Genomic DNA, 56,384 nt, shown 5'->3' with positions numbered 1-56,384 from the left:
CCTTGCTACAATCCACATCTGGATTAACAAAATATTATTAGTGGGATAGGTTCACGAAACTTCATCAATATTACTAATACTTTTCAAGAGATATTTAGTGTTAAAAGCTACTCATGGATAAAATACCGAAAATTGACCGTCAAAGGGAGCATCAAGCCAACGAACGGACATTTCTGGCTTGGCTACGCACTTCTATTGGATTGATTGGCTTTGGTTTTGCGATCGCGCGATTTGGTATATTTCTGCGTCAGTTGAATATTACTATTACTCAACAAGAACCTCCGGTAAGTCCATTATCTAGCTCGGAAAATTTGGGTATTGCTTTGGTAATTTTTGGAATTTTGACTATTGCCTTAGCTGCATGGCGATACAACCAAGTTTTCTGGCAAATTGAAACAGGGAACTATAGACCAAATAGGTTAATGGTTTGGATCATGGCTGGAGTTGTAATTATTTTGGGATTTTTCTGTATTCCTTTGCTTTTATGGCGGGATAAAGTACCTTCTCGTTCTCCGCTTCCCATTCAACCACAGTCCCGAAATTTGCATTAAATACAGCAGGAGTCAGAATAAGTAGATTAGTGTAAATAATTATTGTTGGGATAAGGCAAAGGGCAGGGGGAGAAAGAGTTTGAGGCTTATTTACTTTTCTTTACACAAGTTGGTTTTTTTGCACCGACTTACTTAGACTTTTTATATGGAGGCATTTTATGTAACTTTTTTGCCGATTCTCAATCAATCTTAGGTAGACGTAGCCCAACCCAGGTATCGCTCTATGTCTGCCCAATTTATCGCACTTCATATCTAGCAAGCTTTTAGGCTTTTTGTAATCGTCGCTTTCACCTTGGGCTGAATCGTCATACACTGATTTTGAACTAATGAAACCGGTTGCCCTCAAAGAAACGATGAGCGAAAGTAAGATATCAGAAATATTAGAAACCTTCGAGGCAGACTTGCTGTCGGAGTGGACTCAGGAACTAGCTATTGTCAATATTCGCAGAGGCTTGATTAAAGAAGCCCATCTAAAAGAGGAGTGCCGGGAATTCCTGAGTTTGTTTCGGATTGCCGTTGGGCGGGGCAATACCAATATTCAGGCAGGGGAGTGGCAGGAGATGCGGGAGATGCTCAACAGCATTTCTCGATCGCGATCGCAAAATGGTTTCACACCCTCAGAAACGGCTACATTCGTCTTTTCGTTCAAGAAACCCCTCTTCAAACGAATGCGTCAGCAATTCAAAGACCCGATTGAATTGGGTGAAAATATCTGGTTAGCCACAAACTTATTGGATCGGCTAGGATTGCTGACAATTGAAGTCTATCAAAAGACGCGAGAAGAAGTGATTTTACGGCAGCAAGAAGAGTTGATGGAGCTGTCTACCCCCGTCGTTAAACTCTGGGAGGGAATTTTGGCATTGCCGATAATCGGTACCCTGGATAGTGCCCGGACTCAACTGATGATGGAATCGTTATTGCAGAAGATTGTCGAAACTAGTTCCGAAGTTGCCATCATTGACATTACCGGGGTTCCTACTGTCGATACCCTGACCGCTCAACATTTGCTCAAAACCGTTACTGCTGCCCGTCTCATGGGAGCTGATTGTATGATCAGTGGCATTCGTCCTCAAATTGCCCAAACAATCGTCTATCTCGGCATTGATTTGACCAATATAGTCACGAAAGCAACGTTAGCCGATGCCTTTCTCACGGCGCTAAAACGTTTAGGAACGACCATTACCCGCCCTCAATCTAAATAGGTAGGAAGCAATGGAACGCATTCCTATACTCAAAATGGGCAATTTCCTGCTTGTGACAATTCAGGTAGATATGCACGATCGCCTCGCCACAACGCTACAAGAAGACTTGACCAACCGGATCGCCCAAACTCACGCTCGCGGTGTACTGATCGATATTTCGGGATTAGAGATTGTTGATTCCTTCATTGGTAGGGTTTTAGCCAACATTGCCAGAATGTCACGGGTGCTAGATGCTGAGACAGTTGTCGTTGGGATGCAGCCTGCTGTGGCAATCACCTTAGTGGAATTGGGGCTGTCGCTGATGGGGATTCGCACTGCCCTAAACGTCGAAAAGGGTATGGCATTGTTGCGATCGTCACTCAATGAAACCACAAATCAAATCACTGCCACTAAATGGCGTGCAGATGATCATGCAGAAGACTGAAACGATTAACATTCAATCTTCTACAGATGTAATTTTAGTTCGACAGGCTGTGCGCAACCTTGCCGTAGAGATTGGCTTTGGCTTAGTAGACCAAACTAAAATTGTTACTGCCGCCAGTGAGTTAGCCCGCAATACCCTAGACTACGGGGGAGGCGGCACAGTCAAGCTAGAAACGCTTCAGGAAGGGCGACGACGAGGACTTCGGCTAACCTTTGAAGATCGGGGGCCGGGAATTTCCGATATCGAACTGGCACTAAAGGATGGGTTCACAACGGGCAACGGCTTAGGTATGGGGCTAGGTGGTGCTAAACGACTTGCCGACGAGTTTGATATTCAGTCTGTGGTGGGAGAAGGGACACGGATAATAATTGTACGATGGAAATAAAATGAGAGAATCTGTCGCCGTCACAATTACTGAATCTAGCCAGACCGGGGAAGCCAGACGGGCGGCGATGGCTTTAGCAACTCGGCTGGGTTTTCAGGAAACAGAACGGGGCAAGGTTGGGATTGTGGTGACAGAAATTGCGAACAATCTGGTGCAACACGCCCACGGCGGAGTTGTGCTAATGCGATCGCTCAGGCAAGATTCCAAAATTGGCATTGAAATTTTATCGCTAGATAAAGGAGAGGGAATGGTCGATGTGGATGAGTGTTTGCAAGATGGCTTTTCCACAGCCGGAACCTTGGGCAATGGTATGGGTGCAATTCGTCGCCTTTCTGGTTTATTTGAAATTTACTCCATTCCCAACCAAGGAACAGCGCTCCTCGCTCACCTGTGGCTAGGCCCAGCACCTCATCTGCCTGAGAAGGTTTTAGAAATTGGAGCGATCTGTTTGCCCAAACGAGGAGAAGAGGTTTCTGGAGATACCTGGGTCTGTGAAGTCGATTGTTGCCGTAGTCTGTTGCTAGTAGCCGATGGTTTAGGGCATGGGCCTGCGGCTGCCTCAGCAGCAGAAGCAGCCGTGAGAATGTTTCAAGAACATCTTCATTGTTCTCCTGGGGCGATCGTCGAAGCTGCCCACGCCGCCTTGCGAAGTACGCGAGGAGCAGCACTGGCCATTGCCGAAATCGACTTTGAACAACAGTCTGTCCGCTTTGCTGGCATTGGCAACATCGCTGCTAGCATTTTCTCCTTTACTGAGCACCGCAATTTGCTATCTCATAACGGCACGGTCGGACATGAAATCCACAAAATTCAAGAGTTTACTTATCCCTGGTATGCCAACGGACTTTTAATTATGCATTCTGACGGATTAGGCGCTAAGTGGCAAATCGATCGCTATCCAGGCTTAATGCAAAAACATCCCAGCTTGATTGCAGGTGTGCTATACCGAGACTTTAACCGAGAGCGGGACGATGTGACGGTGTTAGTCGCGAAAGGAATGGGCAGATGACAAAGGTTTTCACGATCGCCATCCAGTACGAACAGGATGTTGTGCAAGCTCGCCAACGAACTCGTGAGATTGCCGAGCAGTTGGGCTTTGATGCTCAAGATCGGGCGCGATTGGCGACGGCAGTTTCCGAAATTGCCCGCAACGCCTTTCAATATGCCCAAGACGGAACGGTTGAATTTTCTGTGGTGGGAGAGCCGCAAGCGTTTCTGATTCGGATTCAAGATCGGGGTGGAGGCATTCCTGATTTAGCAGACGTTTTGGCCGGACGCCACACCTCTGATACGGGAGCGGGGCTAGGCATCGTGGGTACTCGTAGATTGATGGATTTTTTTGAGATTGAATCGCTGCCGGGACAGGGAACAACCGTGACAATCGGCAAAAGGTTGTCGAAGCGCACACCTACTTTCAGCGATTCCCAATTGCAGCAGATTCGAGAAACCGTAATTGGGCGATCGCCCGAAAATCCCTATCAAGAAATCCAGCAGCAAAACCAGGAATTACTCCAGGCAATGGCAGAGCTACGCAAGCGTGAGGAAGAATTAAGCCAACTGAATCAGGAATTGGAAGAAACCAATCGCGGTGTGGTTGCCCTCTATGCAGAACTGGATGAAAAAGCCAGCTCCCTGCAACAGGTAAACGAGTTAAAAACCCGCTTTCTCTCGAACATGAGCCACGAGTTTCGTACGCCGCTCAACTCGATTCTCTCCCTCTCTCGAATGCTGCTAGCCCGGATAGATGGCGATTTGACCATTGAGCAAGAAAAGCAGGTGACATTCATCCAAAAGGCAGCAAGCGGATTATCAGAACTGGTCAACGACTTGCTAGATTTGGCAAAGGTGGAAGCTGGAAAAATTGAAGTGCATCCCAGTTCTTTTGAAGTGAGTGACTTGTTTGGCACGCTACGGGGGATGCTGCGCCCATTATTGGTTCAAGGCTCCTCCGTGACGCTGATTGTCGAGGAACCTGAAGGTATTTCGCCACTCTATACCGATGAGGGGAAAGTCGCTCAAATTCTGAGAAACTTTGTCTCGAATGCGCTCAAATTTACCGAGCGGGGAGAGGTGCGCGTCAACGCTGTGCAAACGGGTCATACCGTCACCTTCTCTGTATCTGATACGGGTATCGGCATTGCTCCCGCCGATCGAGAGCGGATTTTTGAGGATTTTATGCAAATTGAGTCCCCTCTGCAAAAGCAAGTGAAGGGAACCGGTTTAGGATTGCCGTTATCGCGCAAGCTAGCGGAGCTAATTGGCGGTAGAATTTCGATGAAAAGTCAGCCAGGTGAAGGCTCTACCTTTACAGCCTTGATTCCCATCGTCTACCCACATACCAGCGAATTGACCACCGTACTGCAACCAATCACATCAGTTGAGCCAACTCGCCTGCCGATTCTGGTGGTTGAAGATCATCCAGAAACTCTATTTATTTACGAAAAGCATCTTCAGCAATCAATCTATCAATTAATTGCTACCCGCACCTTAGCTCAAGCAAGGCTTGCCTTACAACAATTTCGACCGGCGGCAATTATGCTAGATATTTTGCTGGAGGGGCAAAACGGCTGGACGTTCTTGCGAGAAATCAAAGGGGATGAAACAACCCGCACTATCCCTGTACTCGTGATTACCATCATTGATAACGAGAAGCAAGCATTGGCGTTAGGAGCAAACGGTTTTCTAATTAAGCCAGTAGACAGATTGCCGCTATTGAACAAACTTAATACGCTAATTACTGAGAACAAGCCTCAAAAAATCTTGTTAATTGACGATGACCCCGCCTATCGGTATCTTGTGAAACAGTTGTTGATAAATACACCATTGAGGATTTTAGAAGCCGCAAATGGAAAAGAAGGATTAAATTTGGCACAACGAGAGCAGCCAAACGCGATCGTGCTGGACTTGGAGATGCCAGAACTCGGCGGGTTTGATGTACTCAAGCAACTTAAGAACAATTCCGTCACTCAGGCGATTCCTGTGATTATTCACTCATCTGCCCAACTGGATGCTGAAGCGCAAAGCCGATTAGCGGCGCAAAGCATAGCCATTGTTTCCAAAGAAATAGGCTCTCAAACCACGACGATCGCTCAACTTCAAGATGCGCTCGTCAAAGCCGGACTTGTTTTAGAGGTTTCAGGGAAAAGTCATGTCTGAGCCACGAGTTACGATCCTGCATGTTGACGATAACGAAGCCAATCGTTACGTTGTTACCCGTATCTTGCAAAATGCAGGCTTTAGTGTGGTGGAAGCGGCAACTGGAACGACAGGCTTAGAAGCTATTGTTAACTTTCAGCCTGACTTAATAATTTTAGATGTCCAATTACCAGATATCAGCGGCTTTGAAGTCTGTCGCCAAATTAAGGCAAATCCAGAAACGGCTTTTATTCCTGTGCTACACCTTTCTGCAAGTTTTGTCCAAAGCCAGGATAAAGCAGAAGGCTTAGATAGTGGTGCTGATGCTTATCTGGTGCAACCCGTTGAACCGATTGAACTGCTTGCCACTTTGCGATCGTTGCTGCGAATTCGTCGGGCGGAGGAAGCTGCTTTGTCCTCAGCGCGGGAGTGGCAAACCACCTTTGACTCCATGAAGGACGGCGTATCTCTGGTAGACCAAGAAGGTAGAATTATGCGCTGTAATCGAGCGATGATGCAGCTTTTTAACAAGCCCTCCCACGAAATCTTAGGTTATGCCCACCACGAGCTGATGGGCGCAAAATTGGGAATCGGCGATGGCACTTGTTTTCGCCGTGCGAAACAAACTCACCAACGGCAAATTCTCGAATTCCAGTCCCAAGAACGCTGGTTTGCCAAAACCATCGATCCGGTACTCGATCGGGATGGGGATCTTACAGGCGCCGTTTTCATTCTGTCTGATATCACCGAACGTAAACGAGCAGAAGCATTGCTGCAAGAGCAAAACGATCGCCTCAATCAACTAATGATTTCTTTGCAGCAACAGACCGAACAAGCGCAACAAGCCAACCGCATCAAAGATGAGTTTTTGGCAGTGCTGTCTCATGAATTGCGATCGCCCTTGAATCCAATTCTGGGTTGGGCAAAAATTTTGCAAAAAAATCACCAGGATGCAGCCAAAACTCAGTACGCCCTGGAAACGATCGAGCGCAACGCGAAACTGCAAGCACAACTAATCGAAGATTTGCTTGATGTATCTCGTATTCTTCAAGGTAAGTTGAGTTTAAACATAGTTCCAGTCGGTCTTACTTTTACCATCAAAGCTGCCCTTGAAACCGTGCGACTTGCTGCTGAAGCTAAATCTATTCAGATTCAAACAATATTTGAACCGAATGTTGGGCAAGTGTTGGGTGATTCTGGTCGCTTGCAACAAGTTGTTTGGAATCTACTTTCTAACGCGATAAAATTTACCTCACAGGGTGGTCGAGTAGAGGTGCGGTTAGAAACGATCGAGGATGAAGTAGATAGTCGTGCTGCGAAATACACTCAAATCACTGTCAGCGATAATGGTAGGGGGATCTCTGGTGACTTTCTACCCTACGTTTTTGACTACTTTCGCCAAGCTGATGGGACAACGACGCGAAAATTTGGCGGATTGGGGTTAGGGTTAGCGATCGTGCGTCATTTGGTTGAATTGCACGGCGGAACCATTCACGCAGCCAGTCCTGGAGAAGGGCAAGGAGCAGTGTTTACAGTCAAACTTCCACTGATCGCTGCTTCAAAATTGAATCAAGTTAATACCGCCGATCGCGATCGCTCAGATTTTAATCTCAATGGATTGCAAGCACTGCTGGTAGACGATAACAAAGATTCACGGGAGTTCATTGCCTTCGTGCTAGAACAGTACGGAGTACAAGTGACTGAAGCGGACTCAGCACATGATGCTCTGAACAATTTGATGCAAACAAAATTTGATTTGTTAATTAGTGATATTGGTATGCCCGATATGGATGGCTACACCCTTATTCGTCAAATTAGAAAGCAGTCACCCGAACAAGGCGGAGAAATTCCTGCGATCGCCGTGACTGCTTATGCCGGAGAAATCGATCGACAACAAGCACTAGCTGCCGGATTTCAACAACATATTTCTAAACCAATTGAGCAAGAATTATTAATACAGGCTATTTTGACTATAGTAAAGGTCTAGAAACCTGAATTTTAAGGTTTATGGCGATAACTGAAAGTGTATTGATTTATAAATATCCGTCAATCAGACTGTATAACAATCCAAAGGCTATAGCCTGACTTAATCATTCGTGAATAACTAGATCCCCGACTTCTTCAAGAAGTCGGGGATCTGAGCTTGAGCCATTCAATTAACGTGAGTTCGACAAGCCTTTTTTTGACCTCTCCCCCAACCCCTCTTGGACACCCAGAGGGGAGCCAAAACCCTAATTTCTCGTTGCTCCTCCCTTTCCCAGTGGGAGAGGGCTGGGGTGAAGGTTCATCGAACTCACGTTCAATTAACAGTAGATTCAGAAATAACCGTTACACAGGCATTCACTAAGGGTAACAATGGCCCTATTTGCTCTTGTCCATTCACTGCTAAATCGCTATGACACAAATAAACTCTCTCGGATACACGAGAGAGCAAATCTGTCAAAATCCTTTGCAGTCGTTGTTCTTCTGCCAATTTTTCATCTTCTGCTGTCCAAGGTTCGCCCAACCTGTCTCGTAGGAAAAACGGCGCACCAAACAAAGTTGCTGCACCACCTTTGGCCCATAGTGGCGAACCAGCATCCAGCCAAAAATGCCACTGGTGAGATCGCCTACTAGATCGATATTGAAATATAGTTGCTAAGGTGACAGCCTTTCTTGCTCCACCAATGGGGCGCACCGGGTAAGCATTGGCAGTGATTGTACCGCGTCGCAGTAGTTGAATGAATTCAATAATAGTTGTGTGAGGCGTTGTCTCAACTGGGGCAATTTGTCGTAATCTGGTGTCAATTTCCCAGTAGTGTTGGGCAGTTTCTAATAATTCCCGCAATGCTGCTAGTTGTTCGTAGGGGAGATTGCTCCCATTCCACAAAAAGCGCTGAATTGCTCTGTCTAACAGAGAAATGGGACTGGGAATTAACCGCAATTCTTGTTGCGATCGCTGCTGTTCTAACCACTGTAATATTTCACTATAGGCTGTAGTAGCTGCATAGCCGATTCGATCCCAGCGCTCGAAGGCTGACACTGGTAGCAAGTTGGGGCGATCGGGATGGGGTACAAAGCAGTAATCTGCAATCAAACCGGCGCGTACCGGATCAATATTTGTAGAGACGCGATTCATCGCGTCTGTTGTAGATACCCGATTCATCGCGTCTGTAGAATTTTCTGGTGGTTGTTGTTTCCTGCTCAATACAACCAGCATTTCTGCCACCGCATCCCGATCTACCAGGCGCCCTAAGCCGGGATAAACTAGTGCCAGCATGGTGAGTAAGGCACGAATCACGGGCGAACTAATTAGGGGACGTTGGTCATTGAGCGATTCTACTGGGATATTTTGCTTGACGAGGATTTCTACTAGAGTATAACGAGCGATCGCATCTAAACCTGGTGCAATAATTGCTACTTCTTCTGGTTGCACTTGCTGTGATTGGATGGCATTAGCAATTACCTCTGCTGTTTGCCGCAATAATTGGGCGCGGGAGGTGGTTTGAATTGAATGCACTGTTTTTGGTAAACTCAACAGTACCATCGGGGAAGTGACTAATTCCACCATCTGTTTAGTCAGTTGCTCGCTCAGAGACTCTGGAGGCGGCCCGTTCAATATTTCTACCCGACAACGCTCTGCTAACCCTTCTAAATAGTTGGGATCTGCTCCCAATCCCAATCGCACCGCACCGTCAGGATTGTAGCTAAACGCGCCAACTGCGCCTCGATCTAATAGCAACTCAAACAAAAGACGCGCTACGCTAGGATAATCATCAACATCATCCGCCAGTACTGCTTGATAGCGTTTCGTTAGATGCTGCTGGTAATTGCGATCGCTTAATAAGTGCTGACTATACAGTTCGGTAATAATTCCATAAGTCAGTAATCCCCTCTCTAAACACCAGTTACGCCAATCTAACAGCAAAGATGCCAAAAATTCCGGCTCTAAAGTTGTGGCATTTTCCCCAAAACCCTTGGACAAAATCTGGGCAATATTTTCGCAAGGGATACCACTGTAAGCTGCTAATTGTAATAAGTCTAAGATGCGACGCACCAAGCGAGATTCATTCACTCCCGCAAGACGTAAAATTTCTTCGTCTAATTGTGGACGCCAAAGTTTGGTTGCTAACTCTTGTTCAGTTTCCGGTCGCAATCTTACCGGAAACTGTGCTTTCAGGTTCAACGAGTTAATCAGCAACGGCCAAAATAAAATAACTTCATCCTGAAAAAAACCTAGTGGCGTCTTGGCACGAACCGGATATTTACCTAATGTAGATGTGACAATTATATCTCCTAACTCTCGACGATTATCATCATTGGCAGCTAAAACTAAAACTCCTGGCTCTGTTTGTTTAAGATATAAAAATTCAGGTACATCGCCTGTTTTTTTACGCCCTGTTTTTTTTGTATAAAATGATTCAGTATATTGTTTTTCTGATGTTACCCAATTACAAAATTGCTCTACTAAGCGAGCCGTCTTACCACTACGGCTAGTGCCAACAATCCAAACCGAATGAGAAACCACAAACTTTCTCCTTGTAGATTTGTTAGTATACCTCGTGCGTTAACTTAAGGTTAATAGTCATCAAACAATGCTGAATGATTGTCTGCAATGAAAAATTCTGTTTTTAGTCAAAAAATCTATTCTTTCTTGCTTGCTGCTTTTCGATGGTACTTACAGACTCCTGAACGTTCTTTAGATGAAGCTTACAATGCAGCATTAAAAATTCAGGAGATAGAAGATAAGCATTTCAATGGTAATAAAATAGACATTGACTCGACCATGTACAGTAACAGTGTGATGGATTACTTTGAGTCAGACCTCAACAAGCTATTAAAAATTGCCAGGATGCGGCTGACGGAGTTTAGAGGAAGCCGTTGGTTTCTAAATGAAGAGAATCAGAAAGCTGCCGATAAAGCAGGTATAGAGTATCTAAGTCCTTCTTTAGTTTTGGAAAAGCTCAATTTTATCGATCGAGTTCTTTCTAAATACACAACAAGTTCCGATAAAACAACTTCTAACGCTTTAGTAGTACAACCTCCAAATCTACCAGTTAATTCTGTAACATCTGACGACAAATCGCTGCTCGTCAACACTCCAACATTACCACCCAAAATACCAAATCGAGACTTAAACAATAAACCAAAAGCCAAGAGCAAAACCGATACAACAGGTGTTTTACCTCGCTCTATTTTAAGTACTATCAGTCGTCTGCAAGTTGAATTAGACCCTAATTCGGAACAAGAAGTAATTCAGAGTTTTCGTCAAACTCAAAAAAGAACAATAATATCTATTAGGTTTATTTTACTATTAATTATTGTACCACTTTTAACACATCAAATAGCAAAAGCTTTTGTAGTTGGGCCAATTATTGAGAGATTTAGAAGCAGTGAGGAAATACAGATATTTCTCAATTCGGAAATGGAAGAGGAAGCCCTTTTAGAATTAGAAAGATTTGAAGAAAAGCTCAAGTTTGAAAATCTCATTGTCAAAGCTCCTCCACTGTTACCTGAGCAGATGGAGACTGAAATGAAAAAGAAGGCGAAAGAGCTTGCTGAAGAATTTCGTCACGAAAGCTCTGGTGCGATCAAAAATGTTTTTGCAGATATGTTCTCGGTGGTTGCTGTTATCTGGCTTTTGCTAGTCAGTAAGTCTTCTATTGCTGTGCTAAAAGATTTCTTTGATAATATTGTCTATGGACTTAGCGATAGTGCCAAGGCATTTATCATTATTTTGTTTACTGATATCTTTGTCGGATTCCACTCTCCTCATGGCTGGGAAGTACTGCTAGAAGGAGTATCGCGCCATTGGGGATTACCGGCAAATAGAGATTTTATCTTCTTATTTATCGCTACATTTCCGGTGATTTTAGATACTATATTTAAGTATTGGATCTTCCGATATTTGAATCGGATATCGCCCTCTGCTGTTGCGACTTACCGTAATATGAATGAATAGGGAATAGGGAATAGGGCATTGGGCATTGGGCATTGGGAATTGGGAAAAATTTTTGGTTTTTGATTTTAGAATTTGAGCGAGGTAGGAAAATTTTAAAAATCTTGAATCTTGATGAAAAAGACATTTATTGGGTTAGGAAAGTTTAACAAAACTATCGCTATCAGTCTACCTGTGATTTTGTCGATTTTCCTGGTGCGGATGCAATCTTTCACGCATCAGGAACTCATTTCCCCAGAATGTCAGGTGAAAAAGTGGGATATACCAGTGTCCTTGACTGCTGAAAATCAAGATGCATTTTTGCAAAAACAAAAATTACCATTAATCCAGAGACTACCAATTACTTGTTGTCAAAGTGATGCCTCTTGTCTGGATGAAGTCATTTATGGCAAAATACCAGAGAAAAAGGCACTGATCGGTGCGATCGCTCGCAGTCTCCAATATCTGCAAACAGCTAATGCTGCGGCTGCTTATCAAAACTATCCGGTAGCTGGGATTACGCGCGATCGCGTCATCAAAAGTTTGCAAAGATTCCGCGAACTTCTATTAAAAACCAATTCTGCGACAGAATTACATCAAGCCATTCAGCAAGAATTTGTTCTTTACCAGTCAGTCGGTAAAGATAACCAAGGTTCCGTTTTATTCACCGCCTATTATGAACCACTTTACGCAGCCAGTCGCGTCCCCACAACAGAATATCGCTATCCCGTTTATCGCTTACCTCCCGATTTCAACTCTTGGACTAAGCCTCATCCCACACGCGAGGAGTTAGAAGGAGCGGATGGTTTACAAGCTGCAAAAGGGAAATTGCGAGGATTAGAGTTGTTTTGGTTTCGCTCTCGCCTCGAACCATATCTAGCTCAAATTCAAGGTTCAGCGAAACTTCAGCTTCCCGATGGTACTCAAACCACAATCGGCTATGCGGGTAATACTGCTTATAACTACAAAAGTATTGGGCGAGAATTAATAGATGATGGCAAATTACCGCAAGAAGGTGTAACTATGCCAATTATTCTCGATTATTTCCAAAAGCATCCCCAAGAATTAAATATTTATATTCCGCGCGATCGCAGCTTTGTTTTTTTTCAAGAAAATCACGGTGAGCCAGCCCAAGGCTCTATTAACGTACCATTAACAGCAGAGCGTTCTATTGCTACAGATAAATCTCTTATGCCTCCTGGAGCTTTAGCGTTGATTCGCGCTTCTATTCCCTTTGTTAATCCTACCGGAAAAATGCAGGAGCGCATTATTAGCCGCTATGTTCTCGATCAAGATACCGGAGGTGCAATTAAAGGTGCAGGTAGAGTGGATTATTTTTTAGGTACTGGGAAAATCGCAGGCGATCGCGCTGGTGTTACAGTCAGCAATGGACAATTATTTTATCTCTTACTTAAGTCCAAAAATTAAACACACTCGCATTTTAATACTAAAATTCCCGACTTTTTTAGATAAGTCAGGAATTTTAGGCTTTTGGCGTAAATGAAACACCCCTGACGCAGGAGCGTCATTACGAATTACGAATTACGAATTACGAATTACGCTACTAGGCTTCTAAATCCATGTCACTATCATCATCGTCATGATCGTAAGGGATATCGTCAAGGTCTATCATTTCGGAAATTTCTTCTACTTCAGTTAGATACTCAGATTCTTGATGTTCGCGTTCGATTAGACGACCAGTTGACTTCAGCCATTCCAAGAGAATAAATTCATTACTTGTACGAATTACAGGCGCTCGCTGGTTACGAGGTTCTTCACGCAGAGGACTTATAGGCATAAAAAAAACTCACTTTCAATTTACAGGTTAGCTTACAAAAATGTCAAAATTGTACATTAAGCTTAAAAGTCTTGGATGACAAGTCTTTTCTCAACAGACAAAATATGACCCATTGAAGTTTTGTCTCAAGTCTATTTAGCTACTTACCATTAAAATGTCCAGATGTCAGTTTTAATAACAAATATTTCAGCGGATGCAATATATATTACAAAGCATTTGGTACCTTGACGAGAGTTTCATACATATCAGAGGGTAATGCAGACAGTCTATTCGCTACAGCGACTGCATCAGCTAAGTTACTAAATTGACACCGGACTATCTCTTGTCCATTTCCTGAAGGAAATCGTTTCCTAGCTTTATTAGCTACAGCACAAATAATTGCTAAAGCTTTGGCGAACCCGTCTTTTGTCAATATTCTTTCTTGAGCGAACCCTTCAACAGGGATAAGACAAACCTCAAACCGATAGCCAGGTCTGGGAGAAACAGCTATGTCGATATATGGTTTATCTTCTTTTCTGATTCGGCGTAAATATTTGGCTGTTGAATTAGGATCGTGCAAATTAGTCCCAAGGGCGTAAGTAAAAAAGCAATCTTCTGTGAGGGACTCAGGACGAGTAATTATATCCGTGGGCATAAGTTCCAGTAGTATCCGTATGTTGTCTGCGTGTATGACACACTAGACTTGTCCGTTCTTATTAGCACATTTTCTTTGACAGTTAAGTGTATCAGTGTCACGCGAGGTATTACAATACATTGCGGCTAACTAAAATTTCAATTTTTGGAATACTTATGACATCAAACACCTTCAGAATCAAAGGGTGTAGAGATTTAGATTCAAAGAGGAGTCTATATAATCAGTCACATGACCGAAAATATTTCTCAACAAATAAAATCATAACATAGTTGACGCCAAACCCTGCGATCGCATCACCTGACAGCATCGGTGAATACCTAAAAGCGATCGCGATCGCAAACTATCTAAATATTTATTTATACCCATCAACTTATAAACTTCAATGGTACTCAATTTACAATCTCTCCTTGAATTAGAGCGACTGCTAAAAATTTAGCTATGTACTGTTGTAAATGCCCTATATTTCGTAATTATTCAGGGCAGATTAATGAATTATTTACATAAATCACCCCCTAAATAAAACCCCAGGATTATATTTATAATCCTGGGGCATAATGTTTAAATAATAGTTTTGATGACGATTTTATTTATTTATTCAGAGAAAAATCAGTAGTCTTCACTTGATATGTAGTTTTGCTTATTAAGATTTTTTTAGAGGTTTTAATCAGTATTTAATAAACTTTACTAATTAATTGACAAACTACACACTATTAAAACTTATTTTCAATCTAGAGTTTGTGACTATTTCTGTCAAAATTCTGGATTTCTCACCGATTTTTGTGTTTTTCACGACATCCAAAAAAATAATTAGTGGTTTATGCTACCTAACGGAATCATTAATCGTGCCTGCCATTCACGTTATTGACTCACTTCTAGTACGGTTTTTGTGGTGTAGAAAAACAGGCTTTCTGAGTCTTTTTTCAATAAAGCTATACCAATATCTTAGGCATTTTTTTACTAGTGTTTAAGCTAACAAGCTATACCAATCTTAGATAAAAAAGCGCTCAACATATAGGTTAATGCGTAGCAATATCTCGTAGGTTAAGGAGTAAAAACCAACACATACCAGATGTTGGGGCCTTGGATTTTGTTCTTCAAACGCCATTTGCTTCTCCCTTTAAGGTAGGGGCGCAATGCCTTGCGCCTCTACTGCTGTAACTCCACCAGAAAAGTCGGAAAATCCTTCTAAATCTGTGGTTTTCAAGCCTATATGTATAGCAATCATTTTTCAAATTGGTATTAGTCATGAGTAGCAGCCATCACAAAATCCGTTAGAACTAGCTAAAATTCCGTTTTCATTAACTTTTTTTGAGGTATTCAATGAACAAGATTAATCTGTACAAACAACGCCAGAGCAAAAATAAGGTATTGATTTTTACTTCTTTGACTGTTTTGGCTTCTTCATTAGTACTACCCTTCCAACAAGCCTTTGCTGCAACATTGACTACTGTTGTAAATTTCAACGGCACCAACGGAGCTACACCAAGAGCTGGTGTACTTAAAGGCAACGGTACTGATAACAATCTTTATGGAACTACTTCTGCTGGTGGCACTTCTGGCAAAGGAACTGCATTCAAGTTAACTGCTACTGCTTACACTACTCTGACCACACTGATAAACTTCACCGGAACCTCTGGAATTAACAAAGGGACTAATCCAGTTGCTAGATTATTCCAAGCAGCCGATGGTAATTTATATGGGGCAACTTTTACAGGTGGTACAAGTGACCTCGGCAGTGTGTTTAAGTTGGCGAAAACGGCTTTTACAACCCTGACAACTCTGACAAATTTCACAAGCACTAATGGGGCTAACCCAGCAGGCCGACTGATTACAGGTGCTGATGGCAATTTGTGGGGGACAAGCTCTACAGGTGGGGCTAATAATAAAGGAACTATATTCAAGGTTTCGCCAACTACCGGGGCACTTACCACCATCAGAAGCTTCAGCGGTACTGATGGAGCAACTCCACTAGCAAGATTGCAATTGGCTACCGATGGAAACTACTATGGCAGCGCCTCTGCCGGTGGAGCAAGTGCGAAAGGAGTTGTATTCAAGTTAACTCCCGCAGGAATACTGACTTCATATAGCTTTAGTGGCGCCAATGGAGCAAATCCACAGTCTGGATTAATTGAAGTTAGTGGATTCCTCTATGGCACCGCTAAACTGGGTGGAGCCAGCAATAAAGGAGCTATCTTCAAGGTTCCGGTCGGTGGCGGTACACCCGTTTTAGTTGCCAGTTTTAATGGCACCAATGGGGCCAACCCAACGGCTGCACTCATAAAAGCAAGCAATGGTAACTTCTATGGCACAGCTTCTGCTGGTGGGGCAAGTAACAAAGGAGTTATCTATCAGCTGACTGGAGCAACCATCACTGGCTTAATTAGTTTTAATGGCACTAATGGGGCAACGCCAGAGTCCACGCTAATTCAACTCTCAAATGGTGCCTTTTACGGTACTGCCTCTTTTGGCGGTAGTTCTAATCTAGGAACTGTGTTTAAGTTTGTAATCTAGTTTCAAATCTAATCGGCGTGTAGAAAATGGTAAAACGTAGATTTGAACGTCTACCTCTACCATTTTTCTACAATCGATCTAAACTTTTCAAGACAGATATTTTAATTTTGGTGACTCAATATTGTTTCATATTATGTTCGCTCCGAAGAACCCTAAAGAACCAAAGCTACGCTTGGTCTGCCCTAAGAGCAAGCCTATGGTGTACATACAAGTCTGAAACATTTATAGCGCTTCGCTTAGATACCTATGAGGTGGAGAAAGTCAAGGCTTGGAAGTTGGTCGATCGAGGCTATCTGTATGAGAAGATTGAAAAAATTCTCAAAGTCGAGAGGAATCTACCAGTTTAATCTCGATACTTGCAATCCAGCTTCTCAAATCGGAGAAATTTCGTTTTAGATAAATCTTAATATCATGTTAACTTAACTTCAGAATACTGATGTAGAATATAGAACTTTACTACAGGTTTATAATTTGATTAATAATGAAATGATGTTAAAGTATGTTGAATTGTAATAGTTGTAAAATTTGATACTAACAAGGATAAATCATAGTACACCATAGGAAAATTAGCAAATGTTTAGACAAAGTTCTCACGAGAGAAACTTTTTCAAAGCTTTAACTGGTAGTGCGGCGAAAGAATCTCACAAGTTAAGACGGGCATTTAAATCCTGTCTGACTATTCTGCTTGAATCTGTACCTTTTTTGATTGCTTGTGCTGTATTGGTTAGCGTTATCAGCCTCAAAAGTCCTATCTTGCTCTTTTGTTTACTGGTTGGTAGTTTAATTGCTCTCATCACCCAGCAAATTGGTCAGCAAGTGAATTTACCAAGGCGATCGCTAATATTATTACAAATTTTAGCAGCAGCGATCGTTCTGAGTTTATATTGGTTAGACTGGTTTGCAGCCCCTGCACAAGCTCAATTTTTTGGAAAAGCTGAAACCTTTTTCAAAGAGAGCTTCCGTGGTTCAATAACCAATGGTAACGATCCCAACTTCGCAATAAGTTTGATATTTAATGTGTTGCGGGCGATTTACTTACTCTATATTGCAATTTCCCTAGTTGGTGTGATTAACGCAGTGCGTAAAGATGAAGATTGGCAAAGCATTGCCAGAACTCCCCTATTAGTGGTTGTTGCTGTTACCATTGCTGATGTACTCACAGGCTTTGTAATTGGCACTGGCCCTAATAAATAATTCAGATATTTCAAATGCCTCAAGAGCAGGAACAAGAATTTCGTCCAGTCAATCAGGTTCTAGGAAGCCAACCTTCACTAGGGCCAATTCCTGCCGATCAAATTCTTCCTTGGACGGTAATCGCCTTAGCCTCCTATTTTACTATCAATGGAATTTTCGGGGGGTTTTTCCAAGAAGAATTTCAAAAATGGTTGTGGACAGTACTAATGACTGGTTGGGGAATCGGAACTTGGTGGATTTTAACTGGTGGTAGGAGTTGGAGTTTTTTAAGTAAATTTATCGGGGTTCCCACTTGGACAAGAGGCTTTGCTCGTTATCAAAGCTTATTGGAAGTTAACCATGAAGCAAAAAATCGGAAAACAAAGCGTCAGCGTCGCCGGAAATGAAAGTAGATTAACACCATTTGAAGATGCCTTGCACTTGGCAACAATGCTGCGTGTTGCAATGAATGGACGTGATATTGGCGCTTACCTGTTGACAAAAGGTACTCAAAAAGATCGGTTCTGCTTTGTTTTTGGTTTTGATTGTAAGGGAATTCATACCACCTTAAGACCTGAACAAATTGATACACTTTTTAATAACATTGAAGCCGGATTAAAAGACATTCCTAGTGGTGAAAGGATGACGCTGCACTTGGGTTCTTTTAGTTCAGATAAAGAGCGCCAAAAAGAGTTAGCAACATTAATCAAAAATGCCTCATCGCGAGACATCAAATATTTGTTAATGGCGGAGAGAGCCAGAATTAAAGAATTGACGGTTTCTGGGATTCGTAAACCTAAATTTTTGCGGATTTATGTAACTTACACCATTGAATCTAACTCGCAACACGCAGATGATTGGATAGAAAAGCTTTTAGTCAAAGCTGAATCCTGGTGGTTGAAATTTAAAGGCGATCTTTTAGAAGTAGAAAATCAACGCATCGAAACCCTGATTACAAATGCTTACAACCAGGGTTTTCTGCGGTGGGAACAAATCTTATCTAACAAAATGGGATTGGATGTCAAACCTTTGACTGCTAATGAACTCTGGGGAGAAATCTGGAAAAGGTTTAATGATACGCAGCCAATAGATATTCCCCAATTAATGACTTTAGATGAACAAGGATTACACGAACAAGTTAATTCAGATTTAGCTAGTACTAAGTTACTTCTAGATAATATCCACGGCACAACTTTGCTGATGGAATCTAGTGTACCTTGCGCCGATCGCCGCTGGGTTAATGTTAACAATCGTTATATCGGCACACTGTCATTTTTGGAAAAACCCGGCGGTTGGCCCAATAAATCGGCTCAACTGCGCTATTTATGGGAACTGTTGGCTAGAGAAACAGTAATAGATACAGAGATTTTTTGTGAATTGACTGCTGCCAATCCAGCATTGGTAAAAACGACTCTGCAACGAGTCCTGAAGCAGTCAAACATGACAACAATCCTGGCTCAAGAAAAAAGTAAAACTATTGATGTCAACGCTCAATTAAAACTGAAGAAGTCGGTAGCAGCACAAGAACAGTTATTTGAAGGTGCAGTCCCGATTTATACGAGTATTGCCATTTTAGTGCATCGTCCGACTTTAGAAAAATTAGATGAGGCGACAAGATATATTGAAAACTGTTTTCAACGTCCAGCCAGGGTAATTAGGGAAACTGAATATGCCTGGAAAATTTGGCTGCAAACTCTACCGATAGTTTGGGAGGGTTTATTAGCAACACCTTTCAACCGTCGCCAGCTATATTTAACAAGTGAAGTTCCGGGATTAATGCCGCTAGTTTTAAGTAAAAAAGGTGATAGACAAGGCTTTGAGTTGATTGCTGAAGAAGGCGGAACACCCATACATTTAGATTTATTTAATCAACACAAAAATTTAGCTTTGTTTGCAACAACCCGTGCTGGTAAATCGGTGTTAGTGTCAGGAATTTTAACTCAGGCTTTAGCACATGGGATTCCGGTTGTGGCGTTAGATTTCCCTAAACCCGATGGGACATCTACTTTCACTGACTACACAGAGTTTATGGAGGGGAATGGAGCCTATTTTGATATTTCTAAACAATCGAATAACTTATTTGAGCAGCCAGACTTACGATCGCTAGAAGCAGAACAACAGCGCGATCGCTTTAACGATTATACCGCCTTCCTCGAATCAGCGTTAATGACAATGGTTTTAGGATCGTCAACTGAAAGTCAAATTTTATCGCAAACCGTGCGATCGCTGCTCAACTTAGCTTTAGAAGCCTTCTTTAGAGATGAGGGCATCAAAGAGCGATATCGACAGGCGATGGAAGGAGGATTTGGCACTCTTGCTTGGCAGAAAACCCCTACTTTAAAAGATTTTCTCTTTTTTTGCTCGCCAGAACATTTGCAGCTAAGTTCTTTAACTGGGAGAGTAGAAGATGCTCTGAGTCAAATTCAGTTGCGCTTACGCTTTTGGCTTTCTAGCCGCGTCGGACAAGCCATTTCTGCACCATCCAGCTTTCCTACCGATGCACAACTTTTAGTTTTTGCTCTCAGAAACCTATCAGATAGTGAAGATGCAGCCGTACTATCCTTGAGTGCTTATTCCGCCGCACTCCGACGCGCATTAAGTAGTCCAGCTTCCATATTCTTTATCGACGAAGCACCAATTTTATTTGAGTTCGAGCAAATTTCTGACTTAGTTGGTAGAATTTGTGCGAACGGCGCTAAAGCCGGTATCAGAGTTATCTTATCAGGACAAGATCCTGACACCATTGCCAAATCTAAAGCTGCATCAAAAATATTGCAAAACCTGACAACACGATTGATTGGACGCATTCAGCCAGTTGCAGTAGATAGTTTTGCAGACATCTTGAAATATCCCCGCCAAGTTATTTCTCGTAATGCCTCAGAAAGCTTTTTTCCGCGCAAAGAAGGCGTTTATAGCCAATGGCTATTAGATGATAACGGTACTTATACATTCTGTCGTTACTATCCAGGTTACGAACAATTGGCAGCAGTTGCTAATAACCCTTACGAACAAACTGCACGTAGTCAAATGATGCAACTTCACAGCGATAAATATGAAGCAATTTCTGCGTTTGCGCGTCAATTAGTGGCTACTCTACGTAGTAGTTAATTGAATTATGTAAGTAGTTAATAGTGAGTCAAACCATTTGTGATTTTAGATTTTTGATAGTATAGCATTAGCGAGTTAGCAACGTCTTTTAGATTTACTGCACCCATTCTTGGGTTGTAGCTTAGGAATTTTAGATTTTAGAATAGCGTTGGGGATTAAACCGAAAAACTAATTCTATTATCCAAAATCCAAAATCAGCACGGTTCAAAAGCTAAATTTTTACCTCACTATATAATGTAGTCTACCTTTTTCAGGCACAGATATATGCGAAAAACTACCATTTTTACTTTTACCTTGCTATCTCTGGCAATATTACCAGTAGTTGCACAAATTCAGACGGGCGGATTAGGCCAGGTTTGGACTGACTTTCAATCATATTCCCAAGATATGCAAGATTACTTTCAACATAATAATTTGAAAAATACCTTAAATCCTTTAGAACAAGGCCAGAGTCAAATTGCTATTGACAGTGCCAAAGGAGATTTGAAGATACCTAACCCCGTTGCTGCGGGACAAAAAATTCGTGATGATTCAATTAACTACTCTTATAATTCAGATGCTAAATCAAGTCGCTTTGAGAATAATGCAGCAGTACGGGGAAATTTAGTTAGTAATGAACTTAATCGTATAATTACCCGTGGAGTAGCGGTAGGTGTTCTTGGTAAAAATGGACAAACTAGGACAAAACTAAAGTTAGAAAATACAGAAAAATCTCTGGAAGATATTGAGGGATTTGCCCAGGAATTTGAGGGTAGCAATAATGCATTAATCGGTAAAATTCAGTCTAATATTCCTCAGGCAGGACAAGCCGCCAATCCAGCAGCAAGTGCATCAGCAAATGTAGCAGCAAATGCTATTTCTGGATTGGCAGAATTGCTGGGTGCTAGTCAATTGCAAATGATGAAAATTCAACAGGAACAAATAAAAATTGTAGCTGAAACATTTGGTCAGACATTACAAAATAATCAGACTTTACAATATTCCAACTTAAATTTGGCAAATATTTCTCAGCAGGCAGAAGAGGCGAATCGCGCTCGCAGAATAGAAACATCTACAGAAGCAGCGCGACTTTTACGAGCGACTTCTCAACTAGATTTGTTTGGCAGGAATGTTAATAATAAGGATTTGAAACTAAAAAAACTTTAACTTTCCAGATAACTTTTAAAATCCTTTAACTTATGACAAGCCAACAGAAAATCTAAAAAAAGTTTGTAGAATGCGTTACCTTCCTAACGTACCCTACTAAATATCAAAAAACAGCCGATAAACTCAAAATGCAACTTGCTATTAAACTAATTTTTGCCCAAGTAGGTATCGATCAGGTTATCGATAGTGGTGCCGCAACTTCCCAAAGTATTGCCGAAGGTTGGGACAAACAATGGCTGGATTTATTACAAAATAACACCAGTAATAACTTGTATGGAGCGCTGACAAATCTGGGTATTTTTTTCGCTGTAGGAACGTTGTTATTTTTTATGATACAATTCCTCAAAGACTTAATATCCTACGAATATACCCGTCCCATATCAGCTTTAATTTGGCCTTTTATTGTGGTAGTACTTTTAAGTAATTCAGGCAATGGAAGTATACTGTCTAATTTGACGCTAGGAGTGCGAAATTTTTTAAACGGTGTGAATCAGCAAGTAGTAGTTTCAGCAGATGCAAATAATATATATCAGCAAGCATTGAATATGAGTGTTGCTGAAGAAGTAGCTGGTTCTTTACTACGTCCTTGCCAATCGTTAACTGGCGAACAACAAAGTCAATGTTTTGTGAAAGCTGCTGAAAAAGTTAACGTTCTCTGGCAGAAATATAGAGAGACTTATGGAAATAAAAACTGGATAAATAGACTACAAACTAAGGTAGATAATATCAGATATGGTACTGGCATTGTATCAGAAACCTCTTTTAATTCTCTGTTAGGTTCTACAGTGCAAACGAGCATCAAAAACTTTTTAGTTTCCTTACAATATGCCTTTCAGAATTTGATAGAGGCTACTATGTTGTTAATAGCAGCTTTAGGGCCAATAGCTGTAGGTGGATCTTTGCTACCTGTAGCTGGCAAACCGATTTTTGCATGGCTGACTGGATTTTTATCTATTGGAATCGCCAAAATTTCATTCAATATTATCGCTGTGCTAACTGCCGCAGTGATTGTCAATGGCCCAGGTCAAAATGCTAATGTCGATCCAGATTTAATGTGGTTCATAATTTTTCTGGGAATTTTAGCACCAATTTTATCTTTAATTGTGGCTGCTGCTGGTGGTTTTGCAGTCTTCAGCGCAATTAACAGTACGGCTTCTTTAGTTAAAGAGAGGATATAGTAAATTCAAAATTCAAAATTCAAAATTCAAAATTAATAAACTAGTTACAGGTGTTGTAACTAGTAAGTATATGCAAAACATCATATATAATAGCTGAAGTTTTTGCAGTAGGAGGTGAGGAAATGGTGCGTTTACTAGAAAAAAGACAAAGACCGGCAAGTGTTTTAACGTTTTTTGCGATCGCAACCTTCAGTTTACATATATTAGTTTTATTTTTATTCTTATTACAAGGGCTAAATATTCGCCAACTGAGTTTGAGAAAACCTCCCAACTTTGTGCAATTAATCAATGGTAAACCAGTAGCTAATATTGATGATTTCGCAAGAGAACCAGAAGCAATTCGCCAATTTATCAGCAAAACGATGATATCAATGTTTAGCTGGTCTGGAACCTTACCACCACAAAATATTGAAGAAGTCGCAAGCCCCAAACCAGATTTAGGAATACTGATTAACACATCTCAAGGTGGTAGCCAAAAAATTACTACCAGCAGTTGGGTAGCTAGTTTTGCTTTATCAGAAGACTTTCGCAAAGGTTTTTTAAGCACAGTTGCAGAAATGACACCGCCAGAAGTTTTCTCGGAAAATCCCAACCAAGCGATGACTTCACAACTAGTAATTAAGAGAGTTTATCCGCCAAAACAAATTGCACCAGGTAAGTGGCAAGTGGGTATGGTAGCTGACTTAGTTCAAAAAAACCGAGTTGGTGGTGCAAGACTTATAACTCCTTTTAATAAAGATTTCCTTGTACGTGCAGCAGATTATTTTGCTAATCCCCAAGCCGACAATAGCACCGACTTGCAAAAAGCAATTTATAGTGTCCGTGCTGATAGACTAGAAATTTATGAAATTCGGAATTTATGTTTGCTAGATAACTACAATCCGAACAAAAATCAATCACAACAATGCATAACTGGACAAACATCTGATAGTTTTATCAGATAATCGATTTTTTACATTAAGATAGTTCAATTTATACGATTCATTATTAATGCAATTACTCAAACCAGAAAATAATAAAAAAAATAGCCCTTTACCGTTGTTGGCAGTAGGAACCTTTGGTTTACATGTATTTACCTTACTGTTACTAATATTTCACTGGTCTATGTTACAACAGTTAGGCCGACAACTCACACCTCAAAGTTTAGTGCAACTTGTTGATGGTCATGCGATAACGGTAGACCCCCAACCCAATTTAGAGCGGCAACCAGAGACGATTCGGCGCTTTGTGGGTGAAACTATGAGTTTAATGCTTACCTGGTCACAACAACAGCCGCCAACACAAGTCTGGGAAATTACTTCACAACTGGTAGCTGATGATTTTAAAGATAAAATGAAGTCAGAAATTACTAATTTAAATCCAGATAGCCAATTTGAAAATGTTAATCGAGGAGCTGAGAATGTTTTAGTAATCCAAAAAGTTTCTCAACCTCAAGAAATAAGTAATGGAAGCTGGAAAGTAGAGATACTTGCCAATCAATTAATTTTTAACAGTTATGATAAATTAGGGAAATCAGTTTCCTTTAATAAACAAATTTTAGTTAGAGCAATAGATCGACCTGTAACTTCACTACCAAATGCAGCACTACCGTCGCAGTTTGCAGCTTACCGCCTTGGGGAAGCCAGATTAGAAATTTATAATATATGTGAAATTAAAGATAATAATTGTTCTGGAAATCCAAACAAGGCTCTACCATGACCCGATACTCAATTCCTGCCGAAACGCCTCCCCAAAATGGATTTACTCTAACTACCGACGATCGCCAACCAGAAGTAGAATCTGTAGATTGGGAATCGCGGATGTCAAAGTTGGTCGGCTTTGAAGAAGATTCTTCTAGTGACACTGAAAAATCAGAAGACTCTGCAACGCCGCCAGAGTCGCTATCTCTTCCACAAGAAGTTCAGACCAAGCAAGCACTCTCATCTAATCCCTTTGCCAAGTTAGGCTTGGTAGGGGCTGCTACCTTAGCGATCGTTTTGGTAGGTGGTGTGTTTTTGTCTCAGTTGTTCAGTGGTAGCAATCAAAAGCCAAAAACTATTGTTTCTCCACCAGTGCAAGAGCAGCCTACTGATGAATCCATATCTCAACAGATGGAAGCCCAAGTAGATACTCTCAAAACGAAATTAGCTCTGACAGAACAAGCACAGATGGTGAAAGCTGCCCAACAACAGCTGAGAATTGCCAAATCAACGCCGATAGTAGCTTTACGACAACCCTCAGTTAGCCAAAAAGCGATCCCAACACCCCCACCAACAGCTTACGTCCCTCGGACAGTGACAGTTGAGCGGATCATTAGAGTACCTACTTCTCAACCTTCGCGATCGCCTCAGCCACCAGTTGTGAACCCCACTCAACCAGTAGTTAATGTAGCTCCAGTAACTCCACCATCTCCACCAAGCCCATTTGCAGAGTGGGCAAGGTTAGCAAAGTTAGGTAGCTACGGTCAAGTAAATCCTAGCAATCAACCTACTAGTAACATAGCTACTTTGGAACCTGCAACCAATGCGCCGCCACAGCAAGAGGCAACAAATCCCAATCCCGAACAAAACACCCCACAACCGGAAAATTCTGCGGTAAGCCAAGCTCAACCGCAGGGAGAGAAATCTGTAGCAGTTGGGAGTAGTGCTAAAGCTGTGTTAGCGACAGCAATATTTGGAGAAACTACTAATAAATCAGGCGGTGGTGGTGATGCAGAAGAAGCGAAAAACGTATTTGTGATCCGATTGAAAGAACCACTAAAATCTACCGATGGTGCGATCGCTCTACCTGCAAACACCGAATTTTTAGCTGAAATTGGTTCGCTTTCCGAACAAGGTCTTTTGCAGATGAACGTAGTCAAGGTTATCTCCCAAAATAATGGCAACCCTGTAGAACGAAGCTTACCTAACAATGCAATTATTCTTCGCGGTACTCAAGGTAAACCTTTAATCGCAAATAAATATCCCGGTCAAAGTTCGTCCATAGCATCAATGGATCTAGGATTATTCGCTTTGGGAGGTATTGCTAAGGCAGCAGAGTTAATAAATCGCCCTGATACAAAACTTGTGCCATATTCGATAACATCAACATCTCCCAACACTAACACCGAAAACCCGAACGATACCACCAGCAGCACCTCCACTGGTCTTGTTAGTGAGACTGACAACAGACGCAATCTTGGAGCTGCGGTTTTGGAAGGTGGTATGAACTCTGTAGTACCTCAAATTGCCCAACGCAATCAACAGGCGATCGCCCAAATGCAACAGCAAGGTGGTGTGTGGTTTTTAGCAGCAGGCACAAATATTGAAATATACGTTAATCAACCAACTCAATTTTAAGGGGTAATATTTATAGCAATTTTAGATATTTGCAATCATGAAAAAGAATATTAATTTGTCAGGAAATAACCCAAAACGTTCTTATTTCCTACCTATAGCTTCCTTAATTTTCTCGGTTGCTATGTTCTGGGTGGTAAGTCGTGCTGTAGCTAATAACGCCGTTCTGCGTTCCATCTTTTCCTGTCAAGCACAAGGTTTAGGGGGACTTGTACCTACGGTTGATGTCTGGTATCAACAAGGAACAAACTTAAGTTTTATTCCGGCTGGAGAAGTAATTAAAAAAGTTTGGTTAAATGACCCATCACAGGTAAGTATGGATTTTGATGGGCCAGTATGTATGCAGTTCGGTCAAGAAGCTAATAATAACTCAGGAGATTGTAAAAACTCCGCAGCAAATGTAATTCAACTCAGACGAATTCAAAAACTGGACATACCTGGACTTCCTCCCACTAGCAATACACTTTTAACAGTTGTTACCGAAGCGCAAGGTAAAAACAAGTTGTATACTTTTAAAGTGATATATAAAACAGATAATCCTGAATATCACACCTTAGCAATTTTTCCCGATCCTTCTGGACAGGAAGGAGCTTGTTCGAGAGTTTTACAATAAAGTTATAGCAAAATTACCTGATAGCCACAGAAGTTTCGCCTCAAAAAAAGCATTAATATCTACGTATATCTGCATTGTGGCCGATCGAAAGCCCTGTTATAATTCCCTGCTTCTAAAAAACGGTTATACCAATTCTCTAAGAAAATGCGCCTAATTATTTTGGGAGATAGCGAATTATCTTAAGAAAACCTTTGCGTACCTACCCTGCAAGAAAGCGTACCACTTCGTGGAAGCAAGCTACGCGTAGCGTCTTGTAGATAAGCGCCTATGCGCTAACCTCCGTGTACCTACCCTGCGGGAAGGCGTACCACTTCGTGGAAGCAAGCTACGCGTAGCGTCTCGTAGATAAGCGCCTATGCGTTGAAAAAAAATCTAGGATTTGGCGCTGCTTTATAAAAAAACGGTATTAGGAAAAATTTAAGTCTTTGGGCAGTTTTCTTTCTTTACGTAGCACGGTTAAGATGACGTGTGAGCTAATCTTATAGTGCAATCAATTGAAAAACGCTATAACTTAACAGATTTAACTGACTCAGGCAGTTTTAGCCGACATCTTTATAAATCTTCAGACAAAAACTAACCACAATTTCCAAATCCGTGTAAATATAAAGAAAAGCTTAAGAGGTTACAGACTCATGGTGACAGCGAAAATGATGCAACAGCTTTGGGCTGTAATCGAGTCTACCCAGGTCAACACCCTGCTCCAGTTTGACGATGCTGCTTTAGTACAATTGCTTCTCCAGCAGTTAAAAGCGAAGCAAGGGCTTGATTCCCAGGCAGATAGCACGCTCAATACTTACATAAAATCTAAACTGCCTCTAATTCGTGATACGGCTGAAGGTCGATTATCTTTAGGGCAAGGCGGCAATCATTAGTCCGAAAAATCAAATGATTGCTCGCTACCAAGCATACGCTCAGAGTTGAAACAGTGGAATATTATGAATAACTGGCTAGTAATTGCCCTAGTAGCTTATCTAATTGGAGCAGCGATTGAAGGGGTGAGTACAGCCAGTCAGCTATCTCATTCAATGCCAGAACTAGCTAAAAACACACAAGCTCATCCTTCAGAGTCTGACACTGAGTTTAGTTCAAGTTGGCGAGTTCTGGCCGCCATCGCCTCAGTGAGTATTTGTGGAGCTTTTTTGTGGCCTTGCCGCCTTTTCCACCGTTTAATTAAAGGCAATGTTCGTTCGTAAGCCTAAAATATCAATACAGTAATTTTGAAAGAAGCTCTCTCCTTCTGAGAGATGAGTTTTGAGTTTGGCTCTCGTTTACCTATGATGCACTTTGTTCGGGTTCTGTCGCTACAGGTTGCCCAATTTTTGGCTCCGTTCCCGCAAACAGTCGTTCGATATTAGTGCGATGGCGCAAAATCACATACAACCCGCCGGCAATCCCAAACAGAATATAGGGTAAGGGTTGATGCAAAATTACCATGAAAATGGAAACTGCGATCGCACCTACAATTGAACTTAAAGAAACAATTCGCGATATTGCTACAACGACGGCAAACACACCCGCTGTTGCTAAACCTATCTGCCAACTCATTGCCAACAAAATTCCCAAGCTGATAGCAACGGATTTACCACCAGTAAAGCCTAAAAAAATTGATTTACTATGTCCCAGAATGGCAGCTAACCCAGATATTGTGACTAACCACGGTTGCCATAGTTGTACATCTACCGTTGGAGGGATATAATTTTTAATTGGTTCAAAGTTGAACAACCAATAAACTAGAGCGATCGCTAATACTCCCTTCAAGGAATCAAGTACTAAAACGAATGCTCCTGGCCCTTTGCCCAAAGTTCTTAGTACATTAGTTGCGCCAGTAGAACCTGAACCAACTTGCCGAATATCAATACCTTTTAACTGCTTCACAGCAATGTAGCCAGTGGGAAAAGAACCCAGCAGGTAAGCGATGACCACAATTGCTCCGCACAGAGTTAACCAAATAGTCATAATAAAATTCAAAATTCACGCATTCAAAATTCAAAAAAGTCAAGAGATATTACTCTTGACCAATGACCAATGACTAATGACTAATGACTCATTTAAAAGTCATCATCATAGTTTCTCATGGTTTTGGGGTCAGGAGCAAAAGCTAACCACAAGGGAAATTGCAGCAGTGACAAACTGATTTGCTCTTCTGAATCGTCAATGATAATTAAAGGCAATTGATTGGCTTTCGTCAATCGGTCTGCTTTTTGAGCGAGAGCGTCAGACGCCTCAAATAATACCACACCCCGGTCTGGGCCGAAATCTGGGCGACCGATTCCTAGACAATCTTGCAAGCCGCGCCGCCATTCACCTAATCGCTCCGGTGTATTAGCTAAGACTAAAGTACGGACGCGATCGCCATACAGCTTGTGTAATATCGAAATTGCAGCTGAGGCAATCAAAATATTTTGTAACCGGCTACCCATTGTCCGCAAACCACCCCGTCCTCCTTGGGTAAAAAACCAGTTGGAGATTCGTTCAGCGTGGATTGGTTCAAAGGTACGGCGTAGTTGCCACGGTGGCCCGTAGTAATCTGGTTTATTGCGGTATTGGTCAATGAGGCGGCGAATTTGCTTTGTCGTATCTTGAAACTGCTGTTGGGCAAATTGAGGTATTCCAGGTTGGGGTTCAGCTGGTTTAGGCTCTTTTACAGCTGGTTTTTCTCGTTCCACTACACTTGGCGTTAGTTGCAGCTGTTCAGCAGCAGAGGCCAAATCCTGTAAGCTACCCGTGAGATAGTCTTTAAAACCTTGCACCCGAATTGCCAAGTCTTGGGATGTACCAGCAAAAGTAGTTCGCATCTCATTGCGGATACGTTCTTGACGGCGTTCTAGTTGTTCTACAGAAATTTGCAGGGTTTGTTTACGTTGTTCTAACTGCACCAGCGACTCTTGCACGATTCGCCCCAGTGAGGTTTGAGTTTCACTCACCTGTGTCTGAAGCTTTTCGTAAGAAGCTTGCAGCTTGGCTATTTCTGACTTGAGAACTGCTTCAGCACTCTGCAACTCTGCTACTCGCTGCTCTGCTTCTGCATATAGTGAATTATTTCCCGATCCTATTTCAGACCCCAGAGCGACATTTTCTACTTCTAACTGCGCTACAAACTCGCCATTTGAATTTTCTGTTAGCTCTACTGTAGAATCTACCACTTCTGCATTGGAAATGAGTGGCTCAAAAGTTGTGTAGTCCTCTGATGAGCTAATGGCTTTTGTGTCTACCACTGACTCAACTGATGGATTTACTGGATGTTCAACTGCATTGTTCTCTTCTGGTTTTTCTGTCAACCGCTCATCAATTGGTTCTGGGGTTTGAGATGCCTCTGGGTTCATAAACAATAGTGTAATTCCTATGACGCGAATAAATAGCTTTCAGAAATATTACAATTGACCTGCCATAAAAGTCCTGAGCATGAGTGCTGAGTTCTGAGTCTATATCAAAACGACTCAGAACAGATGGCAATCAGCACTAAATACGCGGACAACGTTGTTCTAAACAAGTTTTCAAGGTGTTGGGGTCAAATAAAATCGGCAAAAAGTGAATACTTTTAATTTCTTTAAAGTAAAACAAAATGGGGACTCTATTCCAAAAGATCCGCCAGTTTTGCCATTCTTGGTAGGGAAAGCGTCGAATCAATTTTTCGCCTCTGTAAATATCTAAGTCAGTAGCGGTAAATTGCAAACGCAGCGTTAACGCCTGAAACATGAGAAACAAACCAAACAGCGTGAAAACGGAGCCTACCCAAGGTTGTACCAACAATAGTGGAATTGCGGCAATCACTAACACTATCGGTATGTTGTAACTAGGCTTGAGTTCCACAGTTGATGTGGAGTTAGAAGCAAATGAACTGGTCACAGTCTTAAATCCTGCTTTGTTTATTAGGCATCTCTCCTATTTTAGGAGTCAGGAGTTAGAAGTTAGAGTTAAGAGTTAAGAGTGAGGAATTTTAACTCATAACTCATAACTCCTCACTTCTAACTTTTATAGCCCTATGAATGCACTGCCAGTCCCCTGAAACATTAACCAAGAAAGAAAGAAGTTGCTCACAAATATAATCAGCAAGGCAGTCACAACAGCTGTTGTAGTTGACTGTCCTACACCTTTGGCACCTCCTGTTGTCGTCAACCCCCAACTGCAACCAATTACAGCAATTAAAATGCCAAAACAACAAGCTTTAATCATGGCGCTAAAAATATCCCAGATGCCAAGAAAGTTACGGGCTGAGTCGAGAAATACCGTATCAGACAGGTTGTAGATATTTGTCGCAACTAAAAATCCTCCGAACATCCCTGTCACCAAAGACAGAAGGGTTAAAATTGGTAGCATGAAACAGCAAGCAAGAACGCGGGGGATAACCAGATAATCAATTGGATCTGTTCTCAACATCAACATGGCATCGATTTGTTCTGAGACTCGCATGGTACCGATTTCTGCTGCAAAAGCAGAACCGACTCGCCCGGCCAAAATCACTGCTGTCAACACAGGAGTGAGTTCTCGTGTCAACGCTACAGAAAGGACTCCGCCGATAATGTTTCCGGCGCCAAAGTTGATAAATTCCCGCGCCACCTGAATGGTAAACACTGCGCCAACGAAAATAGCCGTCAATAGGGCAATAAATAAGGAATCTGGCCCAACTGCTGCCATTTGTTCTAAGGTGTTGCGCCGATGGATTTTGCCTCTCAATAGGTGAACTAGTACTTGCCCACCCAGAAAAATCGCCGCCAGCAGCCGCTGACTCCATTCCCCTAAACTGGATTTGGATGTAGTCTGGTTCAATGTTCTGTAGCTAACTCGGTAACTGCCTTAAGAATAGCGGAAGTCATGGGAATGGGGAATGGGGCATTAGGAGTGCTGAGTGCTGAGTTAGGAGTTAAGAGTTAGAAGTTAAGAGTTTTGTTTATCTCCTTGTCCCTTTGTCCCCTCATCTCCCTCATCTCCCCTGCTCCCCACTTCCTCAAGGAGGCTAAATATTAACTTAGATTAAAGATGTTCTCAGAAAATAAAGCTGTTCTTAAGCGTGCTTCAAAGCAATAAATAAGTAGTACTCTTGGCTATAAAGTCTATTTTACAAGGCTTTTGTAGATTTCAGCCACTTTTTTGATCCCCAGCATGGGCTGTAACTGCTAGCCTTTTATTTTAATGAAAACTTAAGATTTTTGACAGATTCGCTGCTCTGGAGCGATCGCTCGTATTGTAGAAAATGACAAACCGCTATCTTGCTCTTGTCATCTCTACTCACGGAGTTTGTCTTAAATGACTATTTTCACTAACTTTCTCCGCTCTCTACTACTCACAATCATTTTTAGTTTTGTCCTTCCCATGTTTTTCGTTGGCGGCGGATTGCTCGTTCTATCCCTCATTGGGCACTTCCCTGGCTTACAAGACTTCACTGAGGCGATCGCAACTCAGATTATCCATTTTCTCGCCACCTTCGGCAGTGGAACTCCCCTATGCGGATTATTTGTAATTAGCTTAACCTGTAGTTTCGTTGGGGCACTGTTTGATATGTTTGTCTATTATCGGTATCAAATTTTACGAATAGATTCTTAAGTAGTTAAATCGCTTCATCAGGAGATTATGGGGCTGTAGAAGACAGGAAAAAGTGATATTTCCCAGAGTGAAAGTACTACTAGTCTATAACCTAAATAGAGATTAGTGTTGCTGAATGAATTTGGATTAATTAAATTGAGTGTTGAAGTAATTGATTAAATATTTATATATTCATTAGTTATTAGTTATTAATTACTGACAACTAGTAAACGTGCGCGAACGCAAGTAAAACCAGTCCTCAAACATTCAAAAAGCCGGAATAACAAGGCATTGAGAAGTTTTAATTTTGCAAAATAGCTAAAATAGCCTTTCTAAATCATCAGGTTAACGCTAAACTAGAGTTTGGCATTTTATGCTAGCTGCAATCTTTGAGGATTTGATTAGTATTAATCGAGAATATCAAATAAAACTCACTGAAAAATATAAAAATTTCCTTAAAATTCTGATGAACACAATGCCTGCTCATGTTTCTTAACAGAGGAAAGCAGGTCGTCTGACCGTTGGGGATATTATATTGAATTTATTACGAGGTATGTTGACAGCTCATGGTTTGGCCGTTTAAGCCCAAGTTTAGAAAACAAATTGCGCGGATTGAAATTACTGGTGCGATCGCCAGTGCTACTCGCAAACGCGTCCTAGAAGCCCTGAAAACTGTAGAAGAAAAAAAGTTTCCGGCATTATTGCTACGTATCGATAGTCCTGGCGGTACAGTCGGAGATTCCCAAGAAATCTACAGTGCCCTGAAGCGTTTACGCGAGAAAATCAAAATTGTCGCTAGCTTTGGCAATATTTCGGCTTCTGGAGGAGTATACATCGGTATGGGAGCCGAACACATCGTTGCCAACCCAGGTACAATTACGGGTAGCATTGGTGTGATTCTGCGTGGGAATAACTTGGAACGCTTGCTAGAAAAAATTGGTGTTTCCTTCCAGGTAATTAAGTCTGGCCCTTACAAAGACATTTTGGCTTTTGACCGGGAACTGACCGAACCAGAAGAAAGCATCCTGCAAGAGTTGATTGACACAAGTTATCAGCAGTTTGTCCAAACGGTAGCTGATGGCCGTTCTTTAACGGTGGAAGCTGTAAAAAGTTTCGCCGATGGTCGGATTTTTACTGGACAGCAAGCCCTAGCTTTGGGTGTTGTAGACCGCTTGGGCACAGAAGAAGATGCCCGTCGTTGGACAGCAGAACTGGTTGGTCTCGATCCAGAAAAAACTCTCTGCTATACCCTAGAAGAACGTAAACCCTTATTGAGTCGCTTTATACCAGGAAGTCGTCAGTTTTCATCAGGAATTGGGGCTGGTATTGATTGGCTCGAATTTGAAATGTCTACTAGCGGTTTACCTCTGTGGTTATATCGACCCTAAATATGAGTTAGGAGTTATGAGTGAGGAGTTAGGAGTTAAAAATCCTAACTTTTCATTCTCAACTCTTAACTCCTCACTTTTGTGTTTTAAGGAGGATTTTGGCGTGGACTGGCAAATGCGGGCTATTCGCGGAGCAACAACCGCTTCAGAAAATACTGTTGAGACAATCCGAGAAGTGGTGACAGAACTACTAGATGAACTGGAAAATCGGAATCAATTCCAGCCAACGGACATCATTAGTGTGACTTTTTCAGTGACACGCGATTTGGATGCAGTTTTTCCAGCTGCGATCGCAAGAGCGCGTCCTGGTTGGGATAATGTGGCTATGTTGGATGTGCAGCAAATGCACGTCGAAGGCAGCTTACAGCGCTGTATTCGCTTCTTAATTCACGCTTATCTGCCAACCTCCGCCTCAATTCATCATATTTATTTACGCAACGCCGCTAGCTTGCGTCCCGACTGGAGTTTGCCTCAGATACAAGCATCACAGCAAGCAGTTAAGTCAAAAGTGTAACAGGACTTAATATTTTTCAGATGAAATCCAGTTTTTCAACCGTAAATTAGAAATACGGCTGTAGTGACGAGTATTGTTTGTTGCTAAAGTGTAATTTTCTGCAACTGCAACATTAGCAATTAGTAAATCAAATTCAGCAATAGTTTGTCCTATTCTACGAAGTTCTGCTTTTAATTCACCATACTTTCTTAGAGCAGGATCGGTTAAAGGTACAACGGGTAAGTTTTGAATAAATTCTTCTGCACGAGTTAAATTTTCCACTACTCGTTGAAAATTATAAGCATCAAAATATAACTCAGCAACAGTGATGCTGCAAATATAAATTTGCTCCTCATTTAGGATTGCTATAGTTTACAATAAGTTTTGTTACATTTTTCCACCCGGAAAGAAAAATTATACAGCAGGTTGGTTTTTAAGTGAAATTAAAAATGCAGTACGGGAGCATCAGATATAAAAAGCTTCTGCCTCCTGCCTCAAAACCCGTAACTTTGTACTTCATGCAAATGAAAACTGCTATATGTATATACGCAGTTGGTATGATTATTTATGACTAAATATAGCTCCTTTGGTAGTTTCATTACTTAAGTAAGAAAGCGTAAACATTACTCGTGTAAGATAAATAAGCTGATAATCTCAGCGATTGTATCAAGTAAAAATATAGTTCTATTGGATATGCGATCGCATATCTTTTTAAAATAATGCCAAACTCCAACTTGAAAGATGACTCATTATGGTTCAAAAATGCAATTATCTACGAATTAGGTGTTCGCACATTTGCTGACAGTAATGGTGATGGTATTGGTGATTTTCCAGGGCTGACAGAAAAACTAGACTATTTACAAGATTTAGGTATTACTGCCATTTGGTTGTTACCTTTTTTTCCTTCACCACTCAGAGATGATGGTTACGATATTGCCGATTATACTAGTATCAATCCTATCTATGGCACGTTAGAAGACTTTAAAGCGTTTTTGAGCGCTGCTCATCAGCGCGGTATTCGTGTAATTATAGAATTAATTATTAACCATACCTCTGACCAACATCCTTGGTTTCAAAGAGCACGTCGCGCCCCGAAAGGAAGTCCAGAGCGAGATTTTTATGTTTGGAGTGATACTCCTGAAAAATACCAAGAAGCGCGAATTATCTTCCAAGATTTTGAGACATCTAACTGGGCTTGGGATTCAGTTGCCAAAGCTTATTGCTGGCATCGTTTCTATTCCCATCAGCCGGATTTGAATTATGACAACCCCTTGGTGCGCGAGGCAGTATTTGATGTTCTAGATTTTTGGTTGGAGATGGGTGTAGATGGACTACGCATGGATGCTGTGCCTTATCTCTACGAACGGCAAGGAACGAACTGCGAAAACTTACCTGAAACCCATGCGTATTTGAAGGAGTTGCGATCGCATATCGACGCGAAATTTCCTAACCGGATGTTACTAGCTGAGGCGAACCAATGGCCTGAAGATGCAGCCGAGTATTACGGTGCAGGTGATGAGTGTCACATGAACTTTCATTTTCCCCTAATGCCGCGTTTGTTTATGGCAGTGCGGATGGAAGATAATTTCCCGATTGTAGATATTCTTCAGCAAACTCCATCGATTCCTGATAACTGTCAGTGGGCATTGTTCCTCCGCAACCATGACGAACTGACTCTAGAAATGGTGACAGATGAAGATCGCGATTTTATGTATGGGGCCTATGCACAAGACCCAATGATGCGGGTAAATTTAGGCATCCGCCGCCGATTAGCGCCGCTTTTGGGCAACGATCGCCGCCAAATTGAGTTACTCAATAGTTTACTGTTATCTCTGCCAGGAACCCCCGTACTTTACTACGGTGATGAAATTGGCATGGGAGATAACGTTTATCTAGGCGATCGCAATGGTGTTCGCACACCTATGCAGTGGAGTTCTGACCGCAACGCTGGTTTTAGTCGCGCCAACCCGCAACGCTTGTATCTACCCGTCATCGTTGACTCAGAATATCACTACGAAGCACTCAACGTCGAAGCCCAACGGACTAATAGCAATTCTCTTTGGTATTGGATGAAACGTTTACTCGCTACTCGCAAACGGTTTGCGGCATTGGGTGAAGGGCGTTTTGAATTGGTACAGTCTAATAATCGCAAAGTTTTTGCCTTCAGCCGGATTACCTCTGAAGAAGATGTCTTAGTAGTAGCAAATTTATCTCGTTACGTACAAACGGTGGCGTTAGATTTATCAGCCTTCAATGGACTAATACCAATAGAAATTTTTGGTTCCACTGAGTTTCCACCGATTACAGAATCGCCCTATTTCCTCAGCTTAAGTCCTTACGGGTTTTACTGGTTCACCTTACAACGTAAACCTAGCTCAACTCAAGAGCCTAAACCCCAAGCAGATTTAGTAACTCTGCTGGTAAATGGTTCATGGCAAAATGTGATTGGGCAACGAGAGTCAAAAAGCGTTCTAGAATCAACACTGCGGGATTACCTCTATACCTGTAGCTGGTTTGGCGGCAAAACTCAGACTGTACAATCAGTACAAATCATTGAAGCGATTTCTTTACCCTATAACCAGCAGATAGCTCAAATTGTTTGGTTGCAGGTAGATTATAGCCAGGGAAACCACGAAACTTATCTGTTATTTCTTGCCTATGCAGAAGGTGAGCAAGCAACGCATCTTTTGGCAGAAATGCCGCAAGCTATAATTGCACGGCTTGAGGTGCAAGGCAAAATAGACACTCCTCCACCCAACACTCAAGAAGTTGGAATTTTATTTGATGCTTTAGCAGACAAAAACTTTCTCACCTCACTGCTAGATGATGCGATCGCTAATCATCACTCTTATAAAGGGATAACCGGAGAATTATTTGGCACTACTACTGATTCATTCTCCGAATTGCGCCGACAGTTAACCAATCATGAGCCGACTGTTCTGAATAAAGAAGAACAAACCAATACTTATATAATTTATGGCGATCGCTTGTTGTTGAAACTCTTCCGCAAAGTCGAGGAGGGTTTGCACCCAGATTTAGAAATCCGGCGTTTCCTATACCAGAAAAAATGCTTGCAAAACTCAGTTTTCCTAGCTGGTGCTTTAGAGTACCGCCGTGCAAATAAAACAGGCAATAAAACTGCCCTACCTACGACTATAGGTATATTACAAGAGTTTATTTTAGATATCCGTAGTGGCTGGGACTACACACTTGATAGTTTGCAAAAGTACTTTGATTTAGTGACCACAGAACACGCCACTATTGCCGAAGTGCCTCTGCCATCAGGTTCTTTGTTGGATTTACAGAGAATTGAGATTCCCGAATTGGCAATTGCAACTATCACTTCTTACTTGCAAAGTGTTGAGCTATTGGGTAAATCCACAGCTGAATTCCATATAGCGCTGGCTACAAATATAGATAGCTCAGACTTTGCTCCAGAATCTTTTTCATCGCTTTATCAACGTTCGATATATCAAAGTGCACGTAACTTAACTGGACAAGTATTTCGGTTGTTAAAAGAACGAGTAAAATACTTGCCAACCGATACTCAACTATTAGCATTAGAAGTTCTTAATAGCCAAGAGAAAATCTTAGAACGCTTTCAGTTAGTTGTCGGTCAAAAAATTACTGCATTGCGGACTCGTCATCATGGAAACTACCATTTAGCGCAAGTATTTTACACAGGAAAAGACTTTATTATTCCTGATTTTGAAGGCAAAGCAGATCGTAGTTTAAGTGAACGACGCATAAAGCGATCGCCTCTACAAGATGTAGCAGGAATGTTACTATCTTTCAACTATGCAGTTAACCAAGCTCTGGGCTATCAAGAAGAATCTGGAATGATCCGGCCTGAAAATTTACCCCTTATAGAACAATGGGGACAGTTTTGGTATACCTGGGTCAGTACTAGCTTTTTGAACTCTTATTTAGAAACTGCTAATCAAGAATCTTTCCTTCCAAACACAAGAGAAGAACTAGATGTGCTGCTTTTTGCCTATCTTCTAGAACAAGCGATTGATGCACTAGGCAATGAACTAAATAATGGCTCCGATCGGGTAGAAATTCCACTCCAATTTATTCTGCGATTAGTGAGTGAAACTGCTTAAACAGTTTTTCCTAGTACGAACAAAATTTGCTTTTGCAGGTTTTAAAGTGTAGTACGGAAATCTTAACTGTAGGTTGGGTTGAACTTTAGTGTTACCCAACAGAGGCGGGAATGTTGGGTTTCGTTCCTCAAACGCCACTTGCTTCTCGTGTCGGAGACGCTGCGCGTAGCTTCCTTCCCCGTTCGCGCTAGCGTCTCCGAAGGAGAAGGGGTACAAGCCGGGGAACCCGTCCAACGCAGTAGCTCCCCAACCTACAACTACAACTTTTAAACCTGAATGAGGTGATGCGATCGCGCTTGATAAATTAATGTGAACACTGCGATGTATACTTCCTAAATCTACGTCCAATCGGTATCAATTGATTTGCTTCTGGAACTCCTAATTTTTTGGTTTCCTCTTTAGCTATAACCATAATTTGCATCAAGGTTATAGCCTGACGCAAAACATCACTTTTACTTGTGCCTATTTTATTTGCTAATTCGTCTAATATTTGATTTAGTTCAGGTGACAAATCTAAGTTTAAGTGAACCATCTTTTGAGTGTTAGTCATGGTTCCATCCTTGTGTAAAATCTTAACTACAGGAAAAAATTGATGACTTGCAGGATAAGCTATAGTTCTAAGTCTTCATCAAATATTAATTCAATGTCTCTTGCACCATGAATGACCCGTAGAATATCAATTGCTGATTCAGTGATGCGGTAAAAGATAAGATATTTTTGAAATCCTTTGATAGATATTTGTCGAATTTCTGCTAGATTTGGATGGACAAATTTACATGGTTTTCCAATAGCCGGGGTTTTTGCTAATTGTTTAAATGTTCCTTCGGCTGCTGTTAAAAAGCGGTCTGAAACATTTAAGTTATCTTGTGCTATGTACGTTGCTAAGTCTATTAAGTCCCGGATAACTTGAGGTCTTTTTTTTATTTCAAACATCACGGCTAAATTGCATCTTGATGTTTGTTCATTCTTTCTCGGATTGTTTGACGTATATCTTCCCAATCTTGAACAGTCATTTCTGTTGCATTCCCAGAGTTTAATCCCTCCAGAAGCATTGTTTCTAGACGTTCTTTAGCTCTCTGTTTTTGGTCTTGTCGCACTAATTCACGAAAATATTCGCTAACACTGCTATAACCACCTTGAGCTACCTGTTCTTCTATATAAGCTCGCATGGTGTCAGGTAAGGAAATATTGATACTTTTCACGAGGGTTAGTTTTTGAATCTGTTTTTCTATATTATGGCAGTTTTTGCCATTTTATGCCATTGCACAGAAGATGTTATTTGCTATTTAACTGTGGTAATTGTTTCACTCCACAGCATACAAGTACGCCCTATTGTTAGAAGAGAAATTGCGCGATCGCGGCTGATAAATTTATAATTACTTCAAAATAGGAGATTTTCAAAAGGATAACTTTGCTTCCAACGATAGGTATTAAAGTCACGCTGATCTACTGAAAAAATGCGTCCATGCCCTAAATGTTCTGCTAAAATTACTAGGGAAGCATCAGCCAAATCCATTGGAAGATCAGCATATTTTTTCATTAATTCAATAATTCGAGCAGTATGGTTAAGTTCTAAATTAAAAATCGTAAATAATTCTTCTTGCAGACTATTTATAAAAATAATTTCAGCTTCAACTCCCTTGCGAGTTAGCAAAAGATAACAAGTTTCTGTGACAACACACCATGTTGTAATTAAAGGTTCATTATATTGTTTTAAAGCCTGTTTTGCTTTTTCGTGGTAGGTGTCTTTTTTATCAATAAGGGCTAACCAAAATCCTGTATCAACGATGATCATATTTATTATCTAATGTATTAGATAAAACTTCTTTATAGGTTGTTGATAAATTTTCGTCAACAGAACAAAAACCAATTAATCCAATTTCATCAAACTTTTCATAGAGACTTTTTTCTTGACTATGATTTTCTGATTCTGTTTGTGGATAACGCTTTTTGAGTAATTGAATAAAATCTAGTAGTAATATTTGAGCTTCTTCTGGTAAAGTATCAATATCTCTATATATTTCTTCAAATTTTATCAGCATAATTAACTTCTAAATTGAGAAAAATTTTCGGGATGACCCTATTATAGACTAATTTTAAGCTTGGGTGAGGTGACGCGATCGCTCCTGATAAATTAATGTAAACAATGCGATGTATACTTCCTAAATTTATTCTCTTGAGTGCCTAACGATTGAATCGGTGGCTAAAAAAAAATTATTCCCGTATTATGCCGTAGTCAAAAGCTGTATTAAGTATATTATATAGTATCTAAAGATGAATTATTTTCATACCCTTGCTCATATCAGCTAGCATTTCTGATGCAATTCTTCGATGACATTTTTCTGGGGTATGCTCAGAACATAGCAAGCATATCCTTTGATTATTGAGTAGAGTTTTGTTTAACTGTTCCAATGCTTTTCTATTTTTAATAAGACTTCGATATGAACATTGATATTCTTCCCACTCCCCGGTTGTATGATACTTATCACGTATGTCTTTCGTTGGAGCAAAGTGAGTCCAATGTTCATATTTAATTTCTATAAGACTGAGAAAATATTCTAAGTCCTTTTTTTTAGTAAATCCTGCCAATTGACCTGTGTTGTTGAGACGGACATCCGCTATTAAATCTATTTTTTCATTTTTTAATAATTCAAAGAAGTGTTGTGCAGATTTTTTAGTAAATCCAATAGTATATATAATTTCCATATCTTAAGAATTCATCAAAATAGTGAAGGTTGAAAGTAAATTTGAATTAAAGAGGCATCTTCGAGTTTTCCACTAGCACGAATATGGCTGATTTTTATGTTATTTATTTTGTACTTTTCTGGAAATTTGTGTAATAAAGTATGAACGATTATTTTATGTCGATGACAGCGACGAGGGTCTTCTTCACTGCACATTATAGCAGTAGGTTTAGTAAAGCCTATATGCATAAGCTCTAACACTGCATTATTATATTTCTCATTTGAATCATACCTGTCATCTTCTCTAAAGCCTATAGAATTTTTTAAGTCATCCCGGCGACCTCCTAAAGTATCTCCCATCCAAATATAATCAATTCCATGTTGGGATAATTCTGAAGAAATATGACCCTTGGCAAAATTTTTGTTGTACTTACTATGGGGAATACTTCTTACATCGATAATACATAAAATACCGTTCGCTTTCAGAAGCTCTAAGAATTTATTAGTGCTAAGGTTGGAATGACCTATAGTAAATAAAATTAAAAAATTTTCATTCTGAATCAAATTATCTTTAGATTTCATGCTCTATTATTCTCATACATAATCGTTAAAATCATATCCTAAATCGTCAAAACATTTTCCTTTCAACCAATCTGGAACTGAAAAAATTCCAGAAATTTGTCGCCACACTTGACCTCTCCATTCTCTTGTAATACCAATTCTAATAAATATATCTTTTCCTTGTAATGCTTTAGTTAATCTTCCTTTTAAGTTTACTCTATCTGTTTGCCAAAGATATTTACAAGCTGCCAACCAATTTACATCTGTTATGGGTAAATGACAATGATAATCACCACTCTCGTCGTAAAATGATAGATGACATTTTAATTTATCTTCCCATACCCTAACTTCAATTTCAGGAATTTCACGGCTTTTGACAATAACAATTGAACGTGATTCTTCAGCTAAGGCATATTCTAATGAAAAGTCGGTATTTTGATTAAAAATTGCTAACTTTTCACTGTCAGTAGGTATACTTACTAATCTGGGCTGAATATTACCATCAATTTCCCAATCTTCTGTATGAAATACTGATTTTGAAACAGGATTTAAAAACTCTAATTCTACTTTAGCGAGAGGTTTTATTACTACTTGTCCTTGGACATAAAGAAACTCTTTTTTAATACCTGGCCTTTCAGGATAGTGAATTTCTGGTCTGACGAATTTACCTATCTCATCCAAACCACTTATGCATACAAATCCTTCTCTCATTCGTGTGACACCAGTTATAAATATTATCTTTTTCATTGATTTTTTATTTTTTCAATATTTATATACTTGCAAAATAAAAATCCTAATGAGAACCGCAGATATACGTATTAAAACGCCAATATCTATGCGTCTATCTGCGTATATCTGCGGCTAAAAATTGAACTATTCTACTTGCAAAACTCAGGCTTAATGCACTAATGCGATCGCACGTTTTGTTAACGCTTCAGCAGTTAATCCATTAAACGCCATCAACTCACCAGCACTCGCGGTAGTTTCGCCACGTTTCCATGCAAAGGTGTCGCGCTTCGCTGTACTCCGTAACAGGATCGGTTCTAGCATCGACGCAGCACCACCAGTAACCGCAATTAGCGCATCGCCATCAAATAATTCGGCAAATTTCGCATCATCTAAGAAATCACCATCAGGTTCGGAACAGATATCCCATGCTGTATCGTGGGGACGATACAAACGTCTGGGGTTAATAACAGAAACAATCTTCGCACCAATACCTTCAGTTTCCAAGAAAGCAGCAGCTTCAAATACTGGCATTAATGTCATATCGCCAATTACAGCAAATACAACTTGTTTATCGCCAGCGATTTCATGTAATAACACTGCACCATCGCGCAACCCTTGACGAGTTTGTTCTAAAGTTGTGCGAATTGGTAACGGCGATTTACTGGCTGTAATTACAATTCCCTTATTCTTAGTTTTCAATGCCCAATCATAACAGGCTTGAATACTATTAGCATCAGGCGGAAATAATGGGAAAACATTTCCATTTCGCATCAACGAAGCAAAGTAAGCTTCAATTTCGGGACGTTGGTGAGTCCAACCGTTGCGCCCTTGTTCTAATGCGCCTGCTGTGAATAAAGTAATAGTCGAGGGAGTTGGACGGCGCAATTCTGCCATTGATTGGGTTACAGTTTGCCAAATTGGTAATCCGTTGATGGCAAAAGATTCGTAAGAACACCACAAAGTTCTCGCACCCATTAACGCTAAACCCGCAGCTAAACCAGCACAAGCATCTTCACTCAATGGTTCATAAACTTGTCCATTTGGCGCTTGGTTATATAAGTCGTCGGTTGTGGGATGGATAATCTTTAATGCTTGGTTAATGTTGGCAATTCCTGATGCTTCATTACCATCGGCGTTGGTGACAAGGAAATTTCGATCTTTATTTCCAACTATTCCTACTAATCGTCCCATCGCAGTTGTGGAAACTTTTGGTTCACCTCCAACTGCATATTCTTCTAAAGGTAATTCGCCTAAATCTGGTAATGGAAATTCAAATTCTGTCACCACAGTTTTCCCTGCTGGGCCACCACCGGCGCGTTCTGCATTTGTTCTAACTAATTGCCAAGCTTCCACAGACAAAGCACGGGTTTGCAATGCACTAATAATATGAGGCGCATCTAGCGTGTCTTTAGGATAAAGGTTGTGGGATTTTGCACCTCGCGCGTGGACTCCTGCACCTTTGAGTTGTTTAATGATGAAGACGGTAAGTTTACCACCCAGTGCCGATCGCGCTGCTTTATCTATACCAGAAAGTACTGCTTGAGTAAATTCTAGGCGTTTCTCAAAGGAAAAGGCAGTACTATCAACGTAATCCCCTGGCTGATCTCGATCGTCGAAATCTTTGGCATCAACTAACACCACTTCATCAAAACCGTTACCTTGCCAATATGCTTGCATCTCTGGGTTGGTTTTCAGGGAAACCATGCTGTGATGTTCTTGGCTGTAACCGTTCCACACTAATATCGGCAAAAAGTTGGTGACAGCAGGATAAGCAGTATGAAAATGTGCGATCGCACTTACAATATAAGGCTCACCCAATCCCCCATCCCCAACTGTAAAGGGGAATAACTTATCTTTGTGCAGGAGTGCAGCCGCCATTGCAAAGTGTTGCCCTTGTCCCAAAGGCCCCGCAGGTGCGAGAATACCGGGAATGTAACCAGAAAGGTGTCCTAAAAGTCCGTGCTTTTCTCGGAAGCGATCGCGCAATTCTTGGACTGTAAAAATTCCCATGTCCTCTAGCGATCGATCCAAGAACATGGCACTATAAAATCCGGGGGCGTGGTGTCCAACTTCGGTAATAATGTTTTTGTATCCCAGCATGACAAGAGATGCGTAAGCTTCTGCTTGGCTGGCGAATCCGCCGGGATGCCCAGAAGCCTTACTACCAGTAACTTGCAAAGTTAGGTAGCGCAGGGCATCGGCAGCAAGTAAAGTTTGATATACTGCATTTGGTTCTGTGGGAGATGCGATCGCTACTTTGCCCGATTCGATAGCAGGTGTTGCACCATAAGTTTCAAAATCTGGTAAAGCTTCACCAAAATATTGAATCCCTTCCGAAAAATTGGGAAGCGCTGAAGATGCCTTTGCGGAGATTGCAGTCATGCTGAGTACCTTTTGACGATGAAGTGAAACTGTAGATGCTCGTTGAATTTAACCAAAATTTTACATCTTCGAGGTTGTAACAGTTTATTGCTTTTTTGCAACGTTAGAATAAGTACTTTAAATGGTCAGGCAACCAAAATTTCAATTAGTTGAAGTAGCAAAAAATATTTAATCGGAAAAAAATTTATGAAATTCCCAAATGGGCCGCAAACTCCAGCAGTTGTACAGATGATGCGCTGGATTGTTAATCCGATGTTATTTATGGAGGATTGTGCCAAAACCTATGGCGAGATTTTTACTCTCCGATTAGACAAAAATCTGCCTCCTATGGTGGTTGTCAGCAACCCCCAAGCGCAACAGCAAATTTTGACAACTGATACCAAGGAATTAGAAGCCCCTGGCGATCTGAATAAGGTGTTTGAACCTTTGCTGGGAAAGCATTCTGTGATTAGCATTAGCGGTGCAGAACACCAGCGTCAACGCCAGTTGTTAATGCCTCCCTTTCACGGCGAAAGAATGCGGAATTATAGTCAGGTGATTACCGATGTCACCAAGCAAGTTATCAACCAATACCAGATAGGCAAACCCTTTAATATTCGGTCTGCTACTCAAGCTATTACCCTGCGGGTGATTATGCAAGCTGTATTTGGGCTGTATGAAGGGCCTCGCGCCGAAAAACTACAGCATTTTTTGGGCGATCTTTTAGAAAAGGCCAGTTCTCGCTTAAGTGTGGCTTTGGCTTATTTTCCAGCTTTGCAAAGAGATTTTGGCCCGATTAACTTCTGGGGAAATCAGATGCGCCTTCAGCAAGAAGCTGACCAACTCCTCTATGAGGAAATTCGGGAACGTCGAGAACAACCAGATTCATCACGCACGGATATTCTTAGCTTACTCATGGCTGCTAGAGATGAAGCCGATCAACCCATGACCGATGAAGAGTTGCGCGATGAATTGATGACTCTGTTAGTCGCTGGTCACGAAACCACAGCAACAGCCTTAGCATGGGCATTCTACTGGATTCATAAAATACCATCAGTGCGCCAAAAGCTACTGCAAGAATTAGATAGCTTGGGCGATAACCCAGATCCTAGCACTGTTTTCAAATTACCTTATCTCAACGCTGTTTGTTCCGAGACATTGCGGATTTATCCAGTAGGTATGCTAACTTTTCCCAGAAGAGTAAAAACACCGATATCGCTGGGCGGTTACGAACTAGAACCGGGTACAGTCCTAATTGGTTCTATTTATCTGACCCACCAACGGGAAGATATTTATCCAGAACCTAAGCAGTTTAAACCAGAACGCTTTTTAGAACGGCAATTTTCTGCTTATGAATATTTGCCCTTTGGCGCTGGTGCTAGACGCTGTATTGGGCTAGCGTTTGCCCAGTTGGAAATGAAGCTAGCACTTGCTCAAATCCTTTCTAGCAAGGAATTAGAACTAGTTAATAAAGGTGAAGTGCGACCTAAACGCCGTGGCTTGGTGACAGGGCCAGATCGTCCCATTGAGATGGTTGTCACGAGTCAACGTCAGGTGAGGTCTTCCATCCTCCAGACAACCTCTGTTTGATGCTGCGAGGTTTAATGGTTGCGTTCAGCAAACTGTCAATTATCTATACATTTAGATAGATTTTCAATGCTTTTAAACAATCCCCTATAGTCCTCTTTAAAAGAGGACTATAGGGGATTTTAATATATTACAACTGTAAAAAGAATGAATTTTAAGAGTGAGATTATACATTAAAATAAGGCATTTCAATATCACCAAAAGACGTAACTTTAATATGTGTATCCCAAAATAATTGAGTAAGTTTTTTCTGTAAATCGCTTTAAAAATTCAGAAAAAATATTATCATTAACTTTGTAAAAATTAATAGTGATTAATTACCACTACGGGTTACTTAGTAGTAATTAACTCCCTACTATCCCCTGAAAATATTAACAAAGCTTGCTCTAATTGCATCTTTTTTAAGGAGTGTTAGGGAGAAGTAAGCCTTAACCCAAGCGGATTGAATTATTTGCACCTTCTGAAATCCTAAAAGTATCTAATAAACAATGAAACTATTTGATAATCTCAGCACACCAGCGTTGTTACAAACTCTGCAATTAATTGCTGAACCAACAAAATTTTTAGAAAATAATGCTGCCAAATATGGTGATGTTTTCACAGTACAGGTAATGGGTTTAAAGTCACCACCGATAGTATTTTTTAGCCATCCCCAAGCAATTAGCGATTGTTTTGCCATCCCTGCACACAAGTTAGATTTTAAAAAAGCAACCCATGTATTTAAACCCTTGTTTGGAGAGAATTCTATTGTATTTCAAGAGGCGCGATCGCACCAACAACAGCGACAGCTATTACTTCCAGCATTTCATGGCGATAATTTAAAATCTTATGGACAAGCAATTTGTCAAATAACTGAAGAGATTACACAAAATTGGACATCAGATACAAATATTTGTATACACAAATTAATGTCAAATATCACTTTAGAAATTATCTTACAAGTGGTATTTGGGATTACTCATGGTGTGCGTTACCAACAATTAAAAGAACAATTGAGTTCTTTATTAGAAGACGTAACTAAACCTTGGTATTCCAGCTTGTTTTTCTTTCCTTCGCTGCAAAAAGATTTAGGCGCATGGAGTCCTTGGGGAATTTTCTTAAAAAGACGAGAGCAAATTGACAAACTCATCTATGCAGAAATTTCTGAAAGACGTTGGCAAAATGATCCTGCGCGTACAGATATTCTCAGTCTGCTGATGTCAGCGTATGACGTAAATGGGCAACAGATGACAGATGAGGAATTACGCGATCAACTAGTTTCATTATTGCTATTGGGTTACGAAACTACATCTGGTGTATTAGCCTGGATATTTTATTTAATTCACTCTCACCCAAAGGTGAAACATCGGCTAATGCAAGAACTAAACACCTTGGACAATCTCACAAATCCTGAAACAATTGCCCAATTACCTTATCTCACCGCCGTTTGTCAAGAAACACTGCGAATTCACCCTATTGCTTTAATCTGCACACCGCGAATGGTAAAAGATAGAGTGGAAATTATGGAGCATAAATTTACATCAGAAACAGTTTTAGTTCCCTGTATTTATTTAGCACATCGCCGAGCCGAGACTTACCCAGAACCAGAACAGTTTCGCCCAGAAAGATTCCTCAACCAAAAATTTTCACCTTACGAATATTTACCCTTTGGTGGAGGTTATCGCGGTTGTATTGGTGCAGCCTTTTCCATGTACGAACTAAAATTAGTAACAGCTATAATATTATCCCGTTTTGAATTAAGCCTTACTGATAAACGTCCTGTGCATCCAGTCCGTCGTGGAATTACAATTGTCCCTAGCGGTGGTGTAAAAATGGTTGTTACTAAAAAAGCAAAACTAAAAAAACAAACAATACTTTCTACTTAATTACTCAATCCTCCCATTTGCATATATCGTAATATAGAGCCGCTTGTTAGTATCTAGCCTTTACAGTAAATAATAAGAGGACATTTATGAGAATTAGTAATTCATGCCTAATGAGCATCGGTTAGAAGAACAATTTTTATCCCAAGAAGCTGAAAAACAAGTATCCAATCAGCTAGATGAAGTAGAAGAAATAGAAATAGATGTAAAAACCGACCTGTTAAAAATACTTCAAGGACAAGCGGATGGAGTGTCGGTTACTGGTCAAGGATTAGTGATTAAAGAAGACATTCGCGTACAGGAAATAAAACTGCAAACAGATAGTATTGACATCAATCCCTTTAGCGCTCTTTTTGGTCAAATAGAACTCAATGAGGCTGTAAATGCCATTGCTCGGATTGTACTCACAGAAGTGGATATGAACCGCACTTTGGCATCAGACTTTGTTAGTAGCCAGATGCAAAACTTTGATTTGGATGTAGATGGCGAGATTGTCAGTTTTGAGCCGCAAAAAATTCAAGTATTTTTACCTGGTGAAGGCAAAATTGAATGTAGGGGAAGAGTGCTGTTAAAGGAAATGGGAAATACTCGCCCTTTAGCCTACACTGCGGTGCTTCGTCCACGGACTCATTCACAACCCGCGATGCTGGAGAGTTTTAACTGCACCGAGGGAGAGGGTGTTTCAATAGAATTAGTTACAGCAATAATGCAGAAAGCCAAAGAACTGATGAATCTACCATCTTTAAAATGGGAAGATATGGCGTTCAAGATTAAAGATATAAAAGTAGAAAAGGGTAGTTTAATACTTCTGGTAGAAACTCAAGTGAAGCAAATACCATCATCAATTACTGAATTATCTCTTTAGTAGTATTGACAATAGTTAAGGATAGTTTTTGTAACTAGGGAATGATGTAAATTTTTTAAAAGTTTTGTAAGCTTTTAAAAGCTACTTAATTTCAAAATGACAACTATGCAAGAGTATGATGTTGTGCTGATCGGTGCTGGGCACAATGGGTTAGTTTGTGCAGCTTATTTGCTAAAAGCTGGTTATAGCGTCCTGTTACTAGAAAAGCGTTCTGTTATCGGTGGTGCAGCAACAACTGAAGAATGTCTACCCCAAGAAGCTCCTGGATTTAAATTCAATTTGTGTGCGATTGACCATGAATTTATTCATTTAGGGCCAGTTGTTGAAGAATTAGAACTAGAAAAATATGGCTTGCATTATTTGGAGTGCGATCCGGTTGTTTTCTGTCCTCATCCTGATGGGAAGTATTTTTTAGGACATAAGTCGCTGGAAAAGACTTGTGCAGAAATCGCCCGTTACAACCAACGTGATGCCAAAAAATATGCAGAATTTGTAGACTTTTGGCAGCGAGCGCTAGGTGCAATGATTCCTATGTTTAATGCACCGCCAAAATCAGTTATAGACATCCTTGGTAACTACGACATCACCAAACTGAAAGATTTATTTTCTGTTATTGGTTCTCCAAACAAAACGCTGGACTTTATTCGCACGATGTTGACCAGCGCTGAGGATTTACTTAACGAGTGGTTTGATGAAGAATTTCTGAAAGCGCCACTAGCCAGACTATCAGCAGAACTTGGTGCGCCGCCATCACAAAAAACCCTTGCCATTGGTGCAATTATGATGGCAATGCGTCATAATCCGGGGATGGCCAGACCTCGCGGCGGAACTGGCGCACTTGTGCAAGCTTTGGTGAATTTAGTCACAAGTAAAGGTGGCGTTATTCTCACAGATCAGCACGTTGAAAAAGTTTTAATTGATGATGGCAAAGCTGTAGGTGTGCGGGTTGCTGGTGGAAAAGAATATCGCGCTAAATACGGGGTTATTTCTAATATTGATGCCAAGCGGTTGTTCTTACAAATGACAGATAAAAGCGATATTGATGGAGCCGACCCAAATTTATGGGAAAGATTAGAACGCCGCATCGTTAACAACAACGAAACCATCCTCAAAATAGATTTGGCTTTAGACGAACCACTCCACTTTCCTCACCACGCTCACAAAGATGAATATCTGGTTGGTTCTATTTTGATTGCTGATTCTGTGGCTCATGTAGAACAGGCTCATAGTAAATGTACTTTGGGAGAAATTCCTGATGCTGACCCATCAATGTACTTGGTGATGCCTAGTTATTTAGATCCCACATTAGCACCACCAGGTAAGCACACTCTATGGATTGAGTTTTTTGCTCCTTATCAAATTGCTGGTGCAGAAGGCACTGGTTTAAAAGGTACTGGTTGGACGGATGAATTGAAAAACAAAGTTGCAGATCGGGTGATTGATAAATTGGCAGACTATGCACCCAATGTCAAGAATGCAACTATCGCCCGTCGGGTAGAAAGTCCAGCCGAACTAGGAGAAAGATTAGGTGCGTACAAAGGGAATTATTACCATGTTGACATGACCCTAGATCAAATGGTATTCTTCCGTCCCTTGCCAGAAATAGCGAACTACAAAACGCCAATTGATAATCTATTTTTGACTGGTGCAGGGACTCATCCAGGTGGTTCAATTTCGGGAATGCCGGGACGCAATTGTGCGCGCGCATTTTTGCAGGCAAAACATCCCATTAGCCAAACTTTGAAAGATGCGCGGGATTCGATTAAGTCAACTGTCGAGTCAGTGTTTGGCATTAGTTAAGCCTTGCACAGAGAAAATAGAGTAATACAGTTCAGATAAACCCAAAACCCTTATGTAAAGACGCGATAAATCGCGTCTTTACTTATTAGGCAATCACGAAAATATTTGTATTAGTCATAGCTAGACCTATTGCTAGTTGAGCAACTTGGATTTGACTAAATGAGCCTGTACCATCAGCATCAAAGAATAAACCTCCTGTATTATTGTTGTAGATAAAGCGATCGCTACTATCTTCTGCTACTGAACCGATAAAAAATTGCGTGGCTTGAAGTATACCCTCACTAAGTCCACCTCCAAACCCTATTTTAGAAACATAAATTGTGTCATCTAAGGACGAAAAATCTGTAATGTTATGAATACCCTCAGCAGGGGTATTAATAGTAAAAACATTAGATTCAGTTCCTCCCGTTAGTGTATCGTTACCTAAACCTCCAACGAAAGTATCATTACCACTTCCCCCTATAAGGATGTCATTGCCATTTCCACCATTTAGATTGTTATTACTAGTATTACCAGTCCCATTAATATCATCTGCACCTGTTAAGGTAAGATTTTCTTCATTGGCTGATAAAGGAGAGCTAACGGTTGATGAAACGGTCATATCTGGCGAAGTAGGCGTACTATTGGTAACAGTGAGTAAAGTTTTAAATACCTTTTGGTTGCTGCTTAGACTTTCATCAAACTCTTGGATTGAATTAGTTGGATCTAGAAATGAAATAACATAGTAATTTCCAATTGGGATATTAGGAAACGCACCACTCCAAGTCGCTGTTCCCGAATTGAATGGATTAATCGAAGAAATAGTTGTATTACCAATTAAGTAATGAGAACCAATATTATCAGTGATATTGGTATCAGTAGAAGCATAAAACGAAACCGAGAAAGTGCCTGTCGCGGCTGTACCATTGTTGCGAGGATAGACTGTGATGCTAAAATTTTCCCCATATTTGATAGTTTTATTATTAAAACTTCCAAGAGTGGTGTTAAACCACACATCAGAATCTACTAAATCAGCTTTGTCAGTGGGTTGGCGCGCGGTATTGTCTTGGTCGATCCAGTTTTGAATCTCATTATATCGAGTGCTTGTAATTCGGGCGAACTCGTTGTAAAGCGGAGTTTTGTTGCTGGTTGTCTCATTTGAAGCTACTCCATAAATAGTTGGTTTATTTGTGTTGGAATTATTAAGCCAGAGAGGGCCTCCACTATTTCCAGGTAGGATATCTAGCTCATTACTACGCAATATCGAGTCAGTTGTACTTGTGATTTTTCCACTCTGAGTCCACATATCATAGTTGTCAAATTTCCCATCGCTATTGGAATCAAATTTATCAGAAGGGTATCCAGTGACATTCATTAAAGTTCCACTGCTGAGATTATCGTCATATCCATAGTTAAACCAGCCAGTGAAGTTTCCAATATTGCGGTCAAGAGTAACCAATCCTATATCGTATTGAAAAGTTTCGCTTTTAGTTTGATCTCCTTGAGTCCATCCATCAAAAGAACGTGTGTAAACAGATTTGGCTTCACTATAGTATTCATAATCAGCCCGGTTTGTACCAGCAATGATATTTCCTTTAGAACCAAGCATCACCTCAATTTTATCTGCCCAACCTCCATATCTCGTATCATATACACAATGTCCTGCTGTTAAAAAGTGGTAGGAATCAATCATGGCGCCAGAACCGTTGATGATAATATCATCAGCAGTATTAATAACCCCATCTGGGCCTTTCCAACTTATTCTCATCTTTCCTATAGCACTAAATGGAGAAGTTGTAGTGTTGCTAACTTTTGTCCGACCATCAGGGGAGAAAAGAGACATACTTTTATATCCTAAATAAAAATGATGAATACAAAATATACAATTTTAATGCCAAAAATTATCTCATGGCATTATGAATGCACTAGCAATTTTTATGAGGATTTTTCCCGATAATAAGTTTTTAAGTAATATTAAAACTTTAAATTGCCATATATTTAATATAAATTATTTCTACGATTTATCAATATCTAGAGCTTACTTTGAATTTTATTTTTAAGCATAAAATAAAAGTAATTAATAGAGATAGAGGTTGGAAAAACTAACTATTCTGATATTACTTCTGTCTTCACCTTTGCGATCCTGGCTGATTTATACCGTCGGCATTGGCGGTTTGAAGAAGCTTCTCATCAGGATGAATTACTACACAAATGCGATGTTTACGACGAGTCACAGCCACGCAATATATATAGCAACACGAATAAATTGTTTTTTGAGGAAAGCAGGTTCTAAGCGATTGCTTTATGTATACTTAATATGATATTATTACATACGCTTGATTTTGATAAAGTTTTATGCATCGTCAACAAAACTTTTTGGGAAAATAAATATAAGTAAATTAATGGGTAAAAACTAGTGTATTTTGATAATACTCAAAAAACTAACAAATTTGAACATCATCTAATAATTTTTGTAGGTACAGCATGGTTTTTCGGCACTGCTTCGTTGCATCTGGCTTGATAGCTTTCTTGACATTTGGCTGTAGTGGTGGGGGAAACTCATCGGTAGAAAATACTACACAGGTTGTCCAAGAAAGCAATGTAACCCAACTTTTCATAGAAGCGAAGGCTACCCAAAAAGCAGAAGATTACTTCCATCAAGGTAATAATTTATTAGATAGACAAAATTATGAAGATGCCATAAAAGCTTATGATAAAGCGATCGCTATCAAAGTTGAGAGTCCTGAAGCTTGGATTAATCGTGGCATTGCCTTAACATCGTTGCAACGCTACCAAGATGCTCTTGGATCTTACGATCGAGCGATCGCCATCAAACCCGACAAATATGAAGCTTGGTATAATCGTGGCATCGCCTTAACATCGTTGCAACGCTACAAAGATGCTCTTGGATCTTACGATCGAGCGATCGCCATCAAACCCGATAAATATGAAGCTTTAATTAACCGAGGCATAGCTCTAACAAAGCTGCACCGCTACCAAGATGCGATCGCATCTTATAATAGAGCGATCGCCATCAAGCAAGATTTGCACCAAGCGTATTACAACAAAGCTTGCTCTTATGCTTTACAAAGCAATCTAGAATTAGCAATTGAGAACCTAGACAAAGCGATCGAGCTTGTTCCTGATAAATACAAGAAGTTAGCAAAAACTGACCCTGACTTTAGCAAAGTGCGTAGTAAAAAACAGTTTCAGGAATTACTGCAATAGTATTCGATCGCCACTACTCAGTGTAAAATATAAGCCTGCTGTAACAAGGATTTTTTCTTGAGCGGTTTACGATTATACATGAAAAAATTGTTAATCACTGGGGCAAGCGGTTTTTTAGGATGGCATCTTTGCCAGCTTGCCAAACAAGAATGGGATATTTATGGTACTTATTTATCCCATCCTTTAGAGATTCCTGGTATGAAAATTTTACAAGCGAACTTAACAAGTTTTCAGGAACTAAAACGGATCTTTAATGATGTCAAACCAGAAGCAGTTATTCATACTGCTGCACATTCGCAACCAAATTTTTGTCAAACCCACCCTGAAGAATCGCACGCAATTAACGTCACAGCATCCTGCAATATTGCCGGACTTTGCGCGGATAATTCTATTCCTTGTGCTTTTACTTCAACCGACTTAGTTTTTGATGGTTTAAATGCTCCATATCGAGAAACAGATGCCGTGTGTCCTGTCAATCTTTACGGCGAGCAAAAGACGATCGCAGAAGCAGGTATGCTAGAAAGATATCCTATGACCGCAGTGTGTCGAATGCCGTTGATGTTTGGTGCAGCAACACCCACAGCGAAAAGCTTTATTCAGCCATTTATTCAAACTTTACAAGCCGAAAAAGAACTAAATTTATTTATTGATGAATTTCGCACCCCAGTAAGTGGAACATCTGCCGCCAAAGGACTCTTACTAGCATTAGAAAAAATTAATGGCATCATTCATTTAGGTGGCAAAGAGCGGATTTCCCGTTATGATTTTGGACAGATATTAGTAGAAGTATTTCAACTTACCGCCACTAGACTTAAATCCTGCCGCCAACAAGATGTGAAAATGGCAGCACCTAGACCAACAGATGTTTCTTTGGATAGTTCCAAAGCTTTTGCATTGGGGTATCAGCCTTTATCTGTAAGGGAAGAATTAGAGGCAATACAATTCAGTTAAGGTTAAGTGTTAAAACTAAAAACGGAAATAAGTTATTTTGGAATGCGATTACTCTGGCACACTACGCTTAGGTATTGCAACCGTCACGCTTTCTATAAAACCGATACCAATCTGCAAGCAGCTTGTGCAGCGTTTCCCTGGATTGTTACCTGAAATGACCATGAGGTAGAAAACAACTACGCCAACAACATCTTTAATCTCTTAACGCAGATTAGGCGTTCGTGTTTGGATATTTTGACAGGCGATTTAGTTGTTTACGCGGTAACGCACCGAACCGATGATTTGGTACGTTACTTCGTTAACGCACCCTAGAAGATCGGGCGATCGCACTAAGTTGGATACATGTTGCGATACGCATTCCAATAATTTACGCATTCCTGACCGTATGAGTTCAGAATCCATTGTTTGGTTTCTTGCGCTTTGTATCCTTGATTAAATACACTAAAACCGGAGCCGTCAAATGGCCCGCCACGATAATCTACATACACAAAACGCCTCGTATCTGGCTTTCTCTTCACACTAATTCTTGTCCCATCTTGAAAATCGATGTGTTCCCATATTGCTCCTCCACCGCTTAATATTCCAGAGTCATAATTAATTACGGTGTGTGGTGGTACTACTTCGGGGGCAGGTTGTTCATTACCAGTATCCGCTTTCTGCACTAATCTTTGCACTGCCCGACCATTCTGCTGCACTACATGGGTCAACTCATGCGCTAACAACTCCTGTCCTCCCCGACTCCCAGGATTATATTCTCCCGAACGAAAGAACACATCCTGTCCCGTTGTGAAAGCCCGCGCCTGAATTGACCGATTCAACTGGTCAGATTGACCATCTGTGTGAACCTTCACCCTACTGAAATCTGCGCCAAATGCCATCTCCATCGGTTTACGGATATTGTCTGCGATCGCCACTCCACCACCCCTAGCTTGGTTAATGGACGCTTCCAGGTCTGGCGCACCAACCATCCCAGCATTAGCCTGACGCTGCACCATCGGCTTCATCTGTAATTCTTCCTCATCTTCTGGCACTTCTTCTCGTTGCAGTGTGCTATTGTCCAGAGATTTCATTTGCAATTCTTCCTCATCCTCTGGCACTTCTTCTCGTTGCAGTGTGCTATTGTCCAGAGATTTCATTTGCAATTCTTCCTCATCCTCTGGCACTTCTTCTCGTTGCAGTGT

At 40.9% G+C, this 56,384-nt stretch carries 52 protein-coding genes; 32 read left to right on the top strand and 20 right to left on the bottom strand.

Annotation, left to right across the window (positions count from 1 at the left end):
- The first annotated feature begins 113 nt into the window (after window positions 1–113).
- The 7 genes from RM049_RS29620 to RM049_RS29590 all read left to right on the top strand — a co-directional run bounded on the left by RM049_RS29620 (window position 114) and on the right by RM049_RS29590 (window position 7,684).
- The gene (locus RM049_RS29620; protein ID WP_322706706.1) at window positions 114–551 is read left to right on the top strand and encodes a YidH family protein; all 438 of its coding nucleotides are present in this window, start codon (window positions 114–116) and stop codon (window positions 549–551) included.
- A gap of 326 nt (window positions 552–877) precedes the next feature.
- Window positions 878–1,753: an STAS domain-containing protein gene (locus tag RM049_RS29615; RefSeq protein ID WP_322671332.1), complete on the top strand. Its 876-nt coding sequence runs from the start codon at window positions 878–880 to the stop codon at window positions 1,751–1,753.
- Between the two features lie 10 nt (window positions 1,754–1,763).
- A complete protein-coding gene (locus RM049_RS29610; RefSeq protein WP_322706705.1) occupies window positions 1,764–2,177 on the top strand; it encodes an STAS domain-containing protein in 414 nt (137 codons plus the stop codon).
- Entirely contained in the window at window positions 2,164–2,562 is a 399-nt protein-coding gene (locus tag RM049_RS29605; RefSeq protein WP_322671330.1) for an anti-sigma regulatory factor, read from the top strand. Before RM049_RS29610 ends, RM049_RS29605 begins: the two co-directional genes overlap by 14 nt.
- 1 nt (window position 2,563) lies before the next feature.
- Complete coding sequence (locus RM049_RS29600; protein ID WP_322706704.1) at window positions 2,564–3,571, top strand: ATP-binding SpoIIE family protein phosphatase; 1,008 nt, start codon at window positions 2,564–2,566, stop codon at window positions 3,569–3,571.
- Window positions 3,568–5,718, top strand: a complete 2,151-nt coding sequence (locus RM049_RS29595) for an ATP-binding protein (RefSeq protein WP_322706703.1) — start codon at window positions 3,568–3,570, stop codon at window positions 5,716–5,718. The genes RM049_RS29600 and RM049_RS29595 overlap by 4 nt, the downstream gene beginning before the upstream one ends.
- A complete protein-coding gene (locus RM049_RS29590) occupies window positions 5,711–7,684 on the top strand; it encodes a response regulator (protein ID WP_322706702.1) in 1,974 nt (657 codons plus the stop codon). The genes RM049_RS29595 and RM049_RS29590 overlap by 8 nt, the downstream gene beginning before the upstream one ends.
- Window positions 7,685–7,996: 312 nt before the next feature.
- Here the strand turns inward: RM049_RS29590 and RM049_RS29585 are convergent, their stop codons facing one another.
- Window positions 7,997–10,204 carry a recombinase family protein gene (locus RM049_RS29585; protein ID WP_322706701.1) on the bottom strand — a complete coding sequence of 736 codons (2,208 nt, stop codon included), beginning with the start codon at window positions 10,202–10,204 and terminating at the stop codon, window positions 7,997–7,999.
- Window positions 10,205–10,282: 78 nt separating this feature from the next.
- Between RM049_RS29585 and RM049_RS29580 the strand changes: the two genes are divergently transcribed.
- Both RM049_RS29580 and RM049_RS29575 read left to right on the top strand, forming a co-directional pair.
- Window positions 10,283–11,638, top strand: coding sequence for a proton extrusion protein PcxA (locus tag RM049_RS29580; RefSeq protein WP_322706700.1), 1,356 nt, complete (start codon window positions 10,283–10,285; stop codon window positions 11,636–11,638).
- Between the two features lie 111 nt (window positions 11,639–11,749).
- Window positions 11,750–13,042, top strand: a complete 1,293-nt coding sequence (locus tag RM049_RS29575) for a murein transglycosylase A (RefSeq protein ID WP_322706699.1) — start codon at window positions 11,750–11,752, stop codon at window positions 13,040–13,042.
- Window positions 13,043–13,178: 136 nt separating this feature from the next.
- Here RM049_RS29575 and RM049_RS29570 read toward each other — a convergent pair whose 3' ends face one another.
- From RM049_RS29570 to RM049_RS29560, 3 genes are all read right to left on the bottom strand, one after another.
- Window positions 13,179–13,412, bottom strand: coding sequence for a DUF3134 domain-containing protein (locus RM049_RS29570; RefSeq protein ID WP_322671323.1), 234 nt, complete (start codon window positions 13,410–13,412; stop codon window positions 13,179–13,181).
- 205 nt (window positions 13,413–13,617) lie between these two features.
- Complete coding sequence (locus RM049_RS29565) at window positions 13,618–14,046, bottom strand: hypothetical protein (protein ID WP_322671322.1); 429 nt, start codon at window positions 14,044–14,046, stop codon at window positions 13,618–13,620.
- Between the two features lie 258 nt (window positions 14,047–14,304).
- Window positions 14,305–14,439: a hypothetical protein gene (locus tag RM049_RS29560; protein WP_322671321.1), complete on the bottom strand. Its 135-nt coding sequence runs from the start codon at window positions 14,437–14,439 to the stop codon at window positions 14,305–14,307.
- A 927-nt stretch (window positions 14,440–15,366) separates the two neighbouring features.
- On the opposite strand from RM049_RS29560, the gene RM049_RS29555 reads away from it, so the two are divergent.
- The 13 genes from RM049_RS29555 to RM049_RS29495 all read left to right on the top strand — a co-directional run bounded on the left by RM049_RS29555 (window position 15,367) and on the right by RM049_RS29495 (window position 28,282).
- Complete coding sequence (locus tag RM049_RS29555; RefSeq protein WP_322706698.1) at window positions 15,367–16,557, top strand: choice-of-anchor tandem repeat GloVer-containing protein; 1,191 nt, start codon at window positions 15,367–15,369, stop codon at window positions 16,555–16,557.
- A 26-nt stretch (window positions 16,558–16,583) separates the two neighbouring features.
- Entirely contained in the window at window positions 16,584–16,904 is a 321-nt protein-coding gene (locus tag RM049_RS29550; RefSeq protein ID WP_322706697.1) for a hypothetical protein, read from the top strand.
- A 226-nt stretch (window positions 16,905–17,130) separates the two neighbouring features.
- Entirely contained in the window at window positions 17,131–17,751 is a 621-nt protein-coding gene (locus RM049_RS29545; RefSeq protein ID WP_322706696.1) for a hypothetical protein, read from the top strand.
- 14 nt (window positions 17,752–17,765) lie between these two features.
- Window positions 17,766–18,137, top strand: a complete 372-nt coding sequence (locus RM049_RS29540; RefSeq protein ID WP_322671318.1) for a hypothetical protein — start codon at window positions 17,766–17,768, stop codon at window positions 18,135–18,137.
- Entirely contained in the window at window positions 18,091–20,838 is a 2,748-nt protein-coding gene (locus RM049_RS29535) for a hypothetical protein (protein WP_322699173.1), read from the top strand. Before RM049_RS29540 ends, RM049_RS29535 begins: the two co-directional genes overlap by 47 nt.
- A 264-nt stretch (window positions 20,839–21,102) precedes the next feature.
- Entirely contained in the window at window positions 21,103–21,984 is an 882-nt protein-coding gene (locus RM049_RS29530) for a hypothetical protein (RefSeq protein ID WP_322706695.1), read from the top strand.
- Between the two features lie 128 nt (window positions 21,985–22,112).
- Window positions 22,113–23,162, top strand: a complete 1,050-nt coding sequence (locus tag RM049_RS29525) for a hypothetical protein (protein WP_322706694.1) — start codon at window positions 22,113–22,115, stop codon at window positions 23,160–23,162.
- Between the two features lie 122 nt (window positions 23,163–23,284).
- A complete protein-coding gene (locus RM049_RS29520) occupies window positions 23,285–24,106 on the top strand; it encodes a hypothetical protein (protein ID WP_322706693.1) in 822 nt (273 codons plus the stop codon).
- Between the two features lie 46 nt (window positions 24,107–24,152).
- Window positions 24,153–24,860, top strand: a complete 708-nt coding sequence (locus tag RM049_RS29515) for a hypothetical protein (protein ID WP_322671313.1) — start codon at window positions 24,153–24,155, stop codon at window positions 24,858–24,860.
- Complete coding sequence (locus tag RM049_RS29510; RefSeq protein ID WP_322706692.1) at window positions 24,857–26,479, top strand: TrbI/VirB10 family protein; 1,623 nt, start codon at window positions 24,857–24,859, stop codon at window positions 26,477–26,479. The genes RM049_RS29515 and RM049_RS29510 overlap by 4 nt, the downstream gene beginning before the upstream one ends.
- Before the next feature lie 37 nt (window positions 26,480–26,516).
- Entirely contained in the window at window positions 26,517–27,089 is a 573-nt protein-coding gene (locus RM049_RS29505; RefSeq protein ID WP_322706691.1) for a hypothetical protein, read from the top strand.
- A 632-nt stretch (window positions 27,090–27,721) separates the two neighbouring features.
- Window positions 27,722–27,961, top strand: coding sequence for a hypothetical protein (locus RM049_RS29500; protein ID WP_194043059.1), 240 nt, complete (start codon window positions 27,722–27,724; stop codon window positions 27,959–27,961).
- Between the two features lie 63 nt (window positions 27,962–28,024).
- The gene (locus RM049_RS29495; RefSeq protein ID WP_322686875.1) at window positions 28,025–28,282 is read left to right on the top strand and encodes a hypothetical protein; all 258 of its coding nucleotides are present in this window, start codon (window positions 28,025–28,027) and stop codon (window positions 28,280–28,282) included.
- A 79-nt stretch (window positions 28,283–28,361) separates the two neighbouring features.
- On the opposite strand, the gene plsY is transcribed toward RM049_RS29495, so the two are convergent.
- The 4 genes from plsY to RM049_RS29475 all read right to left on the bottom strand — a co-directional run bounded on the left by plsY (window position 28,362) and on the right by RM049_RS29475 (window position 31,856).
- Window positions 28,362–29,045 carry a glycerol-3-phosphate 1-O-acyltransferase PlsY gene (gene plsY / locus RM049_RS29490; protein ID WP_322706690.1) on the bottom strand — a complete coding sequence of 228 codons (684 nt, stop codon included), beginning with the start codon at window positions 29,043–29,045 and terminating at the stop codon, window positions 28,362–28,364.
- A 92-nt stretch (window positions 29,046–29,137) separates the two neighbouring features.
- Entirely contained in the window at window positions 29,138–30,412 is a 1,275-nt protein-coding gene (locus RM049_RS29485) for a DUF3086 domain-containing protein (RefSeq protein ID WP_322691192.1), read from the bottom strand.
- A gap of 136 nt (window positions 30,413–30,548) precedes the next feature.
- Window positions 30,549–30,935, bottom strand: a complete 387-nt coding sequence (locus RM049_RS29480; RefSeq protein WP_104906734.1) for a DUF3119 family protein — start codon at window positions 30,933–30,935, stop codon at window positions 30,549–30,551.
- A gap of 126 nt (window positions 30,936–31,061) precedes the next feature.
- Window positions 31,062–31,856, bottom strand: a complete 795-nt coding sequence (locus RM049_RS29475; RefSeq protein WP_322667978.1) for an MlaE family lipid ABC transporter permease subunit — start codon at window positions 31,854–31,856, stop codon at window positions 31,062–31,064.
- A 477-nt stretch (window positions 31,857–32,333) separates the two neighbouring features.
- On the opposite strand from RM049_RS29475, the gene RM049_RS29470 reads away from it, so the two are divergent.
- From RM049_RS29470 to aroH, 3 genes are all read left to right on the top strand, one after another.
- Window positions 32,334–32,630 carry a hypothetical protein gene (locus tag RM049_RS29470; RefSeq protein ID WP_322671305.1) on the top strand — a complete coding sequence of 99 codons (297 nt, stop codon included), beginning with the start codon at window positions 32,334–32,336 and terminating at the stop codon, window positions 32,628–32,630.
- A gap of 545 nt (window positions 32,631–33,175) precedes the next feature.
- Complete coding sequence (sppA, locus tag RM049_RS29465) at window positions 33,176–33,997, top strand: signal peptide peptidase SppA (protein ID WP_322691193.1); 822 nt, start codon at window positions 33,176–33,178, stop codon at window positions 33,995–33,997.
- Between the two features lie 103 nt (window positions 33,998–34,100).
- Window positions 34,101–34,511, top strand: coding sequence for a chorismate mutase (aroH, locus tag RM049_RS29460; protein WP_322671303.1), 411 nt, complete (start codon window positions 34,101–34,103; stop codon window positions 34,509–34,511).
- Between the two features lie 6 nt (window positions 34,512–34,517).
- On the opposite strand, the gene RM049_RS29455 is transcribed toward aroH, so the two are convergent.
- Complete coding sequence (locus RM049_RS29455) at window positions 34,518–34,853, bottom strand: PIN domain-containing protein (protein ID WP_416212671.1); 336 nt, start codon at window positions 34,851–34,853, stop codon at window positions 34,518–34,520.
- Between the two features lie 356 nt (window positions 34,854–35,209).
- On the opposite strand from RM049_RS29455, the gene treS reads away from it, so the two are divergent.
- Complete coding sequence (gene treS / locus RM049_RS29450; protein WP_322706689.1) at window positions 35,210–38,596, top strand: maltose alpha-D-glucosyltransferase; 3,387 nt, start codon at window positions 35,210–35,212, stop codon at window positions 38,594–38,596.
- A 304-nt stretch (window positions 38,597–38,900) separates the two neighbouring features.
- On the opposite strand, the gene RM049_RS29445 is transcribed toward treS, so the two are convergent.
- The 9 genes from RM049_RS29445 to RM049_RS29405 form a co-directional block, all read right to left on the bottom strand.
- A complete protein-coding gene (locus tag RM049_RS29445; RefSeq protein WP_322691195.1) occupies window positions 38,901–39,146 on the bottom strand; it encodes a ribbon-helix-helix protein, CopG family in 246 nt (81 codons plus the stop codon).
- A 59-nt stretch (window positions 39,147–39,205) separates the two neighbouring features.
- Window positions 39,206–39,529, bottom strand: a complete 324-nt coding sequence (locus RM049_RS29440) for a type II toxin-antitoxin system RelE/ParE family toxin (RefSeq protein ID WP_322691210.1) — start codon at window positions 39,527–39,529, stop codon at window positions 39,206–39,208.
- Window positions 39,530–39,534: 5 nt separating this feature from the next.
- Window positions 39,535–39,798 carry a type II toxin-antitoxin system ParD family antitoxin gene (locus RM049_RS29435; protein ID WP_322671300.1) on the bottom strand — a complete coding sequence of 88 codons (264 nt, stop codon included), beginning with the start codon at window positions 39,796–39,798 and terminating at the stop codon, window positions 39,535–39,537.
- Between the two features lie 179 nt (window positions 39,799–39,977).
- Complete coding sequence (locus RM049_RS29430) at window positions 39,978–40,391, bottom strand: type II toxin-antitoxin system VapC family toxin (RefSeq protein WP_322691196.1); 414 nt, start codon at window positions 40,389–40,391, stop codon at window positions 39,978–39,980.
- The gene (locus RM049_RS29425; protein ID WP_322691197.1) at window positions 40,378–40,638 is read right to left on the bottom strand and encodes a DUF2281 domain-containing protein; all 261 of its coding nucleotides are present in this window, start codon (window positions 40,636–40,638) and stop codon (window positions 40,378–40,380) included. Before RM049_RS29425 ends, RM049_RS29430 begins: the two co-directional genes overlap by 14 nt.
- 226 nt (window positions 40,639–40,864) lie before the next feature.
- Window positions 40,865–41,302 carry a DUF488 domain-containing protein gene (locus tag RM049_RS29420; RefSeq protein WP_322691198.1) on the bottom strand — a complete coding sequence of 146 codons (438 nt, stop codon included), beginning with the start codon at window positions 41,300–41,302 and terminating at the stop codon, window positions 40,865–40,867.
- Window positions 41,303–41,316: 14 nt separating this feature from the next.
- The gene (locus tag RM049_RS29415) at window positions 41,317–41,862 is read right to left on the bottom strand and encodes a DUF488 domain-containing protein (RefSeq protein WP_322691199.1); all 546 of its coding nucleotides are present in this window, start codon (window positions 41,860–41,862) and stop codon (window positions 41,317–41,319) included.
- A gap of 12 nt (window positions 41,863–41,874) precedes the next feature.
- Window positions 41,875–42,588: a hypothetical protein gene (locus tag RM049_RS29410; protein WP_322691200.1), complete on the bottom strand. Its 714-nt coding sequence runs from the start codon at window positions 42,586–42,588 to the stop codon at window positions 41,875–41,877.
- Between the two features lie 150 nt (window positions 42,589–42,738).
- Window positions 42,739–44,952 (bottom strand): phosphoketolase, encoded by a 2,214-nt coding sequence (locus RM049_RS29405; RefSeq protein ID WP_322691201.1) that lies wholly within the window; start codon window positions 44,950–44,952, stop codon window positions 42,739–42,741.
- A gap of 186 nt (window positions 44,953–45,138) precedes the next feature.
- Between RM049_RS29405 and RM049_RS29400 the strand changes: the two genes are divergently transcribed.
- The 4 genes from RM049_RS29400 (at window position 45,139) to crtO (ending at window position 51,045) form a co-directional block, all read left to right on the top strand.
- Window positions 45,139–46,521 (top strand): cytochrome P450, encoded by a 1,383-nt coding sequence (locus RM049_RS29400; protein WP_322691202.1) that lies wholly within the window; start codon window positions 45,139–45,141, stop codon window positions 46,519–46,521.
- A 485-nt stretch (window positions 46,522–47,006) separates the two neighbouring features.
- The gene (locus RM049_RS29395; RefSeq protein ID WP_322706688.1) at window positions 47,007–48,383 is read left to right on the top strand and encodes a cytochrome P450; all 1,377 of its coding nucleotides are present in this window, start codon (window positions 47,007–47,009) and stop codon (window positions 48,381–48,383) included.
- Between the two features lie 103 nt (window positions 48,384–48,486).
- A complete protein-coding gene (locus RM049_RS29390; protein ID WP_322671294.1) occupies window positions 48,487–49,245 on the top strand; it encodes a DUF2993 domain-containing protein in 759 nt (252 codons plus the stop codon).
- 105 nt (window positions 49,246–49,350) lie between these two features.
- On the top strand, window positions 49,351–51,045 hold the full coding sequence (gene crtO / locus RM049_RS29385) for a beta-carotene ketolase CrtO (RefSeq protein WP_322671400.1): 1,695 nt from the start codon (window positions 49,351–49,353) through the stop codon (window positions 51,043–51,045).
- 85 nt (window positions 51,046–51,130) lie between these two features.
- Here crtO and RM049_RS29380 read toward each other — a convergent pair whose 3' ends face one another.
- Window positions 51,131–52,867 (bottom strand): trypsin-like serine protease, encoded by a 1,737-nt coding sequence (locus RM049_RS29380; RefSeq protein WP_322706687.1) that lies wholly within the window; start codon window positions 52,865–52,867, stop codon window positions 51,131–51,133.
- Between the two features lie 641 nt (window positions 52,868–53,508).
- Here RM049_RS29380 and RM049_RS29375 point away from each other — a divergent pair.
- Together RM049_RS29375 and RM049_RS29370 are read left to right on the top strand one after the other, a co-directional pair.
- A complete protein-coding gene (locus tag RM049_RS29375) occupies window positions 53,509–54,252 on the top strand; it encodes a tetratricopeptide repeat protein (RefSeq protein ID WP_322706686.1) in 744 nt (247 codons plus the stop codon).
- 78 nt (window positions 54,253–54,330) lie between these two features.
- Entirely contained in the window at window positions 54,331–55,203 is an 873-nt protein-coding gene (locus tag RM049_RS29370; protein ID WP_322706685.1) for an NAD(P)-dependent oxidoreductase, read from the top strand.
- Window positions 55,204–55,532: 329 nt separating this feature from the next.
- Here the strand turns inward: RM049_RS29370 and RM049_RS29365 are convergent.
- Window positions 55,533–56,384 (bottom strand): DUF4157 domain-containing protein (locus tag RM049_RS29365; RefSeq protein ID WP_322706684.1); only part of this gene is annotated, 852 nt, incomplete at its 5' end.

Source organism: Nostoc sp. DedQUE04 (assembly GCF_034530995.1).
Lineage (GTDB): Bacteria > Cyanobacteriota > Cyanobacteriia > Cyanobacteriales > Nostocaceae > Nostoc.
This window is presented reverse-complemented; position numbering and strand designations above follow the sequence as displayed.

Excerpts from the sequence above, each read along its gene's own strand:
- RM049_RS29485 (WP_322691192.1), bottom strand. The coding sequence starts at position 30,412 with ATGAACCCAGAGGCATCTCAAACCCCAGAACCAATTGATGAGCGGTTG.
- RM049_RS29575 (WP_322706699.1), top strand. The coding sequence starts at position 11,750 with ATGAAAAAGACATTTATTGGGTTAGGAAAGTTTAACAAAACTATCGCT.
- RM049_RS29600 (WP_322706704.1), top strand. The coding sequence starts at position 2,564 with ATGAGAGAATCTGTCGCCGTCACAATTACTGAATCTAGCCAGACCGGG.
- RM049_RS29500 (WP_194043059.1), top strand. The coding sequence starts at position 27,722 with ATGGTGACAGCGAAAATGATGCAACAGCTTTGGGCTGTAATCGAGTCT.
- RM049_RS29415 (WP_322691199.1), bottom strand. The coding sequence starts at position 41,862 with ATGAAATCTAAAGATAATTTGATTCAGAATGAAAATTTTTTAATTTTA.
- RM049_RS29505 (WP_322706691.1), top strand. The coding sequence starts at position 26,517 with ATGAAAAAGAATATTAATTTGTCAGGAAATAACCCAAAACGTTCTTAT.
- RM049_RS29565 (WP_322671322.1), bottom strand. The coding sequence starts at position 14,046 with ATGCCCACGGATATAATTACTCGTCCTGAGTCCCTCACAGAAGATTGC.
- RM049_RS29380 (WP_322706687.1), bottom strand. The coding sequence starts at position 52,867 with ATGTCTCTTTTCTCCCCTGATGGTCGGACAAAAGTTAGCAACACTACA.
- RM049_RS29425 (WP_322691197.1), bottom strand. The coding sequence starts at position 40,638 with ATGCTGATAAAATTTGAAGAAATATATAGAGATATTGATACTTTACCA.
- crtO (WP_322671400.1), top strand. The coding sequence starts at position 49,351 with ATGCAAGAGTATGATGTTGTGCTGATCGGTGCTGGGCACAATGGGTTA.
- RM049_RS29605 (WP_322671330.1), top strand. The coding sequence starts at position 2,164 with ATGCAGAAGACTGAAACGATTAACATTCAATCTTCTACAGATGTAATT.
- RM049_RS29370 (WP_322706685.1), top strand. The coding sequence starts at position 54,331 with ATGAAAAAATTGTTAATCACTGGGGCAAGCGGTTTTTTAGGATGGCAT.
- RM049_RS29530 (WP_322706695.1), top strand. The coding sequence starts at position 21,103 with ATGCGAAAAACTACCATTTTTACTTTTACCTTGCTATCTCTGGCAATA.
- RM049_RS29520 (WP_322706693.1), top strand. The coding sequence starts at position 23,285 with ATGGTGCGTTTACTAGAAAAAAGACAAAGACCGGCAAGTGTTTTAACG.
- RM049_RS29555 (WP_322706698.1), top strand. The coding sequence starts at position 15,367 with ATGAACAAGATTAATCTGTACAAACAACGCCAGAGCAAAAATAAGGTA.
- RM049_RS29620 (WP_322706706.1), top strand. The coding sequence starts at position 114 with ATGGATAAAATACCGAAAATTGACCGTCAAAGGGAGCATCAAGCCAAC.
- RM049_RS29395 (WP_322706688.1), top strand. The coding sequence starts at position 47,007 with ATGAAACTATTTGATAATCTCAGCACACCAGCGTTGTTACAAACTCTG.
- plsY (WP_322706690.1), bottom strand. The coding sequence starts at position 29,045 with ATGACTATTTGGTTAACTCTGTGCGGAGCAATTGTGGTCATCGCTTAC.
- sppA (WP_322691193.1), top strand. The coding sequence starts at position 33,176 with ATGGTTTGGCCGTTTAAGCCCAAGTTTAGAAAACAAATTGCGCGGATT.
- RM049_RS29540 (WP_322671318.1), top strand. The coding sequence starts at position 17,766 with ATGCCTCAAGAGCAGGAACAAGAATTTCGTCCAGTCAATCAGGTTCTA.
- RM049_RS29445 (WP_322691195.1), bottom strand. The coding sequence starts at position 39,146 with ATGACTAACACTCAAAAGATGGTTCACTTAAACTTAGATTTGTCACCT.
- RM049_RS29515 (WP_322671313.1), top strand. The coding sequence starts at position 24,153 with ATGCAATTACTCAAACCAGAAAATAATAAAAAAAATAGCCCTTTACCG.
- RM049_RS29405 (WP_322691201.1), bottom strand. The coding sequence starts at position 44,952 with ATGACTGCAATCTCCGCAAAGGCATCTTCAGCGCTTCCCAATTTTTCG.
- RM049_RS29570 (WP_322671323.1), bottom strand. The coding sequence starts at position 13,412 with ATGCCTATAAGTCCTCTGCGTGAAGAACCTCGTAACCAGCGAGCGCCT.
- RM049_RS29545 (WP_322706696.1), top strand. The coding sequence starts at position 17,131 with ATGTTTAGACAAAGTTCTCACGAGAGAAACTTTTTCAAAGCTTTAACT.
- RM049_RS29400 (WP_322691202.1), top strand. The coding sequence starts at position 45,139 with ATGAAATTCCCAAATGGGCCGCAAACTCCAGCAGTTGTACAGATGATG.
- RM049_RS29550 (WP_322706697.1), top strand. The coding sequence starts at position 16,584 with ATGGTAAAACGTAGATTTGAACGTCTACCTCTACCATTTTTCTACAAT.
- RM049_RS29595 (WP_322706703.1), top strand. The coding sequence starts at position 3,568 with ATGACAAAGGTTTTCACGATCGCCATCCAGTACGAACAGGATGTTGTG.
- RM049_RS29495 (WP_322686875.1), top strand. The coding sequence starts at position 28,025 with ATGAATAACTGGCTAGTAATTGCCCTAGTAGCTTATCTAATTGGAGCA.
- RM049_RS29510 (WP_322706692.1), top strand. The coding sequence starts at position 24,857 with ATGACCCGATACTCAATTCCTGCCGAAACGCCTCCCCAAAATGGATTT.
- RM049_RS29470 (WP_322671305.1), top strand. The coding sequence starts at position 32,334 with ATGACTATTTTCACTAACTTTCTCCGCTCTCTACTACTCACAATCATT.
- RM049_RS29390 (WP_322671294.1), top strand. The coding sequence starts at position 48,487 with ATGCCTAATGAGCATCGGTTAGAAGAACAATTTTTATCCCAAGAAGCT.
- RM049_RS29590 (WP_322706702.1), top strand. The coding sequence starts at position 5,711 with ATGTCTGAGCCACGAGTTACGATCCTGCATGTTGACGATAACGAAGCC.
- RM049_RS29430 (WP_322691196.1), bottom strand. The coding sequence starts at position 40,391 with ATGATCATCGTTGATACAGGATTTTGGTTAGCCCTTATTGATAAAAAA.
- RM049_RS29610 (WP_322706705.1), top strand. The coding sequence starts at position 1,764 with ATGGAACGCATTCCTATACTCAAAATGGGCAATTTCCTGCTTGTGACA.
- RM049_RS29615 (WP_322671332.1), top strand. The coding sequence starts at position 878 with ATGAAACCGGTTGCCCTCAAAGAAACGATGAGCGAAAGTAAGATATCA.
- RM049_RS29420 (WP_322691198.1), bottom strand. The coding sequence starts at position 41,302 with ATGGAAATTATATATACTATTGGATTTACTAAAAAATCTGCACAACAC.
- RM049_RS29535 (WP_322699173.1), top strand. The coding sequence starts at position 18,091 with ATGAAGCAAAAAATCGGAAAACAAAGCGTCAGCGTCGCCGGAAATGAA.
- treS (WP_322706689.1), top strand. The coding sequence starts at position 35,210 with ATGCCAAACTCCAACTTGAAAGATGACTCATTATGGTTCAAAAATGCA.
- RM049_RS29525 (WP_322706694.1), top strand. The coding sequence starts at position 22,113 with ATGCAACTTGCTATTAAACTAATTTTTGCCCAAGTAGGTATCGATCAG.
- RM049_RS29375 (WP_322706686.1), top strand. The coding sequence starts at position 53,509 with ATGGTTTTTCGGCACTGCTTCGTTGCATCTGGCTTGATAGCTTTCTTG.
- RM049_RS29410 (WP_322691200.1), bottom strand. The coding sequence starts at position 42,588 with ATGAAAAAGATAATATTTATAACTGGTGTCACACGAATGAGAGAAGGA.
- RM049_RS29440 (WP_322691210.1), bottom strand. The coding sequence starts at position 39,529 with ATGTTTGAAATAAAAAAAAGACCTCAAGTTATCCGGGACTTAATAGAC.